The sequence below is a fragment of the Gilliamella sp. App2-1 genome (assembly GCF_001690255.1).
Classification (GTDB): Bacteria; Pseudomonadota; Gammaproteobacteria; order Enterobacterales; family Orbaceae; genus Gilliamella; species Gilliamella apicola_G.
Genome location: NZ_LZGR01000070.1, coordinates 1 through 48,879 on the forward strand (window position 1 = coordinate 1; position 48,879 = coordinate 48,879).

General features: G+C 35.7%; 45 protein-coding genes and 1 riboswitch. Of the genes, 31 read left to right on the forward strand and 14 right to left on the reverse strand.

Annotated features, from left to right (window positions below; translation table 11 throughout):
- The first annotated feature begins 665 nt into the window (after positions 1–665).
- Positions 666–1,661: a glyceraldehyde-3-phosphate dehydrogenase gene (gene gapA / locus A9G22_RS09040; protein ID WP_065587446.1), complete on the forward strand. Its 996-nt coding sequence runs from the start codon at positions 666–668 to the stop codon at positions 1,659–1,661.
- A 131-nt stretch (positions 1,662–1,792) separates the two neighbouring features.
- Here the strand turns inward: gapA and cspE are convergent, their stop codons facing one another.
- The 3 genes from cspE to yjgA form a co-directional block, all read right to left on the reverse strand.
- Positions 1,793–2,002 (reverse strand): transcription antiterminator/RNA stability regulator CspE, encoded by a 210-nt coding sequence (gene cspE / locus A9G22_RS09045; protein WP_025315032.1) that lies wholly within the window; start codon positions 2,000–2,002, stop codon positions 1,793–1,795.
- Positions 2,003–2,392: 390 nt separating this feature from the next.
- Positions 2,393–2,923: an inorganic diphosphatase gene (gene ppa / locus A9G22_RS09050; protein ID WP_065561528.1), complete on the reverse strand. Its 531-nt coding sequence runs from the start codon at positions 2,921–2,923 to the stop codon at positions 2,393–2,395.
- A 63-nt stretch (positions 2,924–2,986) separates the two neighbouring features.
- Positions 2,987–3,523: a ribosome biogenesis factor YjgA gene (gene yjgA / locus A9G22_RS09055; protein ID WP_065587447.1), complete on the reverse strand. Its 537-nt coding sequence runs from the start codon at positions 3,521–3,523 to the stop codon at positions 2,987–2,989.
- 77 nt (positions 3,524–3,600) lie between these two features.
- Between yjgA and pmbA the strand changes: the two genes are divergently transcribed.
- From pmbA to recG, 5 genes are all read left to right on the forward strand, one after another.
- Complete coding sequence (gene pmbA, locus A9G22_RS09060; protein ID WP_075508742.1) at positions 3,601–4,953, forward strand: metalloprotease PmbA; 1,353 nt, start codon at positions 3,601–3,603, stop codon at positions 4,951–4,953.
- Positions 4,954–4,961: 8 nt separating this feature from the next.
- On the forward strand, positions 4,962–6,695 hold the full coding sequence (locus A9G22_RS09065) for a SulP family inorganic anion transporter (RefSeq protein WP_218058795.1): 1,734 nt from the start codon (positions 4,962–4,964) through the stop codon (positions 6,693–6,695).
- A gap of 165 nt (positions 6,696–6,860) precedes the next feature.
- Positions 6,861–7,151 carry a DNA-directed RNA polymerase subunit omega gene (gene rpoZ / locus A9G22_RS09070; RefSeq protein ID WP_065587449.1) on the forward strand — a complete coding sequence of 97 codons (291 nt, stop codon included), beginning with the start codon at positions 6,861–6,863 and terminating at the stop codon, positions 7,149–7,151.
- A gap of 18 nt (positions 7,152–7,169) precedes the next feature.
- Positions 7,170–9,278 (forward strand): bifunctional GTP diphosphokinase/guanosine-3',5'-bis pyrophosphate 3'-pyrophosphohydrolase, encoded by a 2,109-nt coding sequence (gene spoT / locus A9G22_RS09075; protein WP_065587450.1) that lies wholly within the window; start codon positions 7,170–7,172, stop codon positions 9,276–9,278.
- 5 nt (positions 9,279–9,283) lie between these two features.
- Positions 9,284–11,377 carry an ATP-dependent DNA helicase RecG gene (gene recG, locus A9G22_RS09080; protein WP_075508743.1) on the forward strand — a complete coding sequence of 698 codons (2,094 nt, stop codon included), beginning with the start codon at positions 9,284–9,286 and terminating at the stop codon, positions 11,375–11,377.
- Between the two features lie 123 nt (positions 11,378–11,500).
- Here recG and ulaG read toward each other — a convergent pair whose 3' ends face one another.
- Both ulaG and ulaR read right to left on the reverse strand, forming a co-directional pair.
- A complete protein-coding gene (gene ulaG / locus A9G22_RS09085) occupies positions 11,501–12,568 on the reverse strand; it encodes an L-ascorbate 6-phosphate lactonase (protein WP_065587452.1) in 1,068 nt (355 codons plus the stop codon).
- A gap of 25 nt (positions 12,569–12,593) precedes the next feature.
- Complete coding sequence (gene ulaR / locus A9G22_RS09090; protein ID WP_065587453.1) at positions 12,594–13,355, reverse strand: HTH-type transcriptional regulator UlaR; 762 nt, start codon at positions 13,353–13,355, stop codon at positions 12,594–12,596.
- A gap of 399 nt (positions 13,356–13,754) precedes the next feature.
- Here ulaR and A9G22_RS09095 point away from each other — a divergent pair, with 399 nt between their 5' ends.
- The 12 genes from A9G22_RS09095 (at position 13,755) to uvrD (ending at position 25,871) form a co-directional block, all read left to right on the forward strand.
- Positions 13,755–15,476, forward strand: a complete 1,722-nt coding sequence (locus A9G22_RS09095) for a PTS ascorbate-specific subunit IIBC (RefSeq protein ID WP_442899750.1) — start codon at positions 13,755–13,757, stop codon at positions 15,474–15,476.
- Positions 15,477–15,503: 27 nt separating this feature from the next.
- Complete coding sequence (locus A9G22_RS09100) at positions 15,504–15,977, forward strand: PTS sugar transporter subunit IIA (RefSeq protein WP_065587455.1); 474 nt, start codon at positions 15,504–15,506, stop codon at positions 15,975–15,977.
- Between the two features lie 3 nt (positions 15,978–15,980).
- The gene (locus A9G22_RS09105) at positions 15,981–16,673 is read left to right on the forward strand and encodes an L-ribulose-5-phosphate 4-epimerase (protein WP_065587456.1); all 693 of its coding nucleotides are present in this window, start codon (positions 15,981–15,983) and stop codon (positions 16,671–16,673) included.
- Between the two features lie 19 nt (positions 16,674–16,692).
- Positions 16,693–17,337 carry a 3-keto-L-gulonate-6-phosphate decarboxylase UlaD gene (locus A9G22_RS09110; protein WP_065587457.1) on the forward strand — a complete coding sequence of 215 codons (645 nt, stop codon included), beginning with the start codon at positions 16,693–16,695 and terminating at the stop codon, positions 17,335–17,337.
- A 101-nt stretch (positions 17,338–17,438) separates the two neighbouring features.
- Complete coding sequence (locus A9G22_RS09115; RefSeq protein WP_442899751.1) at positions 17,439–18,320, forward strand: L-ribulose-5-phosphate 3-epimerase; 882 nt, start codon at positions 17,439–17,441, stop codon at positions 18,318–18,320.
- Between the two features lie 224 nt (positions 18,321–18,544).
- Positions 18,545–18,712, forward strand: coding sequence for an LPS translocon maturation chaperone LptM (gene lptM, locus A9G22_RS11150; protein WP_081297029.1), 168 nt, complete (start codon positions 18,545–18,547; stop codon positions 18,710–18,712).
- Positions 18,713–18,724: 12 nt separating this feature from the next.
- Complete coding sequence (gene lysA / locus A9G22_RS09120; protein ID WP_065587459.1) at positions 18,725–19,978, forward strand: diaminopimelate decarboxylase; 1,254 nt, start codon at positions 18,725–18,727, stop codon at positions 19,976–19,978.
- A gap of 124 nt (positions 19,979–20,102) precedes the next feature.
- Positions 20,103–20,927 carry a diaminopimelate epimerase gene (dapF, locus tag A9G22_RS09125; RefSeq protein ID WP_065587460.1) on the forward strand — a complete coding sequence of 275 codons (825 nt, stop codon included), beginning with the start codon at positions 20,103–20,105 and terminating at the stop codon, positions 20,925–20,927.
- 161 nt (positions 20,928–21,088) lie between these two features.
- Positions 21,089–21,823 (forward strand): DUF484 family protein, encoded by a 735-nt coding sequence (locus tag A9G22_RS09130; protein WP_065587461.1) that lies wholly within the window; start codon positions 21,089–21,091, stop codon positions 21,821–21,823.
- Positions 21,824–21,832: 9 nt separating this feature from the next.
- Positions 21,833–22,753: a tyrosine recombinase XerC gene (gene xerC, locus A9G22_RS09135; RefSeq protein WP_065587462.1), complete on the forward strand. Its 921-nt coding sequence runs from the start codon at positions 21,833–21,835 to the stop codon at positions 22,751–22,753.
- A 2-nt stretch (positions 22,754–22,755) separates the two neighbouring features.
- Positions 22,756–23,469, forward strand: coding sequence for a 5-amino-6-(5-phospho-D-ribitylamino)uracil phosphatase YigB (gene yigB, locus A9G22_RS09140; protein WP_065587463.1), 714 nt, complete (start codon positions 22,756–22,758; stop codon positions 23,467–23,469).
- Positions 23,470–23,687: 218 nt separating this feature from the next.
- Complete coding sequence (gene uvrD / locus A9G22_RS09145; RefSeq protein ID WP_065587464.1) at positions 23,688–25,871, forward strand: DNA helicase II; 2,184 nt, start codon at positions 23,688–23,690, stop codon at positions 25,869–25,871.
- 80 nt (positions 25,872–25,951) lie between these two features.
- Here the strand turns inward: uvrD and cyaY are convergent, their stop codons facing one another.
- From cyaY to A9G22_RS09175, 6 genes are all read right to left on the reverse strand, one after another.
- Complete coding sequence (gene cyaY / locus A9G22_RS09150) at positions 25,952–26,263, reverse strand: iron donor protein CyaY (RefSeq protein WP_065587465.1); 312 nt, start codon at positions 26,261–26,263, stop codon at positions 25,952–25,954.
- A 96-nt stretch (positions 26,264–26,359) separates the two neighbouring features.
- Positions 26,360–26,875, reverse strand: coding sequence for a surface-adhesin E family protein (locus tag A9G22_RS09155; protein WP_065587466.1), 516 nt, complete (start codon positions 26,873–26,875; stop codon positions 26,360–26,362).
- A complete protein-coding gene (locus A9G22_RS09160; RefSeq protein WP_065587467.1) occupies positions 26,876–27,655 on the reverse strand; it encodes a hypothetical protein in 780 nt (259 codons plus the stop codon).
- An 87-nt stretch (positions 27,656–27,742) separates the two neighbouring features.
- On the reverse strand, positions 27,743–28,363 hold the full coding sequence (locus A9G22_RS09165) for a thiamine diphosphokinase (protein WP_065587468.1): 621 nt from the start codon (positions 28,361–28,363) through the stop codon (positions 27,743–27,745).
- Positions 28,364–28,395: 32 nt separating this feature from the next.
- Entirely contained in the window at positions 28,396–28,857 is a 462-nt protein-coding gene (gene rimI, locus A9G22_RS09170; RefSeq protein WP_065587469.1) for a ribosomal protein S18-alanine N-acetyltransferase, read from the reverse strand.
- Complete coding sequence (locus A9G22_RS09175; protein WP_065587470.1) at positions 28,826–29,233, reverse strand: DNA polymerase III subunit psi; 408 nt, start codon at positions 29,231–29,233, stop codon at positions 28,826–28,828. Before A9G22_RS09175 ends, rimI begins: the two co-directional genes overlap by 32 nt.
- An 88-nt stretch (positions 29,234–29,321) precedes the next feature.
- On the opposite strand from A9G22_RS09175, the gene rsmC reads away from it, so the two are divergent.
- Entirely contained in the window at positions 29,322–30,362 is a 1,041-nt protein-coding gene (gene rsmC / locus A9G22_RS09180; protein ID WP_065587471.1) for a 16S rRNA (guanine(1207)-N(2))-methyltransferase RsmC, read from the forward strand.
- Between the two features lie 152 nt (positions 30,363–30,514).
- Here the strand turns inward: rsmC and A9G22_RS09185 are convergent, their stop codons facing one another.
- From A9G22_RS09185 to yihI, 3 genes are all read right to left on the reverse strand, one after another.
- Complete coding sequence (locus A9G22_RS09185; protein ID WP_141670035.1) at positions 30,515–31,315, reverse strand: hypothetical protein; 801 nt, start codon at positions 31,313–31,315, stop codon at positions 30,515–30,517.
- Between the two features lie 206 nt (positions 31,316–31,521).
- Complete coding sequence (gene hemN, locus A9G22_RS09190) at positions 31,522–32,892, reverse strand: oxygen-independent coproporphyrinogen III oxidase (RefSeq protein ID WP_075508744.1); 1,371 nt, start codon at positions 32,890–32,892, stop codon at positions 31,522–31,524.
- Positions 32,893–33,208: 316 nt separating this feature from the next.
- Complete coding sequence (yihI, locus tag A9G22_RS09195; protein WP_075508745.1) at positions 33,209–33,703, reverse strand: Der GTPase-activating protein YihI; 495 nt, start codon at positions 33,701–33,703, stop codon at positions 33,209–33,211.
- A 170-nt stretch (positions 33,704–33,873) separates the two neighbouring features.
- On the opposite strand from yihI, the gene coaA reads away from it, so the two are divergent.
- The 12 genes from coaA to A9G22_RS09255 form a co-directional block, all read left to right on the forward strand.
- Entirely contained in the window at positions 33,874–34,809 is a 936-nt protein-coding gene (gene coaA, locus A9G22_RS09200) for a type I pantothenate kinase (protein WP_065587475.1), read from the forward strand.
- Positions 34,810–34,826: 17 nt separating this feature from the next.
- Positions 34,827–35,255: a DUF1090 domain-containing protein gene (locus tag A9G22_RS09205; RefSeq protein WP_065587476.1), complete on the forward strand. Its 429-nt coding sequence runs from the start codon at positions 34,827–34,829 to the stop codon at positions 35,253–35,255.
- A gap of 152 nt (positions 35,256–35,407) precedes the next feature.
- Positions 35,408–35,452: riboswitch (PreQ1 riboswitch) on the forward strand.
- A 3-nt stretch (positions 35,453–35,455) separates the two neighbouring features.
- Entirely contained in the window at positions 35,456–35,929 is a 474-nt protein-coding gene (gene queF, locus A9G22_RS09210) for a preQ(1) synthase (protein WP_065587477.1), read from the forward strand.
- A 27-nt stretch (positions 35,930–35,956) separates the two neighbouring features.
- Positions 35,957–36,613: a 7-cyano-7-deazaguanine synthase QueC gene (gene queC / locus A9G22_RS09215; RefSeq protein ID WP_075508746.1), complete on the forward strand. Its 657-nt coding sequence runs from the start codon at positions 35,957–35,959 to the stop codon at positions 36,611–36,613.
- Positions 36,614–36,659: 46 nt separating this feature from the next.
- Positions 36,660–37,349, forward strand: coding sequence for a 7-cyano-7-deazaguanine/7-aminomethyl-7-deazaguanine transporter (locus tag A9G22_RS09220; RefSeq protein WP_065587479.1), 690 nt, complete (start codon positions 36,660–36,662; stop codon positions 37,347–37,349).
- Between the two features lie 288 nt (positions 37,350–37,637).
- A complete protein-coding gene (locus A9G22_RS09225) occupies positions 37,638–42,794 on the forward strand; it encodes an alpha-2-macroglobulin family protein (protein ID WP_075508747.1) in 5,157 nt (1,718 codons plus the stop codon).
- Between the two features lie 119 nt (positions 42,795–42,913).
- Positions 42,914–45,211, forward strand: coding sequence for a penicillin-binding protein 1C (gene pbpC, locus A9G22_RS09230; RefSeq protein WP_075508748.1), 2,298 nt, complete (start codon positions 42,914–42,916; stop codon positions 45,209–45,211).
- A gap of 12 nt (positions 45,212–45,223) precedes the next feature.
- The gene (ndk, locus tag A9G22_RS09235; RefSeq protein ID WP_075508749.1) at positions 45,224–45,646 is read left to right on the forward strand and encodes a nucleoside-diphosphate kinase; all 423 of its coding nucleotides are present in this window, start codon (positions 45,224–45,226) and stop codon (positions 45,644–45,646) included.
- 172 nt (positions 45,647–45,818) lie between these two features.
- A complete protein-coding gene (locus A9G22_RS09240) occupies positions 45,819–46,646 on the forward strand; it encodes an ABC transporter substrate-binding protein (protein ID WP_065587483.1) in 828 nt (275 codons plus the stop codon).
- 3 nt (positions 46,647–46,649) lie between these two features.
- Positions 46,650–47,375: an amino acid ABC transporter permease gene (locus tag A9G22_RS09245; RefSeq protein ID WP_065587484.1), complete on the forward strand. Its 726-nt coding sequence runs from the start codon at positions 46,650–46,652 to the stop codon at positions 47,373–47,375.
- A gap of 6 nt (positions 47,376–47,381) precedes the next feature.
- The gene (locus tag A9G22_RS09250) at positions 47,382–48,062 is read left to right on the forward strand and encodes an amino acid ABC transporter permease (protein WP_065587485.1); all 681 of its coding nucleotides are present in this window, start codon (positions 47,382–47,384) and stop codon (positions 48,060–48,062) included.
- A gap of 478 nt (positions 48,063–48,540) precedes the next feature.
- Positions 48,541–48,879 (forward strand): hypothetical protein (locus A9G22_RS09255; protein WP_141670036.1); only part of this gene is annotated, 339 nt, incomplete at its 3' end.

Consider the following 48,879-nt stretch of genomic DNA (forward strand, 5'->3'; position numbering starts at 1 on the left):
AAATATAATTAATATTATATCTAAGCTGTTTTTATATAAAAACAGCCCAATTTTCACAACACCCAAAAGTCAATACAGTAACTATTCCGGCATCAGAAAGTGCCAACAACTGAGAGAGGTTAACACGCCAAACAGGAAGGTTTTGCGAGGCGATGCTTTGTTTTAAATAAATCACAAACGATGCGTTATAACCGCACAAAATATTTGTCTATTTTAAAAGACAGTCCAATTGCAGTTATCACTGATTTATCCGTTCAATTAACGGTAACAACCCGAAAGGCTAAAAGATATCTTAACCTATTATAACATCAACAATTATTAACGTGTTTAGGCCGTGCAACCGAGCGAGGTTATTAGTTTTAAGGTAGTTTTCAGGGATGTTTAAAGCAAAATGTTTTAGCTCACTTTTTATTCGGTTGAATCTATAACACATATAAACTTTTTGGAATGATGTTTGACTATAGTAGTGAGGCTTATCATGATGGCGGTTATGTTAAATAACACAATGATTTTATTTGCGATAATTTATTTAATCTGCGCTTAGGCTCATCTATTTAATCAATTCGTGTTTAATTATTAGGAATCTTCTTGAATAAGTCTTTAAAATTTGATAGTTTACAGGAAAGATTTTTAACATTAAAAACACTAAAAAGAAGGTAATTGTTATGACTATCAAAGTAGGTATTAATGGATTTGGCCGTATTGGTCGTATTGTTTTCCGTGCTGCTCAAAAACGTTCAGATATTGAAATTGTTGCTATCAACGATTTATTAGATGTTGAATATATGGCTTATATGCTTAAATATGATTCAACTCATGGTCGTTTTGATGGTACAGTTGAAGTTAAAGACGGTAAATTAGTTGTCAATGGTAAAACAATCCGCGTTACAGCTGAGCGCGATCCTGCAAACTTAAAATGGAATGAAGTGGGTGTTGATGTTGTTGCTGAAGCAACAGGTTTATTCTTAACTGACGAAACAGCTCGTAAACACATCCAAGCGGGTGCTAAAAAAGTGGTTTTAACTGGTCCTTCTAAAGATAGCACACCAATGTTTGTAATGGGTGTTAACGATAAAGATTATGCGGGACAAGATATCGTTTCTAATGCTTCATGTACCACTAACTGTTTAGCGCCTTTAGCTAAAGTAATCAATGATAACTTCGGTATCGTTGAAGCATTAATGACAACTGTTCACGCAACAACTGCAACTCAAAAAACGGTTGATGGTCCATCTCATAAAGATTGGCGTGGTGGCCGTGGTGCTGCTCAAAATATCATCCCTTCATCAACGGGTGCTGCTAAGGCGGTAGGTAAAGTGATTCCTGAGTTAAATGGTAAATTAACTGGTATGGCTTTCCGTGTTCCTACTCCAGACGTTTCTGTTGTTGATTTAACAGCCCGTTTAGCAAAACCTGCTAAATACGAAGATATCTGTAAAGCAATCAAAGCAGCTGCTGAAGGTCCAATGAAAGGCGTTCTCGGTTATACTGAAGATGACGTTGTTTCTACCGATTTCTTAGGTGAAGTTTGTACATCTGTATTTGATGCTAAAGCAGGTATCCAATTAAGTGATAACTTCGTTAAACTTGTTTCTTGGTATGATAATGAAGCTGGCTATTCTAACAAAGTGTTAGATTTAATTGCTGTAGTTGCTAAATAATAACTAAATTTTAGTTAGTTGATTTAAAAGAGCGGCCTTGGGTCGCTTTTTTTATGGCTTTATAAAATTAAATTATGTGACCCTAAAAAAACGCCCATTTTTACAAATGAGCGTTTTTATAATTAAATTTATTAAATAACAACAACTTCAGCTGCTGCCGGCCCACGTGGGCTATCTTGGATAGCAAATTCAACTTGTTGTCCTTCAGCTAAGGTTTTAAAACCGTCACCTGAAATAGCAGAAAAATGAACAAATACATCTTTACTTCCATCCGCAGGGGTAATAAAACCAAAACCTTTACTTTCATTAAACCATTTTACTTGACCTGTTTTCTTATTCATTTACTAACATCCTAACAATAATTAATAATTAGCCTTTTTGGCTCGCGTGGGCTTTAACATTACATTAATTATGTAACTTTAAAACCATGATAATGCGTTCAAATCTACATTATTAAAGTTAGTCGTTTTCATAATTTTGTACTTTGTTGTTTACCCAGTGCTATTACCGCATAAATTATAATCAAAAGCAAGATGTTAATCACAAATTTTTTAAGCTATGGTAAAGTTTTTTCTCAAATTTTTTAGAAAATTACATATTAATTGATAAAAAGCAAAATTTGTGTAGTTACAACTTTAGCTAATTTGAAAAGTTAATAAATTTAAAAAATAAAAAAAGCCATAAAATAATATTTATGGCTTTTTGGGTGGTTATTTTTCGGGCGTTAAATTTTATTTGTTTTTTGCTCGTTCAAATGATTCAATAATTTCTTTACGAGCAGCTTCAGCATTGTCCCAACCGTCAACTTTAACCCATTTACCTTTTTCTAATGCTTTGTATTGTTCAAAAAAGTGTTTGATTTGCGATTTGAGTAATTCAGGTAAATCATCGACGTCTTTAATATGATCATATTCTTTTGATAGTTTGCTGTGAGGTACTGCAACCAGTTTTGCATCTTGACCTGCTTCGTCAGTCATTTTTAATACCCCGACTGGGCGACAACGAATAACAGAGCCCGGTTGTAGCGGGTATGGCGTTGGGACTAATACATCAACTGGATCACCATCTAATGATAATGTGTGATTAATATAACCATAGTTACATGGATAAAACATTGCTGTTGCCATAAAACGGTCAACAAATACAGCACCGGTATCTTTATCGACTTCATATTTTATTGGATCAGCATTAGCTGGAATTTCAATCACAACGTAAATATCATCTGGTAATTCTTTACCTGCTGGTACATTTAAAAGTCCCATTTTTGTATCCTCTATCTAAGTTTATATGTGTTTGTTAATAACAATAAGCGCACATTATAAAGATTATTTTGTATCGCTCAATTCTTTTAAATATTGAAAAATTTGCTTTGCCGATTTGACGGGTTTATTTGCTTCTTGCTCTTTTTTAGCTAAACGAGCTAAAGTGCGCAGTTGCTGGCGATCGGCTGTTGGGTATAAGTCCATAATGGTTTCAGCATCGCTAGTTGCAATCAGGTCATCGCGTAGCTTTTCAAGTTTGTGAAATAAAGCAATTTGCTGATTGTGGCGATTTTTGAGCTTATCAAGCGCTTGGCTAATAGGTTCAATATCTCGGCTACGTAGAAGCTTGCCAATATATTGAATTTGTCTACGATACCCTTCTTTTTTTATCTTCTGCGCAAGTTCAATGGCATAAATAAGATCCTCATCAAGAGGGATTTTTTCCAGTTCGTTTTTGCTTAAATTGACAAGCTCGATACCTAATTTTTTTAGGGCTTCGGCATCGCGTTTGATTTCACTTTTACTAACGTAGATGATTTCGTCATCTTCTGTGTCAATAGCGAAGTTGGGTTCTAAGTTTTTCTCTTGATTATGATTCATATTATTTCTTTTGTTAACTAATATTCAATTCTGGCTTATTATAACGTATCACTAGCAGAATTGTAGAAAATAATAAAATGAGTATTGAACAGATTAAAAAAGAAGCCTTACATCAAAAAGAGAATTTATCGGCGATTGTTGCTAATGCCATTAAACAAGCAAAACCTCGTGTTGATGCAGTTGAGGTGTCAATTAATCAATCAACTGGTATTAGTGTAAGTACGCGGATGGGAGAAACCGAAAATGTGGAATTTAATAGTGATGGGGCATTATCCATTACTGTTTATCAAGATCAACGTAAAGGCAGTGCGTCAACCAATGACTTGTCCTCTCAAGCCATTTTGCAAACGGTGGATATGGCCATTAATATTATGCAATATACCTCGCCCGATCCTTGTTCTGGTTTGGGCGATGTAAGCCAAATGGCGTTTAATCCACCCGATTTAGATTTGTTTTATCCAAGTGATTTAAATGTTGATAATGCCATTGAACAGGCCAAACAAGCCGAGCTAACTGCGCTCAATCATTCTAAATTAATTAATACTGATGGCGGCTATTTTAGTAGTCGCTATGGTGTTTATGTTTATGGTAATAGTTTGGGGATGTTACAAGGTTATTGTGCAAGTTCACATTCACTTTCATGTTCAGTCATTGCTGAACTGGCAGGGCAGATGGAAAGTAATTATGCCTATACTTCATCACGCGATTTTAGTGAATTAAAATCAGCAAATTGGGTTGGCATGCAAGCGGCTGATAGAGCGATTTCACATTTAGGCGCTAAGCAAATCGCAACCATGCAAGTTCCAGTGTTATTTTGTGCTGAAGTTGCTGTTGGACTCATTAGGCATTTGATTGGTGCCATAAGTGGTGGTGCAATTTATCGTAAATCGTCATTTCTTTTAGATAGTGTTGGACAAACTATTTTTCCTAAATGGCTGACAATTTATGAAGATCCGCATATTTTAAAAGGTGTTGGATCATCGCCTTTTGATAGTGAGGGCACAAAAACGGTTAAGCGCAATATTGTTGAACAAGGCGTGTTGCAAACTTATTTGTTAGGCAATTATTCTGCTCGTAAATTGGGATTAACCTCGACTGGTCATGCAGGGGGAATTCATAATTGGTTTGTATCACCAAGCCAAACTAATGCGGGTTTTGATGATTTGCTTAAAAAATTGGATAAAGGTGTTGTTGTGACTTCGTTAATGGGGCAAGGTGTTAATAGTGTGACAGGAGATTATTCACGCGGAGCCACAGGTTTTTGGGTTGAAAATGGACAAATTCAATATCCAGTTAGCGAAATTACCATTGCTGGTAATCTTAAAGATATATATAAAAACATTGTAGCAATTGGTAATGATATCGAAACAAGAACGAATATTCAATGTGGTTCGATTTTGATTGATAATATGAGCATAGCTGGAAAATAAGGAACAGTATGGGCAGGTTTTTTCACAGTGCTTTTTTTCAAAAAATAGATTCATGGATGCCAGGATTAGGCAGTCTATTACAGTATAGACGTGAATATCTTAATTTTGATATTAAGGCAGGTTTATCGGTTGCTGCTGTTTCGTTACCCGTGTCAATTGCTTATGCTGAATTGACAGGCGTTGGCGCTATAGCTGGACTGTATTCGACCATTTTGCCTTTAATTGTATATGCGCTTTTTGGTTCTTCTAAACAGCTGATTGTCGGACCTGATACGGCCACTTGTGCAGTGGTTGCTGCCGTTGTATTGCCGTTAGCGGCAAATGATCCAATCTTGCGTTGGCAGTTAGTTGTTATATTAACCATAATGATTGGTATCTGGTGTATCATCGCTGGAAAGCTGCATCTTGGCGCACTAGCTGACTTACTTAGCCAGCCCATTTTAATTGGTTTATTGAATGGTATTTCAATCACCATTATGGTTGATCAGTTAGCCAAAACATTGGGCTTTAGTTATGATTATTCTTATTTGATTGAGCGTATTGTGTATTTTCCTTTTAAAATATTACAAATTCATCTAGGTACTGCACTGGTTTCATTTTTTACATTATTAATTTTAATTGTTTCAAAGCGTTTAAAGCCTCAATATCCAGCGCCGCTGTTAGCCGTCATTGTGATGACTTTTTTTTCATGGCTGTTTAATTTTGATCATTTTAATATTCGTATCATTGGTAATGTGAACGGTGATTTTATACCTGTCGAATCATGGCTTGATTTCGATAAAGGTTTAATGCGTGATTTAGTTGTCCCTTCACTTAATATTGCCATTATCTGTTTTGTGAGTATGATGATAACGGTGCGCAGTTTTGCCTCGAAAAATAACTACGAAACCAATGCTGATATTGAGTTTAAAGCATTGGGTATCGCCAATATTGTAGCAGGATTATCCCAAGGTTTTGTTGTTAGTGGCACATCATCCAGAACCGCTGTGAATGATGCCAATGGAGGAAAAACTCAGCTCGTTTCGATTATTGCAGCAATGTTAATTGGTATAGTGGTATTGTTTTTTCTTTCACCTTTACAATTTATTCCAACTTGCGTGTTAGGAGTGATTTTAATTTACTCTTCAATGTCGTTAATCAATTTTCAAACAATTATCCGTTTTTTTAAATTTGACCGAGACGCATTTTATTTAAGTTTGACAACGCTCGTTTCAGTGCTTGTAATTGGTATTATTCCAGGTATGGCACTGGCGGTACTGCTAGGTCTATTTTTATTTTTACGCCGCGTATTTAGGCCAAAAGATCAATTACTAGGTATTGATGAAAGTGGTCGCATTCATTCAATAGGTCAGGATGTACGACCAGTCAATAACACGATGATTTATCGATTTAATTCTCCGTTAACTTATTTCAATATTGCTTATTTTAGACGAAGAATTATTAGTTATATTGACGAAGCAGATGAGTCTATAAATTATGTGATTGTTGATGCGATTCCTTGCTTTACTTATAAAGATGTGAGTGTGTTGTCGGGCATTAATGAATTAGTAAACTCTTTAAAAGTAAGAAACGTCATTTTAATCTTATCTGGCCGACGCAAAACTCTTAAAAACTGGTTTAAACAAATGAATATTAAGCTTGATGATAATTATATTGATTTTGCTTATGATCTCTATTTTGCGGTTAAATTAGTCCAAAGTAAGGAACAAATAAATAGTAAAGTTGATGATGAATCTATTTAGTTATCGTGACCATTAATAAAATCGGAAGGATTGTTTTTTTATTTATCTCAGAGCCCTTGATTTCGATAGGTAAAGCAATATTAATATAGACAATTGCCTACAAATTTAAGTACAATATTGGATCTTTCAAATGAAGCATTTTAGTAAACAATATTAGGGGTAAAAATGGCACGTGTAACTGTTCAAGATGCAGTAGAAAAAATTGGTAATCGCTTTGATCTCGTTATTGTAGCAGCAAGACGCGCTCGTCAACTACAAGTTGAAAATAAATCACCACTTGTTCCGGAAGAAAACGACAAGGAAACCGTTATTGCATTACGTGAAATTGAAGATGGTCTTGTCAATAAGCAAATTCTTGATATCGCTGACTTTCAAACGCGTCAAGACGTAGAGGCAGAAGCGCGTGCAACGCTTCATGAATCGATTCTCCTCGAAAACACGCCTTCGTACGAATAAGCTTTACAGGAATTGCTTATGCAATATTTTGATAGCTTAAAAGAGGTTGTAGCATTTTATCTTCCACCTAAACAAGTTGAATCGATACAAGATGCTTATCTTTTTGCTAAAAATGCACATGAAGGGCAATTCCGATGTAGTGGCGAACCTTATATCACTCACCCAGTTGCAGTCGCAACAAATTTGGCTAATATGCGGCTTGATTATGAAACAATCATTGCCGCACTTTTACATGATACTATTGAAGATACTTCTGTCACCTTTCAGGATATTACGAATAAATTTGGTAAACATGTTGCCATTTTAGTTGAAGGTGTCTCTAAACTTGATAAGTTAAAATTCCGTAACAGACAAGAGGCACAAGCTGAAAATTTTCGGAAAATGGTGCTTGCCATGACCGAAGATGTGCGTGTTATTTTAATTAAACTTGCAGATCGCACCCATAATATGCGCACATTAGGTGCTTTAAGACCTGATAAACGTCGTCGTATTGCCAAAGAAACTCTCGAAATTTATGCGCCTTTAGCGCATCGTTTAGGGATTAATCATATTAAAACTGAACTCGAAATTTTGAGCTTTACTGCAATGCATCCCAATCGTGCTAAAGTGCTTGAAAAAGTAGTTAAAACGGCAAGAAATACACGAAAAGAACTTATTCAACAAATTTTGTTTGAAATACGTGGTCGATTATTAGAAGCCCATATTGACGCAGAAGTTACTGGTATTGAAAAAAATATCTATGTCATTTATCAAAAGATGCAGCTACGTGAGCAGCACTTTCATTCTATCATGGATATTTACACATTTAGAATTGTGGTTAAAGATGTCGATGCTTGCTATCGCGCGCTTGGACTAATACATAATTTGTATAAACCACGTCTTAATCGTTTTAAAGATTATATAGCGATTCCTAAAGCAAATGGATATCAATCGTTACATTCATCGTTAATTGGACCACACGGCACTCCGGTTGAAGTACAAATCCGTACCGAAGATATGGATCAAATGGCCGAAATGGGGGTTGCTGCGCATTGGGTATATAATGAAACGGATGAATTAAACAATACGACCACACAAATCAAAGCGCAGCGCTGGATGCAAAGCCTGTTAGAACTGCAACAAAGTGTAGGTAATTCTTTCGAATTTATTGAAAACGTAAAATCGGAATTGTTTCCAAAAGAAATTTATGTTTTTACTCCTAAAGGGCGTATTGTACAGTTACCTAAAGGAGCGACATCAGTTGATCTTGCTTATGCAGTTCATTCTGATATTGGTTATCAATGTATTGGTGCAATTGTTGATCGTAAACCTTACCCTTTATCACAACCATTAAAGAGTGGGCAAACTGTTGAAATTATTACTTCACCAGAAGGTCGACCTAACGCGAATTGGTTAAATTTTGTGGTTAGTGCCAAAGCAAAGTCGCGTATTCGTCAGGCGCTTAAAACGCTTAAACGTGAAGATGCAATTGAATTAGGTCGACGTTTACTCAATCTTTCGTTAGTTAAATCTGGCGGTATTAATGCTTTGTCATTAAGTCAAAAAGAACGAGTGGTTGAATTAGCTAAATTGTCCTGTTTTGATGATGTCTTAGCTGAAATTGGGTTAGGCAATATTATGAGTCATTTTATTGCCAAAGGTTTAGAACATAAAGCGCTGTTACAAAATAAATCAGAGCCAAATAAAACCCTTGTTATCACTGGAAGTGAAGGTGTCTTGGTTACGTTTTCTAAGTGTTGTCATCCTATTCCCAATGATCCCATTATTGGGCATGTCAGTCCTGAAAAAGGGCTAACAGTGCATCATGAATCTTGCCGAAATGTTACAGGCTATCAAAATAATCCAGAAAAATATATCTCACTCAAATGGGCGCCAGATATTTCTCAACGCTTTGTAGCCGAAATTTGGATTGATATTTTAAATACTCAAGGTTCTTTGGCGAATATACTTTCAATTATTAATGATGACGATACCCGACTACAATGGTTAAATACCGAAGAAAAAGATAGACAAATTTATACGGTTATTTTGCAGATAGAAGTAAAAAATACTCAGCAACTTAATGAATTGATTCGTAAAATGTCATTACAACCAGATGTAGTGAATGTTACACGAAATATAAATTAGGCATTATGATAAATCGTTTTTTTGACCAGTTACCGCTGATAAAGTTAACGGGAATTGGTGAAAGTCTAGAAAAAAAGTTTAATACATTAGGTGTCTATACTGTTAAAGATCTATTGTTGCACTTTCCTTTACGTTACGAAGATCGCACTTCGACTTGTGCCATTGGTGATGTGGCTATCGGTGAGTATACCACGATTGAGGGGTGTATCATAAAAACTGAAGTGATCTTTAGACGTAAACAAATGTTAGTTTGTTATATTCAAGATGACTCAGGAATAGCGATATTAAGATTTATGAATTTCAATGCTGGAATGAAAGCAAGTTTAACGCCAGGTAAGTGGGTAAGTGCTTATGGTGAGGTTAAAAGAGGAAAAAGCTATCCTGAAGTAATTCATCCACAATATAAAATTAAAGATAGTCGTGAAGCTAATTTGTTAGCTTCTGATTGCAATGAAGAAAGATATACGCCTGTCTATTCAACAACTTACGGACTTACGCAAAATATTATTCGTAAATTGATACGCACTGCACTGCTACTATTAAAACGTAACCCACCAAAAGAAATCTTACCGACACCGCTAGCGAGTCGCTATTTCACTGTTTTTGATTCATTAAATATTATTCATAATCCACCAATAGATACTGATATAAAGCAATTGTCGAATGGGGAACACCCTGCAATTAGACGGTTTATTTTTGAAGAATTGCTCGCCTATCATTTAAGCATGTTGATGTTGAAAACCGATAATCAAAAGCAACAAGCTTATGCAATGAATGTTAGTCAACAGTTTATCAAACCGTTTTTATCTTCATTACCTTTTAACCCCACTCGTGCTCAGCAACGAGTGGTTCAAGATATTTATCAGGATATGGCAAAACCAATTCCAATGATGCGATTAATCCAGGGAGATGTTGGTTCTGGCAAAACGTTAGTTGCAGCACTAGCAGCACTCAATGCAATAGAAAATAATCGACAAGTGGTATTAATGGCGCCGACTGAAATATTAGCAGAGCAACATTATCACAATTTTAAACAATGGTTTGCTCCTCTTGGTATTTCTGTGGATTGGTTATCAGGGAGATTAACCGCTAAAAATAAGCGTCAGCGTTATGAGCGTATCTTAAATGGTGAAATTACCCTGTTAATTGGTACACATGCGGTGTTTGTTGATCAAGTGGAATTTTATTCGTTAGGTTTAGTGATTATTGATGAACAGCATCGGTTTGGTGTTAATCAGCGCCTAAGTCTTTGGGAAAAAGGTATTAAAGATAATCTTTATCCACATCAATTAATTATGACCGCAACGCCTATTCCCCGAACATTAGCCATGACAGTTTATGCTGATCTCGATGTTTCAGTTATTGATGAATTACCACCAGGCAGAACGCCTATCACTACAGTTGTAGTACCTAATACTCGCCGAGATGAGATCATTGAACGTGTCAACCAAGCTTGTTTAGATAATCGCCAAGTATATTGGGTATGTACCTTGGTTGAAGAGTCTGAAACGCTTGATGCACAAGCGGCTGAAATGCTGGTTGCTGAATTACAGGCGCGTTTACCTCATTTAAGTATTGCGTTAGTGCATGGAAAAATGAAATCTGATTTAAAGCAATCGGTCATGCAAGACTTTAAAGCCGGAAAAATTCAATTGCTTGTCGCCACAACAGTTATTGAAGTTGGCGTTGATGTACCTAATGCTAGCTTAATGATTATTGAAAATGCAGAACGTTTAGGTTTAGCCCAATTGCATCAGTTACGTGGACGAGTTGGACGAGGTTCGGCAGTGTCTCATTGTGTATTAATGTATCAAGCGCCCCTAAGCAAAGTCGCCCAAGCACGCATGAAAGTAATGCGTGAAAGTAATGATGGTTTTATTATTGCCCAAAAAGATCTTGAACTTCGTGGTAGTGGTGAAATTTTAGGGACTCGCCAAATGGGTACGGCTAATTTTAAAGTGGTTGATTTGATTCGTGATCAGCATTTGATTAGTGAAATCCAACACGCATCTTATGATATCCAAACAAACTATCCGCAAAGCGCCTTACAATTAGTTAACTGTTGGCTGCCAAATCGTGAAAAATATATTAATGTATAATTGTTGCAGTATTTTTTGAACAGATATTTAATGTTGTACTCATTTAGAGATAATGAGTTTATGTGTGGGCTTCAACATTGTTGTTTTTAGTCCACACATTAAAGTTAACATAAAATTGCAGAGTTATAAGAATGAGCGATAAGGTAATTCTGGCTCATCGGTAAAGATATCTCTAAATCCACGATAATGTTGATAATGCATTTTATGTTTATCGGTTGGATAAGTATATTTTCCTCCCACTTGCCAAAAGAAAGGCTTAAATTGATAATCTAGGCGATCTTTTTTCATTTGCCATAACACTTCGATTTCACGCGGGTCACTTTGGAAGTTGGCCCAAATGTCATGATGGAAAGGAATAACGACTTTAGTATTGAGTGATTCAGCTGCGCGCAAGATATCTGCTGAAGTCATTTTATCTGTTACACCACGTGGATTTTCGCCATAAGATAGCAATGCAACATCAATTTTATAATCATTACCGTGTTTTGCATAATAATTAGAATAGTGTGAATCACCAGAGTGATAAAGTGAACCACCCGTTGTTTCAAATAGATAGTTAACTGCTCTGTCATTCATGCCATCTAAAATAGATTTATCTGTAGATGATACGCCTTTGGGTAGAGTAACGAGTGAAGTTCTATCAAAAGAGTCCAATACACGAATGGTTATGTCACCAACTTGAATTGTTTCGCCAACTTTGGCAACAATGCAGCGATCTTCTGGAACTCCCCAACTTTTCCATAATTCTACACAAGCTTTAGGACCAATAAATTTAACTTTAGATGAACAGTTTTGAATGACAGCAGCAGCCACATTGACATCAATATGATCGGCATGATCGTGCGTTGCCATGACGGCATCAATTTGTTTTATTGCAAAAGGGTCAAGAACAAATGGACTGGTTCTTAAGTTTGGTTGTAATTCACGCACGCCACCCATACGCATCATTTGATGTTGTTTGTTCATTAATGGATTTGCGTGTGTTTTTTTTCCAGTGCCACACCAAAAATCGACAGATATATTTGTATTACCAGCTGATTTTAACCAGATACCGGTACAAGCAAGCCACCACATTGTAAATGTGTTGGGTTTAACTTCTGTCGTTTCTATTTCTTCATTAAGCCAGGTTCCCCATTCAGGAAATGTATTTAATATCCATGATTCACGGGTAATTTCGTTCACTTTACTCATACTTTGTTCCTTTTACAATTTATAGTTAAACTAAAATAACTTTAACGCCTTGCTCCTTAATGCATTCAATCACGTCCTTATTTGCTTGTTTCCCAGTAATTAAAATATCGATTTTATTGACAGGACAAAAAAGCATGCCTGAATTGGCATTTTTATCAATTTTTGAACTATCAACAACAACAACTAAATTTTCGACTTGTTCAAGTATTTGCTGTTCAGCAACAGCGCCTAAAATTTCGTTTTTATAAAGACCGGTTGGCGTTAATGTTTTACCACTGGTAAACATCCATTTGCCTGCATAAGAATTGGTAATATTGGCAATGGGGTTAAGAATAATATTTTGTGTCTTGTTGTATAATCCTCCCATAATGATGACATTTTCATGGTCATGCTCAATTAAGTAACACGCTAATGGAAAGTAGTTAGTAATAATTGAGACATTTTTACCGCACAGTTCGCGACCGAGTAAAAATGCTGTCGAGCCACAGTTTATAATAATGTTTTCTTCATTATTGCATAGTTTAGCAGCACGTATGGCAATGCGTGCTTTTTCGTGATAATGGTCAGTATTGTGATTATCAATTGGTACCCAAGTTGGTTTTACTTCTTCTAATCGCATAATTCCATTGCGGACTTTTTTTACTCGTCCTTCTTGATCCAGTTTTGTGATGTCTCGCCGAGCAGTTGCGGGTGAAATAGCAAAAAGTGAAATTAACTCAGTAACTTTAACCATACCTTTTTCGTTAACTAATGCCACTATTTCGTTATGCCGAGATAGCTCGTTCATTATAACCTCTTTATAATTGTTGATTAAATGTGATTTAAATTGATGATAATTTTCATTTATATTTATGTCAATTATTTTAAAATTTAATTCACTAAAGTAGTTATCTAATTCATTGATAATAATAACTTTAACTTAAAATTTTGCTCGTGCTTTTTTATCAAAATGTGATGAGTGTCACAGGTGCGGTTATTAATCGTTTGGAAAAGTGATCGTTGTCAAATTAATCAAAAATAATCATTGAATGAATTATTTTGATTGTGGAAGATATCGATGTGTTTTAATTTTGATAAAACTTGATTTTCGAGATGTATTGTTTGAGTAATGAAAAATGTCGATAACTGATGAGAGGAACATATGGAAGTAATCTATAACGTATTTTATATTTTTTATAGTCAAGTTATGACAAAGGCGCCTTTGTTGCTGGGTTTGGTAACAATGTTAGGTTATTGTCTATTACGTAAAGATATAACAACAATTTTAAAAGGTACCATCAAAACCATTGTGGGTTTTATGTTATTACAAGTTGGATCTGGCGTGTTAGTTTCAACTTTCAAACCTGTTATCGCTAAACTGGCAGAGTATCATGGCATTAAGGGATCTATTATTGATACCTATGCATCAATGGTGGCCGTTGAAAATGGCATGCATGAAAACTATTCATGGGTTGGTTATGCAGTATTGTTAGCATTGGCTATTAATATCGTGTTGGTGATTTTTCGACGTATAACAGGTATTCGAACCATCATGTTAACTGGCCATATTATGTTTCAGCAGGTCGGTTTAATTGCATTATTTTACTTTCTTTTTGGCTACAGTATGTGGGAAACCATTATCTATTCAGCCGTTATTATCGCGCTTTATTGGGGGATCTTTTCGAATATGATGTTTAAACCCACTGAGGCTGTCACCGGTGGTGCTGGATTTTCAATTGGTCACCAACAACAAATTGGATCATGGATTGCCGTTAAATTAGCGCCCAAACTGGGGAATAAAAACGATTCGGTGGATAATTTAAAACTACCTAAATGGTTGCACATTTTTCATGATAGTATCGCTGCAACCACTATTGTTATGACATTTTTCTTCGGAATTATTTTACTTTCTTTTGGTTTAGATAATTTGCAAACCATGGCGGGATCAACTCATTGGACAATCTATATTTTTGAAACTGGTCTTAAATTTGCTGTGGCGATCCAAGTGATTGTAAGTGGTGTGCGTATGTTTGTTGCTGAGCTGTCTGAAGCCTTTAAAGGTATTTCAGAAAAATTAATTCCCAATGCTGTATTGGCGATTGATTGTGCTGCCATTTATGCATTTTCGCCTAATGCCATGGTATTTGGTTTTATTTGGGGAGCATTAGGACAATTTTTAGCGATTGCTTTATTACTTGTCTTTAAATCACCGATCATGATTATTCCTGGTTTTATTCCGATGTTTTTTTCGAACGCAACCATTGGTGTTTTTGCTAACCACTTTGGTGGTTGGAAGGCCGTTATGAAAATTTGTTTTGTAATGGGCATGATAGAGGTGTTTGGTTCGGCTTGGGTCATTTATATTTTTGCACAAAATGGTACACCGATTGATTCTTGGATGGGAATGGCTGATTGGGCAATATTATTTCCACCGATTTTACAAGGTTTATCTATTTCGCATTTATTTATCTATGTGCTTATTGCATTAGCCATGCTTTATATGTTCTTTGCTGCTAAACAGTTACGTTTGGATGAAGCCATGCAAAAAAATCAACCAGAGATAAATGATGAACATCAAGATATCAATAAAGCTGTAGTTGAAAAAATGGATGATATCGATACAAGCAAAGATCGCGCAGTTCGCATTTTGGCTGTCTGTGGTAGTGGCCAAGGTTCCTCAATGATGATGAAAATGAAAATTGCCAATTACTTAAATAAAAAAGGAATCCCGAATGAAATGGACTCTTGTGCAGTGACTGATTATAAATCACGTCTTCCTAATGTCGATATTATTGTTGCTTCAAAACATCTTATTCATGAAATTGAAGTTAATGAAGGTCAGTATGCGTTAGGTGTACAAAATATGCTTAATCCACAAACTTTTGGTGATGAGCTTATTAAGCTGATTAATCAAGTAATTTCTAAATAGATTTTCCAATAAAAAAAGGAGTACAACATGGCTTTAAAAGAATCATTAATTGAGAATAACTCTATTTTGCTCAAAGCAGATGTTGCAACCTGGCAAGAAGCTATCAAGCTAGGCACGGATATGTTAGTTGCATCAAAAGCGATAGAGCCGTCCTATTACGATGCCATTATTAACTGCGTTAAAACAATGGGACCCTACATTATTATTGCACCAAATTTTGCTATGCCGCATGCCAGACCTGAAGACGGCGTAAATCGAACTGCGTTTGCTTTAGTTACCTTAAAAAATCCCGTCTATTTTGAAGGTGAAGATGAACCAGTGGATGTTTTAGTAACGCTTGCTGGTAGTACGTCTGATCAGCATATGGAAGGATTAATGGAAGTGACCCAAATCTTAGATGATGAAAATAGCGAAACTGGTGTTGATCTTGACAAATTGAGGCGATGTAACTCAAAAGAAGATGTTTATGCCGTTATTGATCAGGCTTTGAGCGGAGGTTGAGTTATGTATCAAGCTTTAAAAAAACGTGTCTTACAAGCTAATTTATTGTTACCAAAATATAATTTGGTCACCTTTACGTGGGGTAATGTGTCTGAAATTGATCGCACTAAAGCGGTTATTGCCATTAAGCCTTCTGGTGTTGAGTATAGCAATATGACCGTTGATGATATCGTGGTGGTTTCATTAACGGGCGACATTGTTGAAGGGAGGTTGAATCCTTCAAGCGATACTGCAACGCATATCGAACTGTATAAAGCGTTTCCTGATATTGGTGGTGTTGTACATACGCATTCACGTTATGCAACCATTTGGGCTCAGGCTGAATTAGATATTCCTGCTTTAGGCACCACACATGCTGATTACTTTTATGGCGATGTGCCCTGCACACGTGAATTGACCGATAGCGAAATTGCAACTGACTACGAAAAAAACACCGGGTTAGTTATTGTTGAAGAATTTAAATGCCGTGGGCTTGATCCTGTCGCAATGCCAGGAGCGGTGATTTCGGGACATGCGCCATTTTGCTGGGGTAAAAGTGCTTTTGATGCTGTACATAATGCCGTTGTACTTGAAGAAATCGCCATGATGGCATTGGCAACCCGCCAACTAAATCAGACAATTAAAATTCAACAAACTTTATCAGATAAGCACTACTTTCGCAAACATGGTGCGAATGCTTACTACGGTCAAAAATAAAAGAGATAAGGAGAAAAACATGTCAACACCAAAATTACAAATTGCGTTAGATCAAACCGAATTAGCACCAGCCTTAGATGTGGCGAAAAATGTAGCAGGATTTGTCGAAATCATTGAAGTTGGCACCATTCTTGCTTTTGGTGCAGGCATGCAAAGTGTAAAAAGGCTAAGAGAGCTCTATCCAAATCATATTTTAGTCTGTGATTTAAAAACAACTGACGGTGGTGCGATATTGGCAAAAATGGCGTTTTCAGCCGGCGCAAATTGGTTAACAGTATCAGCCGCAGCTCACATTGCAACCGTTGAAGCATGTAAAAAAGTGGCTGATGAATTTAAAGGCGAAATTCAAATTGAATTATATGGTCATTGGACATTAGATGATGCGAAAGCGTGGCGGAAATTAGGCATTAAGCAAGCAATATATCATCGGTCACGCGATGCTGAACTTGCTGGTATTGGCTGGAGTGAGGATGATTTAATTAAAATGCGTCAACTTTCTGATTTAGGGTTAGAACTGTCAATTACAGGCGGCATTGTACCTGAAGATATACATCTATTTGCGGGTATTAAAACCAAAGCGTTTATTGCTGGACGTGCTTTGGCTAGTGAAAACGGTCAAAAAACTGCGCATGCATTAAGAGAACAGATTGCAAAATATTGGTAACAACCGCATGCAGTCGAAGAAACTGACTGCATGATCTCTTTTTATATAAAATATGGGTTATCACAATGTCGCAAAGTCAAAGTAAAGATATATCAGAAACACTGTATCAAGCCAAAAATACGCCTCGCATTGGTATTTATGAAAAAGCCTTACCTAACGAGTTATCATGGCAAGATAAATTACAAGTAACTAAAAACCTAGGATTTGATTTTATCGAAATTTCGATCGATGAATCGAATGAACGCCGTGCCAGATTAAATTGGTCTGACGATGAGATCTATTCACTCAGGCATCAATGTGAAAAAATCGGAATTCCCCTACATTCCATGTGCTTAAGTGCACATCGTAAATATCCATTTGGTTCAGCCAATAATGATATCCGCAATGAAGCTAAAATCATCATGGATAAAGCCATTACGCTAGCTTATAAGTTAGGAATAAGAGTGATTCAGCTAGCTGGCTATGATGTTTATTATGAACCGGCTGACTTACAAACGCATCAGCGCTTTATTCAAGGTATGCAGTGGGCAGTTAAGCAAGCAGAGAGAGCAGGGGTGATGTTAGCGGTTGAAATTATGGATACGCCTTATCTTAACAGTTTAAGTAAATTCGAAATCCTAAAAAAAAATATCGACTCTCCTTACTTTATGGCTTATCCTGATGTCGGTAATATTACTGGTTGGAATTATGATACTTGCACTGAACTTATGTTAAGCCGTGATCATATAGTCCAAGTTCATCTAAAAGATACCTTCAAAGTTAAAGCCGATTATCTCGGACAGTTTAGGGATCTGGTTATTGGTGAAGGAGATGTTGATTTTAACGCTATTTTCAATACGCTCCGTGCTATGAATTATGTTGCACCCTTAGTGATTGAAATGTGGGCAAAAGATGAAAAATGGCAAGACAACATAATTACCGCCCAAAAACGCTTAAAAGCAATTGGAGAAAAAGCTAATTATCCTTTATTTTCAAAACTCTAGAGTTAAAGAAAATCAATAGTGAACTCATCATCTGCAATTAAAATACATTATGCTCCACTAATATAATTTAACGGTGGAGCATAACGCTAATTTTGATAAAACAGCACAGTTTCCCAATTTTGTATATCTGTTTGTTTAGGTGTTATTATTTGCGCTTTGCAGCATTGTGCCTATCGTGTAATATAGATAGCATTCTAAAAAATAGAAAGAATTGCGGATATTGTATGAAATCAATTATAAAATTACTCTTTGTCCTTTTTGTTACGTTGACATTAATGGGATGTGGATTAAAGGGCCCGCTTTATCGTCCAGTTGAAAAAACGGTAACGCAGCAGGCTCAATCAACAACAATGACTTCAATTCAAACTGATGCATTCATTAAAATTGCATAATGGAATAACGTGATGGATTTTTTAAATTATCAACATGATCGTTTATTCGCTAATCAAATAGCAATAGCCGATCTTGCTAAGCAGTATGGTACACCATTATATGTTTATTCGGCCGATCACATCAGTAAACAGTTTCTAGCCTATGAACAGGTTTTGACTAATAATAAGCATTTAGTTTGTTATGCGGTTAAGGCTAATAGTAATTTAGCGGTTTTAAGTTTATTGGTAAAACTGGGAGCGGGTTTTGATATTGTTTCACAAGGTGAGTTAGAGCGAGTATTAAAAGCGGGTGCCGATCCTAAAAAAATCGTTTTTTCTGGTGTTGCTAAATCAATCGTTGAAATTGAACGTGCGCTTGAAGTCGGCATTAAATGCTTTAATGTTGAATCTGAAGCCGAATTGTATCGAATTGATGAAGTTGCCAAACGATTAAATAAAACTGCACCGATTTCATTAAGAATCAATCCCGATGTAGACGCTAAAACACATCCTTATATCTCAACAGGTCTACGCGAAAATAAATTTGGGATTAGCTATGAGTTAGCTTTAGATGTTTACCGAAAGGCACGATCATTAGCCAATATCAATATTGTTGGTATTGATTGTCATATTGGTTCACAGTTAACTCAATTATCGCCATTTCTTGATGCTGCCGATCGTATTCTTGCCTTAGTGGATAAACTACAATCGGATAATATTGTTATTGAACATATCGATTTAGGTGGCGGTTTAGGTGTTTGTTATGATAATGAACAACCTCCTACAGCATCACAACTTGTGACTGAGTTAAAAAACAAATTAGCTAATTATCCCGATATTGAAATTTTGTTTGAGCCAGGACGGTCTATTGTTGCTAATTCAGGTATGTTAATTACTAAAGTAGAATATACCAAACACCAAGATGGTAACCATTTTGCGATTGTTGATGCGGGGATGAATGACTTAATCCGTCCAGCCCTTTACGATGCTTGGATGAATATATTGCCTGAAAAACAACCACGAGCCGGCGATGAATCGTTTGTATATAATGTTGTTGGACCAATATGTGAATCAAGCGATGTACTGGCTTATCAGCGCCAGCTTTCGGTTAACCAAGATGATTTATTGGTCATTTGTAGTGCTGGTGCTTATGGTTTTAGTATGGCCTCGAATTACAATAGTCACCCGAGACCTGCTGAAGTGATGCTTATTGATGAACAACAACATAAATTAATCCGTAAGCGTGAATCTTTCGAAGATTTATGGCACGGAGAAGTGGTTTTATAATATTTATACATTATATCGGAATGCTTAATCACAATAGCATTTCCTTTTTAAGTTGATGCTGGTTAACAGCCTAAACTGAAGAATAACAAACTAACACGGTTGACATATAGAAGGTAAACTAACGATGAACTTTTCAAAAATGCATGGACTCGGAAATGATTTTATGGTTATTGATGCAGTGACGCAAAATGTTCATCTCTCGGCAGAAATGATTAAACGCATGGCAGATAGGTATACGGGTGTCGGGTTTGATCAACTTCTTATTGTTGAGCCTCCTTATGTACCCGATAGTGATTTTCATTATCGTATTTTTAATTCCGATGGTTCTGAAGTTGAGCAGTGCGGTAATGGTGCTCGTTGTTTTGCGCGTTTTGTTCGTTTAAAAGGACTAAGCCGAAAACGCGTGTTAAAAGTCAGTACCATGAAAGGTAATATTGTTTTAACCGTCAATGACGACGATACCGTACGTGTGAATATGGGGGAGCCTATTTTCGAACCGAATAAGATTCCTTTTAAGGCTATTAAAGAAGAAAAAACCTATATCATTCGTGCACAAGAACAGACCATATTATGTGGTGTTGCATCTATGGGGAATCCTCACTGTGTGATTCAAGTTGATAATATTGTAACAGCAGAAGTGGCAACACTTGGGTCATTATTAGAGCAACATGATCGCTTTCCTGAACGCGCCAATATTGGGTTTATGCATATTATTGATCGCGATAACATTAATTTGCGTGTATTTGAACGTGGGGTTGGCGAAACGAAAGCTTGTGGTACGGGGGCTTGTGCTGCGGTAGCGGTCGGTATTAATCAAGGATTATTGAACCAACGTGTTAAGGTTAATTTACCGGGTGGCAAATTATTAATTGAATGGAAAGGCGGCAATCATCCCCTTTATATGACTGGACCTGCTACGCATGTGTATGATGGCTTTATTGCCATTTAATTTTGATATTCTTACTGTATGGCTTTAACATTTGTTGATGAAAAACTTCATAAGATAAAATAATTCAGAAAAGCAATTGATTTTATTTAATTTTTTTTGGTGTGGTCCAATCAAATGCGGAAAGTATATAGAATTATAAGATAATACAATAGACGTTAATTATGGTTGCTAAAAATACACGAAAATTGAGAGCAAAAAAAACACAACAACAGCCTTCATCAGAAAAATTAAATGATGACATTGTGAGTCAATATCTTATTGATAACCCTGATTTTTTTATGCGAAATGCGCGGTATGTGGAGTACATGCGAGTGCCTCATCCTGTTCGGGGAATTATTTCATTACCTGAATGGAATATGGCTCGTCAACGTAACAAAATTAAGCAATTAGAGTGCGAAATCACATTATTAATGGAACATGCTAGTGCCAACGAATTGCTGTTTAGACAACTGATGGATTTACAAATTGAATTGATTAAAGCTCATGATTTAAATCAATTAATGGTATTATTGAATACATGGGCAAAATCGTTAGGGCTTAGTGGTGCTTATTTATATCTTTTTGACGATAAATGGTTACTTAATGCTCCATCAAATTATTATCACTTAGCTTTAGATTCCTCGCAATTTGATTTTATTCGTGTTAGGCATTTGCAATATAGTCAACAATATTTAGGCACATTAAACTCAACAGAGCTCGATTTTTTATTACCTGAACATGGTTATATTGGGTCAGTGGCTTTAACTTTATTAGGACAATTTGGCGATTTGGGGCTTTTAGTGTTTACTAGTGCTAATCCAGAACATTATCAAGCTGGGCAAGGTACATTGTTACTTGAAAAGATGAGTGAAATTTTACCTATTTTAATCAGCAGATGGATTATGCGGAAAAAATAAGGAAACGTCATGGAGTTGTCTAATCAAAATGGTAATGTTAAATTAACGTTACCTGTCGATCAGTTTTTAAATTATCTCAAGTCAGAAAAACAGCTCAGTTTAAATACTCAAATCAATTATCGACGTCAGCTTTATGCACTTATATCGTTGGCAAAAGAGGTTGAAATTTTAACTTGGCAAGATTTAGATTCATCCGCAGTAAGACTGTTAATTAGTCGTAGCAAGCAAACGGGGCTACAAGCAAGAAGCTTGTCATTAAGGCTATCGGCTTTGCGTAGTTTTTGTGATTGGATGGTAAAAAACAAGCTCCTTACTGCCAATCCTGCTCGAGGCGTGTTGAATCCAAAGCTAGGTCAACATTTGCCAAAAAATATCGATATTGACGAAATTAATCAATTGCTCAATATTGATTATAACGATCCGCTTTCGGTTCGTGATAGAGCTATGCTTGAAGTTATGTATGGTTCGGGGTTGCGTCTTTCCGAATTAGTCAGCCTTAATTGTCGAGAGTTAAATCTTACCGATGGTGAAATTCGTGTTATGGGGAAGGGTAATAAAGAACGAAAACTGCCATTAGGTCGGGAATCTATCAAATGGATCAAACACTGGCTTCCAATGCGAGATCTGTTTATTCCACAAGACGATGCCCTATTTATTTCAAAGTTAGGCAGACGAATTTCGCCACGTAATGTTGAAAAACGATTCGCAGAGTGGGGCGTTAAACAAGGTTTAAGCAGTCATGTTCATCCTCATAAATTACGCCATTCATTTGCTACACATATGCTTGAATCAAGTGGAGATTTGCGTGCTGTACAAGAGTTGCTTGGGCATGCCGATTTATCAACGACCCAAGTTTATACGCATTTGGATTTTTCACATTTATCTGAAGTTTATGATTCAGCTCATCCACGAGCAAAAAGGGGAAAATAACGATGCACTTTTATCGATCTATGCATAGTATTAAGGCATTTACTTTTGATCTGGATGACACTTTATATGATAATAAGATGATCGTTGAAAAAGCGGAAGAAGAAATGATCAAAACGCTTCAACATAATGAACAATTGCGTAATTTAACATTATCTGAGTATTTTGCTGAAAAGCATGCCGTACTTGCTTCTGATCCAGAAATTTATCACGATGTCATAGTTTGGCGAATTCAAACCATCAAATCGCTATTAAGTAAAACTAACATGCCAGTGTCAAAATTTTCAGAAGTGATTGAAGAATCACTCGTTTGTTTTAATCTTTGGCGACACAAGATGGTAGTTCCTGAATCAACACATGAGTTATTAACCAAATTGGGTGCTAAATATCCTTTGGCGGTGATTACTAATGGTAACGTTGATATTAATCGAATTGGTTTGGGTGATTATTTTCAATTTTTACTGCGTGGTGGTGAACACGGGCGTTCAAAACCTTTTCCTGAAATTTTTGACTTAGCCTCTCACAAGCTAGCTATTCCATCACACCACATTTTACATGTGGGTGATAATGCACTAACTGATGTTAATGGTGCAATTGATAATGGTTTTTTAGCGTGTTTTATCAATATTTATAATTGCGATATTTTACATCTTGATGATGCAAGGTATTTACCCCACATCGAAATAACTCAATTGCCAGAATTAGAGAATCTGCTATAATCTTATTTTTATCTGTATAAATAAACAGTGAAGTTATATGGAGATAAGTTATATTAAGCACAATACAACGATAAGTTGGATTCAATGAACTTTATCTTTAGTTTAAGCTGTTTAGTTACAGTCGACAAAAATATCTTGGAATATGATAAAAATATTAATAACACTCTCAACATTAATTTTGATTGGCGTTTTCTATTATCAAAATAGGTTTAGATATAATGAAAATCAATAAATCATTATTAGATGGACTGAATATAGAGCAACAAAATGCAGTCACTACCGATAACCAATATACTATTGTTCTTGCTGGCGCAGGGAGTGGTAAAACTCGCGTTTTAGTTCACCGTATTGCGTGGCTCTGCGTCGAAAAACACTATTCGCCGCGTTCAATTTTTGCCGTTACTTTTACAAATAAAGCTGCTACCGAAATGCAAGAGCGTATTCAAGCATTAGTGGGTGAAGGTTATTTTAATGGTATGTGGGTGGGTACGTTTCATGGATTGGCTCATCGTTTACTGCGTATGTTTTCTGAGCAAGCTAAATTACCTTCTAATTTTCAACTTATTGATACAGAAGACCAAATTCGGCTTATCAAGCGGATTTTTCGCGAACGAAAAATCGATGAAAAACAGTGGTCAGCCAAAGAATGTGCTACTTTTATTTCTACTCAAAAAGAAAAGGGAGTTCGCGCAAAAGATATTGTCACTGAAGATCCTAAACAGGTAATGTGGCAAACGATTTATTGTGACTATCAAGCTATCTGTGATAGAGTCGGTTATGTTGATTTTTCGGAATTAATTCTCAGAACCTATGAACTGCTTTGTTTGGATAAAGACGTTTTAAATTATTGTCATCATCGTTTTTGCAATATTTTAATTGATGAATTCCAAGACACCAATAAGATCCAATATCACTTGGTAAAAAAACTTGCTGGTGATACAGCTAATGTGATGATTGTAGGTGATGATGACCAATCTATCTATAGTTGGCGCGGTGCCAATGCAGATAATCTTCAACTATTTATCAATGATTACCCTGAAACTGAAATTATTCGGTTAGAACAAAATTACCGTTCAACTGGTAATATTTTAGATGTGGCCAATAAATTGATAGCGAAAAATCAAAATCGGTTGGGTAAAAACTTATGGACAGATAGAGGTGATGGAGAACAAATTTCGCTTTATATTGGTTTTAATGATCTTGATGAAGCAAGGTTTGTTGTTGGTCAAATAAAAAAACGTCATCAAGAAGGTGAAAATTACGCAAACTGTGCTATTTTGTACCGTAATAATGTACAATCACGCATATTTGAAGATACGCTATTACAAGCGGGATTACCTTATCAGATTTATGGTTCTATTCGCTTTTATGAACGACAAGAAGTAAAATTAGCGCTGGCCTATTTGCGACTATTACATGATCACCATAATGACATGGCTTTTGAAGCGACGATCAATACGCCAACACGAGGAATTGGAAATGTCACACTAGATAAAGTTAGATTGACGGCAAGGCAACATAATATTTCATTGTGGGAAGCATGTTTAATGCTAATTCAAAGCAATGCATTGACAGAAAGACAACGTTCAGGTATCAGCCGTTTTTTGGAATTGATGGAATCTATCTTTGATGAGGTCGGAGCACAACCATTTTACAAACAACTTGATGCAATTATTAAATTATCTGGTGTATTGCAGATGTATGAGCAAGAACCAGGCATTAAAGGGCAAGCAAGATTAGAAAATCTTGAGGAATTGGTATCGGCCGCTGAGCAATTTTATCGTTCCAATGAAAACACCATTATTGAAGATAGTGAAACGGGTAAAACATTGACTGTTTTAGAGTCATTTTTAGCTTATACTTCGCTAGAAAGCCGTGATGCGATCAATGAACAAGATTCAGTTCAATTAATGACACTGCATTCTGCCAAAGGTCTGGAGTTTGATTATGTGTTTATTGTTGGATTAGAAGAGGGCATATTTCCAGCGCAGCGATCTTCTCAAGAAGTCGAAAAAATGGAGGAAGAAAGACGCCTTGCTTATGTCGGCATTACTAGAGCACGTAAATGTCTAACTCTGTCATTAGCTGAGTTAAGACGTTTATATGGTCGTGAAGAGCGTAATTTACCTTCACGCTTTTTAGCTGAGTTGCCGATTGATAAATTAAATCAAATTAGTCATCGAGGGGTTATCTCATCATCTGGACTCAAAAAGTCTTCCCTTGAAAAAACTCGCCAAAGTGATGGTTATCAATTGGGTCGTAAAGTGTTACATAACCGTTTTGGTGAAGGAACTATTATCAACCTTGATGGTGAGGGCGATCATAAGCGAGCTCAAATTGCTTTTGTTAATGAAGGTATTAAATGGCTGGTAGTTAAACTGGCAAACCTAACTTTATTGTAGAGTTTTCTTTTAAGTAAGATTTTGTCATGACACGATTAAACGGGAATTAATTTAACACTTAATTCCCGTTTTTGTATATATTATTGATCAGCTTGTTCTTTTACAGATTCAGAAAAAATTTGGTCGAATGACTTGTCGGTTCGATTACAAATCCAATTATTATTCAAATAATCAAAATGATAACCTTGATTATGTGTAGCTAACCAAATCTGAAAAAGAGGTTCTTGAGTATTAACAATGATTTTACTGCTATTTGGAAAACTAATGGTGATGACGTTGCCATTTGTTTCATAGTCTAAATCAATATCATGTTCATCAATATAATCGTCCAAAAAATGTTCTATTTTATTGAATAACTGATCGGTAAGGGTATGGAATTGTTTGATATTCATAAAGGCGTAATCATTTAAATAAATAATGAAGTGATAGTAGCATAAATGGCTATACTCTGCCACAGCAAGGTGGCAAGAGTAAAAGTAGAGTTTGATTTAATAATTATTAATTGGTAAAGAACAAGCAATAACAAGTAACTTATATTGCTCTTTATCTTGAGTTATAGCAACCCAGCGGTTTGGTATTTCAATGGTATTAATCAATTTTCCATCTCCAAAGTAGTATTCGATTGTTCGGAGTTTGCCTTTTGCTAACTCCATTTTGTCACAATTAGCATAATACTCAATCTTGATAGAATGATAGGGTATTTCAGTGCCATCATCATTTTTTTTCACTAATGCCGGAAAATAATTCTTCACCTCACTAAATACTCGAACTTTAGCGTTGTAAGGATGAAGTTTAATCGATTCTCTATCTAAAAATGAATAACCAATAGTATTATCTTCGTTTGTTATAGATGTTGGAATAAATTGTTTACCTACCCTAGGATCTTTTAAACTTTCAGCAGCAGTATTCTCATTCGCTTTAGTGTTGGTATCAGTTTTTTCTTCAACAGCATAGCTAAATGTCACAAAAGAAAAGAGAATTAAAAATAAACTGATCTTTTTCATTTAAATATTATCTCCAACTTTTGAATTAGTTTCTGCAGGGTTAGTTTGTGGTTGAGATTGTTCTTTCTCTTTTTTCATTTTTTCTTTGTATACCTTAATTCGTTCTTGACGTTCAGCTTCATGTTTTTCGATGATTGGTTTTAGATCAGGACGAGTCGCTAGAAGAATTTCTTTTTTTAAATCTCCTTGGATAGAACAAAAAACGCTACTTTGATTATCGGCAGTAAGCTCTAAATAAAGCGCTTTATTAATTGTGCCAAGTCTTGGTATAACGCCATCAATAGCATAAAGATCGTCTTTCCATGCTGGAAATTTTGACTGGTGATCATAAATTTTAGGGTTCGCTATGTAAACATCGGTGTTGTATGGCAACCAGTTAATATTCTTTAAAGCTTTTTTAATTTCATCTTCTTTGTTATCAAAGATAAACCCCCAATAAAGAAACTGGCCAGATAAAGTGGTTGGGATATAGATGTTTTGATAACCTGTAATTTTTAAACCGCGATATTCAAGCGGTTTTTTAAACTTCACTTTGTTTTTGTCTGCCTGATAAATAGATTCAACGGGGATATAGGTTACATTATCAGGAGTAGTAGCTAAATCAATATATTGACTTATTGAATTTTGATGTTTAGCGAGTTGTTCGAAAAAACGATTATTACATTGAAGAAACGTATCAATGACTTTATCTGTTTCACTTTGCTTATTGTTAGTTTGTGCGATAGATAGACAGGGGAAAAATAAAAAACAAACAAACAGAGAAAGTTTTTTTAAATGCATGTGAATTTCCTTTTATCAATATTTATAGTTATTTTTTTGTAAAGCAATTGTAAAGTAATGTAAAAGGCAATGTCAATCTACATTATTTTAATCTTCAATGAAAACCATTAAATCACCATGTTTAAATGATATTTTAACTAAATCGTTAATCGCTTTGTTTCTTAAACTAACCATTTCACCTAGCGATAGATTTTGGTCAATCAAGGGATATTGTAAGCCGGTGATAGTTAAACCCGTTACTTTGGAAAGTGGCATTAGTGAAATAATATGATCTTTTACATGAGTAATTTCCTGATGATATTTGGCAAAAAAGAAATGGCAATAATTATCATAAAACGTTATTTGATATTGATGATAATATTGCATTGCAACAGAAAGATTTCCTAAAAAGTGATCGCTCGCCCTTCCTGTAGCGCCAAATACATCAAATGAAGTTATCCCTTTACTCATTAGAAATAAAAGTGCTTTTTCAAAATCCGTTTTATTTTGATCGGGTGTATGAATAACTTCAGTTTTGGGAGGAATTTTACCGTTTGAATTATAACTGTCTAAATCACCAATAATAAAATCAGGTTGGATTGATGATGTGGACAGATAATTATGGTAAGCACCATCAGTACAAGCGATATAGGTGTACTTTTCTAAATTACAAAAGCTATGCAATGGTGGCTCACCATTGACAAAGAGTAAGGCTTTATTTTGTGACATCGGCTTCCTTTTAGGTTTACCTGATTGGTTAATTACAAAGCTAACGTATAAGCCATGATAATCGCATCTTCTTGTTTACCATCGGTTGTTGGATAATAATTTTTTCGAATTGTGATTTGATTAAAACCCAGCGCATGGTATAGCGAAATTGCTGACGTATTTGATTGCCTGACTTCAAGCCAAAGTGTTGAAATCGGACAAGGCGATTTTATGGTTATTAACGCTTCTATCAAATGGTTGAGTAGAGCTTTTGCCAGTCCTTGCTTTCTAAAATCGGGATGAATTGCAATATTAAATAAATTAGCCTCATCGGCGATTTGTTGGCAGATGCAAAATCCTACTATTTGGTTATCAATCGTTATTTTAAAATTTAAGTAATGATCACCTTGGTTTGAAAAGAACGTCTGTTTTGACCAAGGGATTGCATGACAGATCAGCTCTAATTCAAAAGCTTTTACTAAATCATGTTCGGTCAGGGTGGAAATAGTTTTCATATTGACATAACTGTTGCCAAAGTAGGCGTTTTTGTTGGGGTGCTTTTGCAAGCTGATCTAAGCTAGCGGTTTGAATCGTTAATGGGTTTTGCCAAGACTCTTCAGGCGTTATATCGATAAACCAAATCACTGTTTTAATATCACTCGCTGATACAATAAGTTGAGATGGTGTTAATACTAGCACCTGATCTTGGGTAAGACGAATCGCATTTAATATATCCAGATAGATTTTTTGGGTTGGTTGCTCTTTGGCAACGACAATTAGCCGGATCTTATCGCTGATATGAGTGGCGATTTCGCCCTTAAAGACATTTGTGTTGCGCAAAACATATTGCGTTATATTGCACTGCTTTAGGTACCAATCTTGTTGCGTCATTATTGACTTACTGTTTTTTATTAGAGATTAAAGATAGTTAATTGTATAATCAATGCATCAATTTATAAAGGTTTTTCATTGAGGAAATATGGCAACATCAGCTTTTACTCCAGCAAGTCAAGTACTTGAGCGTCATCAAACATTTTTTAGTAATAAAAATGTGATCATCGCTGGTGATATTCAAGACAGTTATCCCGCTATCATGTCAGCAAATCAAGTTAAGATTCATTGCACACAATTTCATACTTATTTACGTTTAAAAAATAGTGTCCGTGGCAAGTATACCTATTTTTCATTGTTGCCAGAAGCAGAACTCTATGTTGGCATGGATACGCTAATTTACTATTGGCCAAAAACAAAAAGCGAAGCACAATTTCAGATTTCTTATTTATTGCATAATATGCCAAAAGGCAGTGATATTTTTATCATTGGTGAAAATAGAACAGGTGTAAAAAGCGTGGAAGATTTATTGAGTGATTTTGGTACAATTCAAAAAATCGATAGTGCAAGGCGTTGTGGCTTATATCATTTTCAGGCGGATAGCCGTTTAGCCTTTGATCTTGATGAGTGGTGGTTAAGTTACCATTTAACTATTGAAAATCAGAATATTGAAATCAAAAGTTTACCCGGTGTTTTTAGCCAAAAAGGGTTAGACACCGGCAGTGAGTTACTGTTAAATGCATTGATGGATCGTACTGATATTATTAAAGGTAATGTATTAGATGTGGGATGTGGTTCGGGCATTTTGTCCACGGTGCTAGGTAAATTATACCCTGATATTGCACTAACGTTATCCGATGTGAGCAGTGCTGCAATTGAATCAAGTAAAGCTACGTTACACCGTAATCATGTTAATGCCACAGTTGTAGCGAGTGATGTTTTTTCAAATCTAAATGATAAATATCATCTTATTGTTTCCAATCCACCTTTTCATGATGGTAAACAGACCGATTACACGGCTGTCAATACGTTAATCAGAGAAGCGAAAAAACACCTAAAATTAAATGGTTATTTGTGCATTGTGGCAAATTCATTTTTACCGTATCAAACCATTTTAGCTGAAACATTCAAAAGTGTTGAAGTGATTGCCCAAACGACAAAATTTAAGGTTTATCTCGCAAGCCATTAATAAATGCAGTTTGTTTATTTTGTTTTAAAAGAAAAGGATAAATTGCAATACATATCACAAGTTTAAAAAATAGGGCGATACTATCGCCCTATTTATAACATGTAAATATTTAGACTTAAACTGATTTCACTACTATTGACATCATATCTGCATTAAGAGAGCACTTTTTCTAATGCCTCCATTTCATCATAGGTAAAATCACAGCGCGTAAAGTTTTGATCAAGAAGAATAGGTACAGAGTTGCTTTCTCCGACTACGGCCAATGCATTACATGTATTTCTAATCATATCACCTATAATGATTGGTCCACCGTTTGAGCCTTTATTAAAATTGGCTGCATATTTAGCATTTATTCCTTGTGCATTGTTTGCACGATATAAAGCTGTTATTGTTTTACCATAAGAGACTAATTTAATCGGCACAATAACAGGGGTTAATTTTTGTCCGTTAATTTCATCGATAACTTTTGCCATTTTATGTGTTCTTAAGAAACACACTAAACTCATCCATGTAACCAACAACAACAAAAGAGTAAGAACCGTAGTAGCCAAAAATAGAGTCCGCATATTATTAATAGCTAAATCGATTGTTACTAGTGATGGATCATCAGCAGAAGCCATAGTTACTACTTTATAATTTTCTTTTGCTCCACCAAGGAAAACGTAATCACGCGTAATAACTTGTCCAGTATCAGTGGTAATTTTCACTGAACAATTATCAATCATACGTTTTGCACGACATTTCCCTTCTACATCATAGTCAACCACAACGGGATTACGTGATATTTTATAATCAGTAATTAATCCAGGATAATTTTTCAGGGCTATAAACATAGCTAACATAAAGAGAATTATTGTCGCACATATTCTTCTTATTTGGTGAAATGAGCCTTCTTGCTTTAGTTTCATAACTTTTAAAGAGCGAGTTGGAAATACTTCTACTAATTTATTCATCAATCCCATTTTATCAATATAGTCCTTATTAAAAATAAAAATTTCATGTCTAAACTAAAATTGTGTTATTAAAGGTTAACCTTTAATAACACAATAAAATTAATAAGCTATTAATTTATTTTATTAAATTAGGTTAAATATTATCATAATATTTACTTTGTAGAAATCACTCGCGTTGTTTACAGTAATTTGAAAACGACTTCAAATTAAATAACTCTGGAAAATTGCTGCTGCCTTGCCATTTTTCGCATATAAATATCAAAACACATGCAAATATTGCGTATCAATAAATGCCCTTTAGGTTGAACTTTAATTATCTTATCATTTACTGTAACTAATCCATCTTGTTGCAATGGCGCGAGTAGTTTTAAGTCTTCAGCAAAATAGTTATCGAACTGGATATGAAATTGTTCTTCTATCACTTTTTTATCTAAATAAAAGTGGCAAATGAGTTGCTTGATTACTTCACGGCGAATGATATCATCTTGATTTAAATTAAATCCTTTCCATAATCCATGACCTTTTTGTTCAACTTGACTTTGATAAGATCTAAGATCTTTTTGGTTTTGCGCATAACTATCTCCTAACATACTAATGGCTGATACACCCAGCCCAAGTAAATCCGCATCTCCTTGCGTTGTATAACCCTGAAAATTACGGTGCAATTGATTTTTTTGTTGGGCAATTGCTAATTCATCAGTGGGTTTGGCAAAATGATCCATGCCGATAAATTGATATCCCGCTTCGGTTAGTTTTTGAATACTTGTGTGTAAAATCTGTAATTTTTGATTAGCATTGGGTAAATCATCATCTTTAATTTTACGCTGCGCTGCAAAACGGCTTGGCAAGTGGGCGTAATTAAATACACTTAAACGATCGGGCGAGATATCAATCACTTTATTGAGCGTTTCGGTAAAACTAGCAACGGTTTGTTTGGGTAAGCCATAAATGAGATCTAGACTAATTGAATGAAAATGATTTTTACGCGCTTGTTCAATCAGTGATCGAATTAAGTTTTCATCTTGTTCGCGATTAATCAGATTTTGAATTTCATGATTAAAATCTTGAATTCCCATGCTTAATCGATTAAACCCAACGTGAGCTAAATGATCAATAGTGTGTGGCGTAATTTCACGAGGATCGATTTCGATCGACAGTTCAGCATTAGCGGCAAAATTGAAATGTTTTTTTAGCGAAGTTATTAGTCGAGTGATTTCATCATCAGTTAAAAAAGTCGGCGTACCGCCCCCCCAGTGCATTTGGGTTACTATGCGCTTATTAAATAATTTGGCACGTTCGGCAATTTCAATATCTAAAATATCAAGGTAGTTTGTAACTTTGTGTTTTTGGCGAGTAATAAGTTTATTACAACCGCAAAAATAACAAAGTTTATGACAAAACGGGATATGCACATAAAGCGATAATGGCTTTGTCGGGTAACGTGTTGCTGCTGATAAAAAATCCTGCTCATTAAAGTCTTCATTAAATTCAAGTGCAGTAGGGTAAGAGGTATATCTTGGACCTGAATAATTGTATTTTTCAATTAATACTTGATCCCATAATTGCGTATCAGCCATGCTTTTTACTTCCGTTTAAGTCTGTTTTTGGTATTGTTATTTTTATGAATTTTTAATATCGGTTTTTGCTGGTTCTTGATTTTTGTTTTAATTTTGATTCGATTGGTTTTATGTAAATATAACAATGTGCAAATCAATAACCCAAAATATAAACTTAACATAATTAATATTGGCATTATGATTTGCTCGCTTTTAAGTTATCAATGGATTGAATAAAAGATAATAGTTTTTAATTTTAAATTATGAGCAGAAATTTAATGATTAGGATCTTATTTCTGCTTGCATTGAGAAAGACACTAATAACATTTGTCTCTTATTAGTTTCGTTTTAATAAACTAACAATATCTTCTTTTTTTTCACCTTCATCTTCAAAGTCATCATCATCAGTATAACCAAGCTCCCGCATCAGTTCATCGATTCGATCCAGTTTGCTATCAAGATAAATTTGTTGATCTTTAGAGAGTTTGGCATTTTGCTCGACTAAATCCAGTAACATATCTAATTTTGGATCATTCTCTAATTGTTCTAATTCTTGCTGTGGCGATAAAACCGATTTGATTGGTTTAGGTTGTTTAACTGGTTTTGTTATAGCGCTTGAACTTTCAACAATTAATGAAATCGGTTTTTTGCTACCGATACGGGGATCTTTGGTAGTTTTTGTCGAATTTTTATTTTTGTTATTATCTTGATTATTAAAGCGCGAGCCACTAGGCAAGCCTTTGTGCTTACGTTTACGCTTTAGCTCCCGAGACTCTTCATTGATTTCTTGGCGGCTTTTTTTAGCTTTTGGTTTCGATTTATTTTTTAACATACATTCTCTGTTTCATATTAAGGTTAACCATTTAACCAGCCTATTTTATCAGTAAGTCTTAAATATAGCTATGATGAAGCAGTCATGCTAATTTAAGATTGTAAAAAAAGAGATTTATGTATAATCTGAGCCCAATAAATTTATGAGATCGAATTAGAGAACAAGATAAAATGAAAAATCATTTGAGCCCTTATATGCAATTTAACCGCCAAGAATGGGCAAGTTTGCGTAATGCGGTACCGATGACGTTAACCCCTGAAGAGTTAACTTCTTTACAAGGAATTAATGAAGACTTGTCTATGAATGAAGTTAGTGACATTTATTTGCCTCTATCAAGATTGCTTAATTATTATATTAGTAATAGCTTTAGCCGGCAGGCCGTACTGTCTAAGTTTTTAGGCAAAAGTCACAAAATCCCTTATATCATTGGTATTGCCGGTAGTGTTGCTGTCGGTAAAAGCACAACAGCAAGGGTATTGCAGGCGTTGTTAACGCGTTGGCCAGAGCATCGTAAAGTGGCTTTAGTTACAACTGATGGATTTTTATATCCCAATAAATGCCTTGAAGAGCGTGGGATAATGAATAAAAAAGGCTTTCCACAATCGTACAATATCAAAAAACTGATCAACTTTGTTGCTGATATAAAGTCAGGACAGCCACAAGTTAAAGCACCCGTTTATTCTCATTTGGTTTATGATATTGTTGAGGATGAAGAAATCGTTATTGATAGTCCTGATATTTTGATTCTTGAAGGGTTAAATGTACTACAAAGTACCTTAAACTATCCGCAAGCAAATAACCGTGTTTTTGTCTCTGATTATGTCGACTTCTCAATTTATGTGGATGCTGAAGTTTCGTTATTACATAATTGGTACGTAAATCGTTTTTTAAAATTTAGAGCGGGAGCATTTAGTGACCCGAACTCTTATTTTAACCACTACTCACAAATTTCAGAACAAGAAGCGGTAAACATTGCTAATCGCATTTGGCACGAAATTAATGAATTAAATTTAGTTGAAAACATCTTACCAACAAAGGAAAGGGCTAGTTTAATTCTGACTAAAGGCAAAGATCACAAAGTTGATTGTGTTCAATTAAGAAAATAATTTTAAGGAGAATTCATATGGAATCAGTAATTCGAGTAATGACTAAAGTAAGCATTATTACTTTGGCGAGTTTATTGTCGTTTGGTGCTTATGCCTCGAATCAAACAGAAGGACTAACGTGTGAAAACAAAAAACAAGCCATTGAAACACAAATTGATTATGCTAAAAAGCATAATAACGCTCACCGAGTTAAAGGACTGGAAAAAGCATTACACGATGTCAATAAGCATTGTTCAAATGATGATTTAGAAGCTAAATACAAAAAAAATGTTAGCGACAAATCCAATAAAGTGGCAGAAAGGACTCAAGCGTTAGCGAAAGCAAAAGCAAAAGGTAATGAACATAAAATTGCCAAACAACAAGCAAAATTAGCCGATGCTGAAAAAGAACTCAATGAAGCTAAAGCTGAATTAGCTAAATTTTATCAAGAATTAAAATTGAAATAAGCGGTAACACACAGATTATTCATCCAATTCACTTGTTTTTCAACCGTGTTTTTATCATTAACTCCATCAATGGTTACTGTTGATGGTGTTAATTTTGTATTAATCCTTGTCATACTAGACTTTTTAAAACAAAAAGAGTATGGTGTGCGCCTCGTTACGTGGTTCGTGAACCTCCCACGCTAAAAAACTAAGGAAACATTATGAGTAAAATTACACTACTTGGCGATCAGTCTGTTCGCTATCCTACAACCTATTGCCCTGAAATACTCGAAACGTTCGATAATAAACATCCGAATAACGACTATTTTGTTAAATTTAATTGCCCAGAATTTACGAGCCTTTGCCCTATCACTGGTCAGCCTGATTTTGCAACGATTTATATTTCGTACGTACCCAATATTAAAATGGTTGAAAGTAAATCGCTAAAGCTTTATCTATTCAGCTTTCGTAATCATGGTGATTATCATGAAGATTGCATTAATATCATTATGAAAGATCTGATTAAATTAATGGATCCTAAATATATTGAAGTTTGGGGTAAATTTACACCACGCGGTGGCATTTCGATTGATCCTTACGCCAACTATGGCAAATTAGGGACTCATTGGCAACAAGTTGCGGCTAATCGATTAGCTAATCACGATATGTATCCAGAAAAAGTGGATAATCGCTAATTTAATCCATCCAAATAGGAACCGTTAATGCAAACTCATAAAGCACTCGTTATATTTTCTGGCGGGCAAGATTCAACCACCTGCTTACTGCAAGCCATTGCTGATTATGGACGTGAAAACGTTCAAGCAATCAGTTTTCACTATGGTCAACGTCATGCAATTGAACTTGAAAAAGCCAAATGGATCGCCAAAGATTTAGGCATAAAGCAAACTGTCATTGATACCTCAGTTATCAAACAAACCACGAATAATGCGCTTATTGACGATTCACAAGAAATTAAATCAGCTCAAGATGGCAATTATCCTAATACCTTTGTGGATGGGCGTAATATGCTCTTTTTACTGTTAGCTGGCTGCCATGCCAAACAGCAGGGGATTTCTGACATTATTATTGGCGTTTGTGAAACCGACTTTAGTGGCTATCCAGATTGTCGCGATATCTTTATTAAATCAATGAATGTATCAATGAATTTAGCCATGGATTATGCGTTTAATCTTATTACACCACTGATGTATTTGACCAAAGCACAAACATGGGAAATGGCCGATAAACTGGGCTATCTTGATTATGTCCAACAACATACCCACACCTGTTATTACGGCGTTGAAGGGGGATGTGGTCAGTGTCCTAGTTGCCTGCTGCGTGATAAGGGCTTGCAAGAATATATGGCTAAGGCTAGATAGATTTATTAATAACTGGGTTCTCTCACCCCATTAAAAAGGAAACAAGATGTACTTAAAGAATCAGTTCGAATCGATAGAAAAAAACTTTACCCGTGGGCAACAGCAAAAAGCGCTTTACTGGTTGGCTTTTTTTCATATATTAGTTATTGCGTCAAGCAATTATTTAGTTCAAATCCCGTTTGATATTTTTGGTTTTCACACCACATGGGGGGCTTTCACGTTTCCATTTATCTTTTTAACTACCGATTTGACCATTCGAATTTATGGTGCAAGCTTGGCAAGAAAGATCATTTTTGTGGTAATGATCCCCGCATTGCTATTTTCATACCTTATTTCGGTGTTATTTTTTGAGACACATTGGGTTGGTTTGTCGGCATTGACCGAATTTAATAGCTTTGTATTTCGAATAGCGCTAGCCAGTTTTGCAGCTTATCTCGTTGGGCAATTGATGGATATCACGGTTTTTAACTATTTAAGAAAAAATAAATCATGGTGGGTTGCACCAACTGCATCAGCAATCTTTGGTAATGGTATTGATACTATTGTCTTTTTTGCTATCGCATTTTATCAAAGTAGCGATGAATTTATGGCAAATCACTGGGCCGAAATTTCGTTAATGGACTATAGTTTCAAAATTCTAATTTGCGGATTATTCTTTTTGCCACTTTATGGTGTGATTTTAAATTTTATTCTCAAAAAATTAGTCGCAACGCCTCACACTAAACATTTCTTATAATCTTAATTTTATTTATTCATTTTAATCAACTAAAAGCTCATCTATTATTGTAGATGAGCTTTTAGTTTTATGTTTAATACTAAAATAAGTACTCACAAAAAACATTCAGAAAATACATTGATTTTATTTGTTTTTTTTATTCTCTTTTTGCGGAGGAATCGCAAAATTTTATTAAACACCCTTTGCCAAATGGCAAATAGCAGTGCATAATATAAGGTTAAAATATAATCAAGTTGAGCTACAATAACGATAATAATATATGAGAATAATATATGAGGTAGAGTGGGTATGGGATTAGTAAAACATTTAGCTATATTGAGCCTATTATTAGCGTTAGTCGGATGTGATAATAAGAAAACGGAGCAAACTGCAAGTGCTCAACAATTAACAACGCAAGCAACAACAAATGTCATTGATAATAATAATGCAGCTAATGTTAGTAATCCTAATGAGGGCAGTGCAATAGCGCAAGAAGAATCGCCAAAACCTGTTTTTAACCCAACCCCAGAATTAATCGAAAAATATCATGGTAAAGCATTAACGGTCATTGATAGTTCTGAAGTCATTCTTGATGGTTCAAGTACACTGGTTATTACCTTTTCGGTTCCTTTAAATCCTAAACTTAATTTTTCTAATTTACTTCGTTTAGTTGATCGCCAAGCCGGTAATGTTGATGGCGCTTGGGAGCTGTCAGATAATGGATTAGAATTAAGACATCGATACCTGGAGCCAAATCGTGAATTAGAACTTACTATCGATAAAATGTTAGCGGCCATTAATGGCAACAGTTTAAAAGAAGTCTATCAGGCGGAAATTAAAACCCAAGATCGCAAGCCGATGGTGGGCTTTGCCAGTAGTGGTTTTTTGCTACCAAGTAGATCAATGAGTGGTTTACCTGTTATCACTCTTAATGTGAATAAAATTGATGTTAATTTTTTTAAAATCAGACCAGAGCAGTTATCTGATTTTGTTGCTGATTATGGTTTTATTGACCAAGTGACCAGTTGGAACTCAAAGAATATTAATCAATTCGCTGAATTAGTTTATTCGTCTCGATTTGATCTTAATCCTAAACGTAATTTTCAAGAAACGGTATTACTTAACCTATCTTCAATTCCAGAGTTACAGCAAGAAGGTGTTTATTTTGCTGTTATGAATCAAGCTGGAACCTATGATTATTCAAATCCCGCAACAATGTTTTCAATCAGTAATATTGGTGTTGCGGTGCATGCTTACGAGAATGGTAAATTATCTGTCATTACCCTTGGACTTGACAATGGCAAACCTCTTTCCGATATGAATTTATCTGTTTTATGTAGCAAAAGTATCAAAGACAGTAATAAGAACTGTACAACGGTTTCAACCCAAACCGACTCTACTGGTTATGCTGAAGTGACTTTACCAAAAGGCATGGATTATGCCTTACTTACCGTAAATGATGGAAAACAGATTTCTTTGGTGAGTTTAGAACGTAATGCTTTAAATTTAACCGAGTATAACTTGACCGGTTCTGCTTTTTATCAAAAACAACTATTTGCTTTTGGAGCCCGTGATTTATATCGTCCTCAAGAAACGGTCTATTTTAATGCGCTTTTGCGTAATGCTGATGGTAAGCCATTGCCGGTGCAACCCATTATTGTTGATGTTTTGTCACCAGATGATCAAATTGTTGAAACTTTTACTATCAGTGCCAAAGCTGACTCAAACGGTTTATATCAATGGCAATATGTTATTCCTGCTAATGCAGCAACAGGTAAATGGGCATTCCGGTTTAATTTAGGCGATAATAATTACCGTTACGCGTGGTTTCGTGTCGAAGAATTTTTGCCAGAGCGCATGGCAATGGAAATGACCACAGCATCAAATAAACCTATTATGTTTGATAAAAGTGTCAATTTTGATGTTAAAGGTTGGTACCTTTATGGTGCCCCAGCGGCAGGCAATAATTTAGAAGGTAATATTTATCTTAAAAAAATTGATTCAATCCCTGAACTTGCTGATTATAAAATTGGTGATGTGACTGACAGTAATCTTGCTCATCAACTTGATAATATTGAGACGACGTTAGATAAAAACGGGATCGCAAAAGTTGGGATAGATACTAGCAATTGGGGTAAATTGAACTCTCCAATTAAACTTATTTTGCAAGCAAGTTTACTCGATTCAGGGGGGCGTCCTGTTACACGTTATGCCAGCCAAACTATTTGGCCCTGTGAGCAAATACCTGCCGTGCGAGCACTATTTTCCCAATCGCCTTATTACGATTGGTCATCAGATCGGTACGAAAACAGCCCAACAGTTGATAAAGGCGCTAATGCAGAGTTTGAAGTGGCCTATATTAACATCGATGGCGAGAAGCTGGCTGCAAATCATTTAAAGGCGAGAATTATTCGTGAACGTCGTAATTATTATTGGAGTTGGTCTGACGATGCTGGATGGCATCAAGAATACAATTCAAGTGAATTTGTTGCGCAAGAACAACCACTTTCTATTGATGCCAATGGCACAACCAAAGTCAGCTACCAAACAGATGATTATGGCTCTTACCGTATTGAAATTGTCGATACTAAAAATAACATCACCAGTAGCTTACGTTTTAGAAGTGGTTACAATTGGGAAGATAACACTAATGGTACCAATGCTGTTCGCCCAGATCAGGTTAAATTAAGTCTGGATAAAACGGTCTATTCAGTTGGAGATACTGCTAAAATACATGTACAAGCCCCAGTCGCTGGATCGGGTTATATCGCACTTGAAACCAATGATGGTATGTTATGGAAACAAGATATTACCGTTGATGAAAACGGACTTGATGTCGAAATCCCAATTCAAGATTGGGGACGTCATGATATTTATATTAATGCGATGATTATTCGCCCATCAACCAATGCTGAAGTACAAACGGTTAAACGAGCAATTGGATTGCTATATTTACCCATTGATACTTTGAATCGTCAATTAAATGTGAGTATTGAAGCGCCGAAAAAGACAGAACCTGAAAAAACGATTCCAATAAAAGTCAAAATGGATAAAAGCGCAATCCAACAAGATCGTAAGGTAACGGTATTAGTTTCGGCAGTTGATTCAGGTGTATTAAACATTACTAATTTTGCCACACCTGATCCTTACAGTGCGTTTTTAGGTCGTAAACGTTATGATGTCGATCTATATGATGTATATGGCAAATTGATTGAAGGAAAAGGACGCAATGTGAATGTGAGTTTTGGCGGTGATGCTTTGCTCGGTGTGGCAAACACCGGTGGTAACAAAACATTAACCGAAGTCAATATTATTTCTCAGCAATTACAAATTATCACGCTTAACGATGAGGGCGAAGGTGTTGTTGATCTGGCTTTGCCTAATTTTAATGGTGAATTACGCATCATGGTTCAAGCATGGGATGATAATCGCTATGGCAAGGCTGAACAAGTAATGACAGTTGCATCGCCAGTGGTTGCAGAGCTATCGACTCCGCGCTTTTTATCGGGTGGTGATCAGGCTAGCTTGGCGTTAGATCTTAATAATTTAACCGAAAAAACACAAACAATGCAAATCGAAGTGACAACTGACGGTTTGATTCATCAAAATACAGTTAAGAGCACGCCAATAACACTAGATAGTAAGCAAAGACAAATTATTCAAGTGCCCGTTGTTGCTGATTATGGCTATGGACAAGGTATTGTAACTATTAATGTCAAGGGGATTTTGTTAGATGATGGTTCTGATTACCAAATCAAACGCTCATGGAAAGTCGGAGTTAGACCTGCTTATGTCGCAACGACAAAATATTATGCGGCAGCAATAAATGGGGGAGACAGTTGGATATTACCTAAAGATAGTATTACTGAAATGATTGAAAACACGGTTGATGGTAAATTAATCGTATCAAATCAACCACCTCTCAATATTGCTCAGTACATTAAAGAATTATTTGCCTATCCATATGGTTGCTTGGAACAGACCATTAGTGGCTTAATGCCATCATTATATGCAAACCAAGAACAGCTCACTGCTTTAGGAGTTAAAACTGAATCCGATGAGCAACGACGCGAAAAAGTACAATTAGGTATTTCACGAATCTTATCAATGCAACGCAATAATGGTAGTTTTGGTTTATGGAATAAAGAGAGTGCTGAAGAACATTGGTTAACCGTGTATGCAACCGACTTTTTATTACAAGCAAAAGAACGAGGATATAATGTTAATAATGGTGCGCTTGATGCAGCTATTGCTCGTATTAGCCAATATATTTACGATGCTAATGCATTTAATAATTTACAAAGCTATTATGATAATTCACAAGTAAGCAATTATACGCAATTTGCTACTAAAGCTTATGCTTTAATGGTACTGGCAAAGCAAAATAAAATTACGGTACCAATGCGTAATGAGATCAATCGAATGTATCAACAGATCACTGAGAGTGATTTTAAGGTGTTGTCACCATTACCTGTTGCTCAGTTAGCACTATCTGCTAAATTAGCTGGTTTTGACAACGTCTATAACAGCTTGATGCCACAAGTATTTACAACAAGTTATGATAATCAATATGCTTGGCTTGGCGAATATGGTAGTGCGATTCGTGATAATGCGTTAGTCTTATCATTGTTGATTGAAAACGGATTAAGTGCTGATAAACAAGCTGATTATTTAATTCATTTATCTGATCTACTTAATGATACTCGTTATTTTTCAACACAGGAACTTAATGCATTATTTGTGGCAGGCTGGTCATTGGAACAACATAAATCTTCGCATAAATTTGATGTTGCGATCAATGAACAGTCAAATGAGGTCGATTCTGCATTATCGCGCTCTTTTGATGTTGGTAATTTAGCGAGTGGCTTGACGATTTCGAACCCAAAAGATGCTCAGCCTCTTTATATTAAATTCACAGTGTCAGGCTATGATAAAAACGCCCCCGCGCCAACTAGTGATGAAAATGTATTAACAATTAAACGTGCTTACTATGATTTGAAAGGTAATAAAATTCAACCTGATAAAATGAAAGTAGGGGATTTAATGGTAGTTGTATTAGATGTTAATTCACATAAAGAAGCTGTTCATGATGCATTAATTGTTGATTTTTTACCTGCTGGTCTTGAACTAGAAAACCAAAATCTAACCAACAGCAGTGTTAGCTTACAGGCGATCCCTGAATTAGCTAATTTGTTGAAAGATGAAGATAGCAATGATGTTAAATATCAAGAATTTCGTGATGATAGATACGTCGCAGCCGTTGATATTAATCATTATATGAGTGAAGATACCTATCGCACTCGTGTTGCTTATTTAGTTAGGGCTGTGACGGCAGGTAATTATATGATGCCATACCCTTATGTTGAATCAATGTATCGTCCTGATAGGTTTGCAATTGGTCAATCTGTTGATGTCATGTCAGTTGTTGAGCGCAATGCAGAACCTAATGAACCAAAGCAACAATAGTATTAAAACATTAATTCAGATTAATGACTAAAAATATAAACAAATTGATTATCCGCTAACAAACGTTAGCGGTATCTTTTTATACTAAAACGTAGAGTTTCCTGAAACTTTTTGACAAAATGAAAAAGTACCTGCTTAACATTCTAGCTTTCGTGTTTTTTTTCATCCTTTTATTGCTAGGCTGCTTTTTTGTTGCCGATCACTTATTTCCATTATCGATTGCAAAAAATAAAAACACACAAACCATTCTTGCGCAAGATGGCACACCACTTTGGCGATTTGCTGATGAAAATGGTATTTGGCGATATCCTATTCAATTAGATGAAGTGCCCAATGATTACCTTGATGTATTATTAAATTATGAAGATCGCCACTTTTATGATCACTTTGGTGTTAATCCCGCATCGTTACTGCGAGCAGCTTGGCAAAACATCACCAATAAAAAAATTATTTCAGGTGGCAGTACTATTTCGATGCAGGTTGCAAGATTGCTTGATCCTCACGATCGTTCCATAGCTGGAAAGTTACAACAAATATTTCGAACGCTACAACTTGAATTATATTTTACCAAAGATGAGATTTTAACTTTATATATCAACCGTGCACCATTTGGTGGAACAATCGAAGGCTTCGGGGCAGCGAGCTGGTCATATTTTGGCAAAGCACCAAAAGCGTTAACACGTGGCGAAGCGGTTTTATTAGCGGTATTGCCACAAGCGCCAAGTCGTTTGCGTCCGGATAGGTATCCTCAGCGCGCCAAACAAGCTCGAGACAAAGTTTTAGCAAGATTAGCTCAATATCAAGTATGGTCATCCGATATTATTGAGCAAGTTCGAAAGGAAGAAGTGTGGGTTTACCCACGTAAAAAGCCACAACTAGCACCTTTATTAGCGCGAAGATTAAGTCAGCAATATCCTGATGTTGATATCATTCATTCAACGATCGATCACTCTCTTCAGTATAACCTTGAAGATATTGCGTCTAATCGTAAAAATCAGCTACCCCCTAAAACTTCGCTGGCTATTTTAATAGTCGATCATACCGATATGTCAGTAAAGGGCTATGTTGGTTCAGCAGATTTTAATGATAAAGAAAGATTTGGTCAGGTTGATATGATAAGTGCACTTCGCTCACCTGGATCGACATTAAAACCTTTTATGTATGCACTCGCGATTGATGATGGTATGATTCATTCTGAATCGTTATTGCAAGATACGCCTCGAATCAGTTCTGATTATCGTCCTACCAATTTTGATGAAGATTTTTATGGACCAATCAGTGCCTCAGAGGCATTAAAAAACTCATTGAACTTACCTGCTGTTCAGTTAATTGAACTCTATGGTCCAAAACGGTTTACCGGCAAACTTGCTAGTGTTGGGTTGTCACTGGTATCTACTGGAAATAATCCTAATATTTCGTATATATTAGGTGGTGCATCGTTAAGAATGGATCATTTGGTCAGTGCCTATAGTGCCTTTGCTCGTCATGGACAAGTCAGCCCTTTACGTTTTACACAAGATGAACCATTGTTAAGTAAGCCATTTATTAGCGATGGCAGCGCATGGATCACAAGGCAGATGTTAGTTAATCATCAGCAACTTGTTTACAAAACAGGTACTAGCTATGGCTATCGTGATGCTTGGGCGATTGGTGTTAATCCTCGCTATTTGATTGGCATTTGGGTCGGGCGTCCAGATGGCACGCCAGTTGTTGGTCAATATGGCGCCATCACAGCAGTGCCAATTTTGCAACAAGTTAATACATTGTTATTAAATAAAGAGCGACGACTCAATCGACCATTACCTTTAGTAACAAAACCAGCAACGGTAACTTCAGAAAAAATTTGTTGGCCATCAGGGCAAATATTGCCTACAAATGACGAAAACTGCCATCGCCAAAAAAATGCTTGGATATTAAATAATATGGTCCCCCCAACGCTTGATACTTTCACAGTGCTTAATAACAATCTCTACCGTTCAGGATGGGTAACGATCTGGGTCAATGATGCAGGAAAACGGGTATCAGCAGATTGTAGTAATGCGCATAAAAAACAGATTGCACTTTGGCCAATCGCTTTAGAAAATTGGCTGTTACCCAAAGAGCGTCGGCAATCGTTGTTCCCTGAGGTTGATAAAAATTGCCCTGTATTTGGTAAAGATATTTTTTTGCCACTGAATATCATTGGATTACGGGATAACCAATTAGTAAAACGTTTACCAGGGCAACACGATGTCACCATTGATGTAACACCACAAGGTGGTACAGGCGATAAATGGTGGTTTTTAGATGGTGAACTGATTGAGCAAACACATGACGATCAAAAAGTTGCTTTAACGGTAACTCAAAAAGGTTTACATCGTCTATTATTATTAGACCAAAGCGGGCAAATTTCGCGAATGGCATTTACCCTTGATTAACTCGGAGCAAGCATGACTATTGAACGAACATTATCCATTATCAAACCCAATGCCGTTAAAAAGCAATTGATTGGTGAAATTGAAACCCGTATCAGCCAAGCAAGACTTAACATTATTGCCCTAAAAATGCTTAGATTAACGAAAGAACAAGCTGAAGGCTTTTATGCTGAGCATCAAGGTAAATCATTTTTTGATAAATTAGTTAAATTTATGATATCTGGCCCGATAGTGGTTCAGATTTTAGAAGGTGAAAATGCCGTTCAGCGTTATCGGGAACTGATGGGACCGACTGATTTATCTAAAGCAACAGCGGGCACTTTACGAGCGGACTTTGCTGACAGCATGACCGAAAATGCTGTGCATGGTTCAGATTCTTTAACCGCAGCCGAAAAAGAAATTGCTTACTTTTTTGTCGATGGTGAGATAGTTGGGTAATTCAATTTTATAAAATACCATGTTGTATTGCGTATTACCGTTATTCCAGGATTCTTTTTTAAAACATGATCGATATAACTTTAAGTTATAACCATGTGAGTATTTGTTATTTATACAGACGGTTCTTTGTTGATAGACTTTAGCGGTACATAACTTTTACTGGGAAAATAGAATGAAATTGTTGACTAAATCACTCACTGTTGTCGCATTAATAAGTAGTTTGTTAGGTGCAAATTTTGTTTATGCAGATCGCCTTGATGACATTGAAAAACGCGGGGAAATCAAAATAGCCGTGTTTGATAGTAACCCGCCATTTGGATATGTTGACGAAAAGACCAATAAAATTGTTGGTCTTGACGTTGATTATGCCAATGAAATAGCTAAAGCACTGAATGTGAAAATTGATCTTGTACCAACTAATCCAGCCAATCGAATTCCGTTATTAACTTCCCAAAAAGCCGATTTAATTGTTGCTAACTTTACTGTAACTGATGAAAGGGCAAAAACTGTTGATTTTAGTTTGCCTTATTTTGCGACTGGTCAAAAATTTCTCGCGAAAAAGGGCGTTTTAAAATCAGCTGATGATTTGAAAAATCTGCGTATCGGTGCTGATAAAGGTACGGTGATGGAAATCACACTACGCGAAAAATACCCAACGGCTAAAGTGATTTCTTATGATGATACACCATTTGCCTTTGCGGCATTACGTAATGGTGTTGTCCAAGCAATTACTCAAGATGATGCCAAATTAATTGGTTTACTCGCTAATGTACCGGAAGAACAACGCGCAGCATTTGAAATTTCGCCATTTAGTATCACCCAAGAATATCAAGCAGTTGGTATACCAAAAGGGGAAGAACGCTTAAAAGAAAAAGTCAACCAAATTTTATTAACACTTGAAAAAGATGGTCAAGCGTTAACAATTTATAACCGTTGGTTTGGACCTGAAACCACATCAGCCATGCCTCGTGGTGACTTTAAAATAGGTAAAGGTCAGTAAGTTATGCACGAGCAATTACTAGAATCCCGTTATTGGTGGTGGTTATGGGATGGTTTTTTAGTTACGTTAGCTATCTCATTGCTTACTATCGTCTTTTCAACATTATTGGGTTTTTTATTAGTTATTGCTCAACAAAGCTCGATAAAGATTATTCAAGGGATTGTAATGGGGTATAACGCAATTTTTCGTTATTCCCCATTATTACCTCAACTCTTTTTTTGGTATTTTGGTGTGGGTAATTTATTACCAGTCGAATTTAAGTTATGGCTATTTGATGAACCACAAATTTCGTTTTTCTTTTTTTCACTGAAAATGCCTTCCTTTGAATTTATGATTGGTTTAGTTGGTTTAACGTGTTATTCCAGTGCTTTTATTGCCGAAGAGTTTAGAGCCGGCATTGCTGGTGTAAGGCAGGGGCAAGGGCAGGCTTCATTAGCATTAGGGTTAACTTGGTGGCAAAGTATGCGATTTATTATTTTACCGCAAAGCTTGCGTATTGCCTTTCCGCCTTTAATTGGTCAGTATATGAATATTATCAAAAATTCATCGTTAACAATGGCTATTGGTGTACTAGAGCTTTCTTATGTATCGCGTCAAGTTGAAACCGAATCATTAAAAACCTTTCAAGATTTTGCCATTGCAACTTTATTATATATTTTGGCAATAGTGATAGTTGGAACTTTAGGTAATATTTATCAAGCAAAACGATTACAAATAGGTAAGGTGTAATCAATTATGGAAATCAAAGGATTAGCGGTTATTTATAACAATTTAAGTTATATGATGTGGGGAAACTTTCCCGGAGGCATTTTTTTAACGTTGTTAATGAGTTTTGCTGCAATTATCGTTTCAACCCTGTTAGGTATTTTGGCTGGCGTAGGGTTGACTGTCTTAAAAGGAACAGTGCGCTATTTATTAGTCAGTATACTTGGTTTTTTAAGAGCAATCCCTGTTATTATGCTTATTTTTTGGACTTACTTTTTATTACCTGTATTGCTTAATGTTGATGTGCCAGCTATCGCAACGGTGATATGTGCACTATCTTTAATTGGCGCTGCATATATTGGTCATTCAGTGCATGCCGGCATGATTGCAGTGGCTAAAGATCAATGGCAAGCAGCATTTTCATTAGGGTTGACTAAAAAGCAAGTTATTTTATTTATCATTTTACCACAAGCTCTTAAAATGATGTTGCCGTCTTTTGTCAATCAGTGGGTATCACTTATTAAAGATACGTCTTTAGCCTATATTGTCGGCGTGGCGGAATTTACTTTTATAGCTACTCAAGTTAATAATCGTAGTATGGTTTATCCAACTGAGATCTTTTTATTTGTTATTGTTGTTTATTTTATTATTTGCGCATCGCTTGATTTTGCGGTTTCGATTTTATCAAAATTGCGATTATTTTGTTATTAAATAATATGTAGGAAAACGCCAAGTTATTTACACTTCATGATTAAAATAATCCTCTCTCCCTATAAAACGTTAGCTTTTTTATGTATATTGATTACCGTATTTGCTCCAATGACTGTAAACAACGCAAGTAGTTCCTATAATTTACCTTTTGTTTTATTATTTTTCTTTCGATTTGCGCTGAGTGATGTCATCTTTTGGGTAAAGTTAACAACTTCAAAAAATTTTAATTGTTAAAGTATCACATTGCTTAAATCGCTTTTTAAATAAAGACGTTAAGCCGCTACCATATACTCGTTTAGCTAACAGATATTATTGTTATTAAGCAAAGGTATTGATTAAAAAGGTTAACTTTGCGTTAAAATAGTTTATACTCTGTTCGCATTATCGTTTATGCTTAAAACAAGACAATAAAGAACGATAAGCCAATAACCTTATTAACAATAAAATATAGCGATTTTAGGGAAAATAGGAAAACCATATGGCGAATGGCTTTAATCGCCTTTTTGGACAATTAGGTAAAGGATTGATTGACGGATTAATGGCGGGTTTAGGCTGCATTAGCCATAACGGCTATACCTTAACCGTTGAGGGGCTGCGCTCGTCGATTTCGGTTTGGTATGTTGACGGTGATGAGTGGTTAAATCAGCCTTGGCGTTATGTGATTACTTCTACTCGTTACGATAAAGCCTTATCCATTGAGGCGACTCTCAATCAAAAAGCCAGTTTTTCTTTTCATTCAGCTAGCTATCAAACCTTAATGTCAACAATCTCCGCGTTAAGTAACTTCCTATCGGTCAATGATAAACCGTCTTTGTAT

Coding starts and splice junctions, on each gene's coding strand:
- xerC (WP_065587462.1), top strand. CDS start 21,833: ATGGAGTTGTCTAATCAAAATGGTAATGTTAAATTAACGTTACCTGTC.
- coaA (WP_065587475.1), top strand. CDS start 33,874: ATGAAAAATCATTTGAGCCCTTATATGCAATTTAACCGCCAAGAATGG.
- queF (WP_065587477.1), top strand. CDS start 35,456: ATGAGTAAAATTACACTACTTGGCGATCAGTCTGTTCGCTATCCTACA.
- cyaY (WP_065587465.1), bottom strand. CDS start 26,263: ATGAATATCAAACAATTCCATACCCTTACCGATCAGTTATTCAATAAA.
- yjgA (WP_065587447.1), bottom strand. CDS start 3,523: ATGAATCATAATCAAGAGAAAAACTTAGAACCCAACTTCGCTATTGAC.
- A9G22_RS09130 (WP_065587461.1), top strand. CDS start 21,089: ATGGTTGCTAAAAATACACGAAAATTGAGAGCAAAAAAAACACAACAA.
- lysA (WP_065587459.1), top strand. CDS start 18,725: ATGGATTTTTTAAATTATCAACATGATCGTTTATTCGCTAATCAAATA.
- rimI (WP_065587469.1), bottom strand. CDS start 28,857: ATGAAAACTATTTCCACCCTGACCGAACATGATTTAGTAAAAGCTTTT.
- A9G22_RS09240 (WP_065587483.1), top strand. CDS start 45,819: ATGAAATTGTTGACTAAATCACTCACTGTTGTCGCATTAATAAGTAGT.
- A9G22_RS09225 (WP_075508747.1), top strand. CDS start 37,638: ATGGGATTAGTAAAACATTTAGCTATATTGAGCCTATTATTAGCGTTA.
- A9G22_RS09160 (WP_065587467.1), bottom strand. CDS start 27,655: ATGCATTTAAAAAAACTTTCTCTGTTTGTTTGTTTTTTATTTTTCCCC.
- A9G22_RS09250 (WP_065587485.1), top strand. CDS start 47,382: ATGGAAATCAAAGGATTAGCGGTTATTTATAACAATTTAAGTTATATG.
- yigB (WP_065587463.1), top strand. CDS start 22,756: ATGCACTTTTATCGATCTATGCATAGTATTAAGGCATTTACTTTTGAT.
- pmbA (WP_075508742.1), top strand. CDS start 3,601: ATGAGTATTGAACAGATTAAAAAAGAAGCCTTACATCAAAAAGAGAAT.
- A9G22_RS09175 (WP_065587470.1), bottom strand. CDS start 29,233: ATGACGCAACAAGATTGGTACCTAAAGCAGTGCAATATAACGCAATAT.
- A9G22_RS09095 (WP_442899750.1), top strand. CDS start 13,755: ATGACAAAGGCGCCTTTGTTGCTGGGTTTGGTAACAATGTTAGGTTAT.
- yihI (WP_075508745.1), bottom strand. CDS start 33,703: ATGTTAAAAAATAAATCGAAACCAAAAGCTAAAAAAAGCCGCCAAGAA.
- ndk (WP_075508749.1), top strand. CDS start 45,224: ATGACTATTGAACGAACATTATCCATTATCAAACCCAATGCCGTTAAA.
- rpoZ (WP_065587449.1), top strand. CDS start 6,861: ATGGCACGTGTAACTGTTCAAGATGCAGTAGAAAAAATTGGTAATCGC.
- uvrD (WP_065587464.1), top strand. CDS start 23,688: ATGAAAATCAATAAATCATTATTAGATGGACTGAATATAGAGCAACAA.
- spoT (WP_065587450.1), top strand. CDS start 7,170: ATGCAATATTTTGATAGCTTAAAAGAGGTTGTAGCATTTTATCTTCCA.
- pbpC (WP_075508748.1), top strand. CDS start 42,914: ATGAAAAAGTACCTGCTTAACATTCTAGCTTTCGTGTTTTTTTTCATC.
- ulaG (WP_065587452.1), bottom strand. CDS start 12,568: ATGAGTAAAGTGAACGAAATTACCCGTGAATCATGGATATTAAATACA.
- A9G22_RS09100 (WP_065587455.1), top strand. CDS start 15,504: ATGGCTTTAAAAGAATCATTAATTGAGAATAACTCTATTTTGCTCAAA.
- A9G22_RS09105 (WP_065587456.1), top strand. CDS start 15,981: ATGTATCAAGCTTTAAAAAAACGTGTCTTACAAGCTAATTTATTGTTA.
- ulaR (WP_065587453.1), bottom strand. CDS start 13,355: ATGAACGAGCTATCTCGGCATAACGAAATAGTGGCATTAGTTAACGAA.
- gapA (WP_065587446.1), top strand. CDS start 666: ATGACTATCAAAGTAGGTATTAATGGATTTGGCCGTATTGGTCGTATT.
- A9G22_RS09205 (WP_065587476.1), top strand. CDS start 34,827: ATGGAATCAGTAATTCGAGTAATGACTAAAGTAAGCATTATTACTTTG.
- cspE (WP_025315032.1), bottom strand. CDS start 2,002: ATGAATAAGAAAACAGGTCAAGTAAAATGGTTTAATGAAAGTAAAGGT.
- hemN (WP_075508744.1), bottom strand. CDS start 32,892: ATGGCTGATACGCAATTATGGGATCAAGTATTAATTGAAAAATACAAT.
- queC (WP_075508746.1), top strand. CDS start 35,957: ATGCAAACTCATAAAGCACTCGTTATATTTTCTGGCGGGCAAGATTCA.
- rsmC (WP_065587471.1), top strand. CDS start 29,322: ATGGCAACATCAGCTTTTACTCCAGCAAGTCAAGTACTTGAGCGTCAT.
- recG (WP_075508743.1), top strand. CDS start 9,284: ATGATAAATCGTTTTTTTGACCAGTTACCGCTGATAAAGTTAACGGGA.
- A9G22_RS09185 (WP_141670035.1), bottom strand. CDS start 31,315: ATGAATAAATTAGTAGAAGTATTTCCAACTCGCTCTTTAAAAGTTATG.
- A9G22_RS09245 (WP_065587484.1), top strand. CDS start 46,650: ATGCACGAGCAATTACTAGAATCCCGTTATTGGTGGTGGTTATGGGAT.
- A9G22_RS09065 (WP_218058795.1), top strand. CDS start 4,962: ATGGGCAGGTTTTTTCACAGTGCTTTTTTTCAAAAAATAGATTCATGG.
- A9G22_RS09110 (WP_065587457.1), top strand. CDS start 16,693: ATGTCAACACCAAAATTACAAATTGCGTTAGATCAAACCGAATTAGCA.
- A9G22_RS09165 (WP_065587468.1), bottom strand. CDS start 28,363: ATGTCACAAAATAAAGCCTTACTCTTTGTCAATGGTGAGCCACCATTG.
- ppa (WP_065561528.1), bottom strand. CDS start 2,923: ATGGGACTTTTAAATGTACCAGCAGGTAAAGAATTACCAGATGATATT.
- A9G22_RS09220 (WP_065587479.1), top strand. CDS start 36,660: ATGTACTTAAAGAATCAGTTCGAATCGATAGAAAAAAACTTTACCCGT.
- lptM (WP_081297029.1), top strand. CDS start 18,545: ATGAAATCAATTATAAAATTACTCTTTGTCCTTTTTGTTACGTTGACA.
- A9G22_RS09155 (WP_065587466.1), bottom strand. CDS start 26,875: ATGAAAAAGATCAGTTTATTTTTAATTCTCTTTTCTTTTGTGACATTT.
- dapF (WP_065587460.1), top strand. CDS start 20,103: ATGAACTTTTCAAAAATGCATGGACTCGGAAATGATTTTATGGTTATT.